Consider the following 57,671-nt stretch of genomic DNA (forward strand, 5'->3'; position numbering starts at 1 on the left):
GGTGCTTTCTTAACGGAAAGCCGCAGTGAATAGGCCCAAGCGACTGTTTAGCAAAAACACAGGTCTCTGCGAAGCCGTAAGGCGAAGTATAGGGGCTGACACCTGCCCGGTGCTGGAAGGTTAAGGAGAGGGGTTAGCGTAAGCGAAGCTCTGAACTGAAGCCCCAGTAAACGGCGGCCGTAACTATAACGGTCCTAAGGTAGCGAAATTCCTTGTCGGGTAAGTTCCGACCCGCACGAAAGGTGTAACGATTTGGGCACTGTCTCAACCAGAGACTCGGTGAAATTATAGTACCTGTGAAGATGCAGGTTACCCGCGACAGGACGGAAAGACCCCGTGGAGCTTTACTGTAGCCTGATATTGAATTTTGGTACATTTTGTACAGGATAGGCGGGAGCCATTGAAACCGGAGCGCTAGCTTCGGTGGAGGCGCTGGTGGGATACCGCCCTGAATGTATTGAAATTCTAACCTACGGGTCTTATCGACCCGGGAGACAGTGTCAGGTGGGCAGTTTGACTGGGGCGGTCGCCTCCTAAAGTGTAACGGAGGCGCCCAAAGGTTCCCTCAGAATGGTTGGAAATCATTCGTAGAGTGCAAAGGCATAAGGGAGCTTGACTGCGAGACCTACAAGTCGAGCAGGGACGAAAGTCGGGCTTAGTGATCCGGTGGTTCCGCATGGAAGGGCCATCGCTCAACGGATAAAAGCTACCCCGGGGATAACAGGCTTATCTCCCCCAAGAGTCCACATCGACGGGGAGGTTTGGCACCTCGATGTCGGCTCATCGCATCCTGGGGCTGTAGTCGGTCCCAAGGGTTGGGCTGTTCGCCCATTAAAGCGGTACGCGAGCTGGGTTCAGAACGTCGTGAGACAGTTCGGTCCCTATCCGTCGTGGGCGTAGGAAATTTGAGAGGAGCTGTCCTTAGTACGAGAGGACCGGGATGGACGCACCGCTGGTGTACCAGTTGTTCTGCCAAGGGCATAGCTGGGTAGCTATGTGCGGAAGGGATAAGTGCTGAAAGCATCTAAGCATGAAGCCCCCCTCAAGATGAGATTTCCCATAGCGTAAGCTAGTAAGATCCCTGAAAGATGATCAGGTTGATAGGTTCGAGGTGGAAGCATGGTGACATGTGGAGCTGACGAATACTAATAGATCGAGGACTTAACCATATAATATGAAGCAATGTTATCTAGTTTTGAGAGAACATAAAAAAACTTGTTGACTTTTAAAGAAAATAAGTTATAATAATGATTGTCTCAAAAGAATAATGTCTGGTAATGATGGCAGAGAGGTCACACCCGTTCCCATACCGAACACGGAAGTTAAGCTCTCTAGCGCCGATGGTAGTTGGGACCTTGTCCCTGTGAGAGTAGGACGTTGCCAGGCAATATTATTCCGCAGTAGCTCAGCGGTAGAGCTATCGGCTGTTAACCGATCGGTCGTAGGTTCGATTCCTACCTGCGGAGCCATTGGAGAGCTGTCCGAGTTGGCCGAAGGAGCACGATTGGAAATCGTGTATACGTCACAAGCGTATCAAGGGTTCGAATCCCTTGCTCTCCGCCATAGGATTTATAATATTTGGCCCGTTGGTCAAGTGGTTAAGACACCGCCCTTTCACGGCGGTAACACGGGTTCGAATCCCGTACGGGTCACCACTTTGGAGGATTAGCTCAGCTGGGAGAGCACCTGCCTTACAAGCAGGGGGTCGGCGGTTCGATCCCGTCATCCTCCACCATATAAATTATATAAATAGTATTGTCGCGGGGTGGAGCAGCACGGTAGCTCGTCGGGCTCATAACCCGAAGGTCGCAGGTTCAAATCCTGTCCCCGCAACCAAATGGTCCCGTGGTGTAGTGGTTAACATGCCTGCCTGTCACGCAGGAGATCGCCGGTTCGACCCCGGTCGGGACCGCCATTTTAATAAGGCTCGGTAGCTCAGTCGGTAGAGCAGAGGACTGAAAATCCTCGTGTCGGCGGTTCGATTCCGTCCCGAGCCACCATTTATCTTAATAATATACGCCGGCTTAGCTCAATTGGTAGAGCAACTGACTTGTAATCAGTAGGTTGGGGGTTCAAGTCCTCTAGCCGGCACCATGTAAGTTTCGGAGGGGTAGCGAAGTGGCTAAACGCGGCGGACTGTAAATCCGCTCCTTCGGGTTCGGCAGTTCGAATCTGCCCCCCTCCACCATTTACATAGGGGCATAGTTTAAAGGTAGAACTGAGGTCTCCAAAACCTCCAGTGTGGGTTCGATTCCTACTGCCCCTGCCAAATATATTTACACAACATGGCGGTTGTGGCGAAGTGGTTAACGCACCGGATTGTGGCTCCGGCATTCGTGGGTTCGATTCCCATCAGTCGCCCCATTTTTATTTTTAAAATTACAAATAATCTAATTGATACTTACATATAATTAAGTAAGAATTCGATGGGCTATAGCCAAGCGGTAAGGCAACGGACTTTGACTCCGTCATGCGCTGGTTCGAATCCAGCTAGCCCAGCCATTTTTGCGGAAGTAGTTCAGTGGTAGAATACAACCTTGCCAAGGTTGGGGTCGCGGGTTCGAATCCCGTCTTCCGCTCCAATAAAATTTAACATGGCGGCATAGCCAAGTGGTAAGGCAGAGGTCTGCAAAACCTTTACCACCGGTTCAAATCCGGTTGCCGCCTTTCTTTTGTGCCGATGTGGCGGAATTGGCAGACGCGCACGACTCAAAATCGTGTTCCTTCGGGAGTGTCGGTTCGACCCCGACCATCGGTATCATGAACAGCGTAAAAAACTCTATACAATTAGTATAGAGTTTTTTTGTGTTTTCTTTTCATTACATGACAAAATAAGCACAAAAAGTGTACAGTGAGTAAACTGCGAAACATTAAAAGGATAAAAACAAACATTCATTTTTATCCTTTTAATTGTGGTATTCTATAAAATTCCAGCAAAATATTGTATATACAATATTCCCTTCGAGCACTCTAGAGAGAATTTTTCCACCTCGGTGACATGAAGTTAAATCCGACAGCACCAATAGATATTAGTACGTTATCAACGGTTAAGTTTGTAATTTCTAAAAATCTCTTTTTAAACTCTTCTTTGTTGTACTTGTAAATAGTTGAGTGGCACGCCCACATGTGCGTTGAAGTACTCAGCCAATCCCCTAATTCCTTTAATTGAGGAAACGACTCAAATTGAATTGGTTCATCTAATTTCATGAATCTCACCTGATAGATAGTTGGGTTTAGCTTTTCTCCAATCCCTTTAAGACCATGTGCTTTTTTCTCATTTGAATGTGTCATAATTACTCTCCCCTATCTTTTTCAAATTTTTTCCTATTTTAATTATACAGCAATAGAAAGTAATTAAGGAAATATTATGGGAATCGGTGATGTAAAAAGACTCTAACAGAAATGTTAGAGTCTTTTTTGTTAAATTATGTTACCTGATTCTAAAATTCGTAATAAACGTAGGAATTCATGTATAATATAACTTGCGGATAGAACAAAATGATAGTAATTTATATTATGTCTGTAATATGAATCGAAAATGAACTTTTTATATTTCTTTTAAAAATGTGTTGAATACACATTATATTTTATATTAATATTTTTATGTAGATTTAAAACGGGAAAGAGAGTGGAAAGTATGGGTCGTAAATGGAATAATATTAAAGAAAAAAAAGCATCAAAAGATGCAAATACAAGCCGTATATACGCGAAATTTGGACGTGAGATTTATGTGGCAGCAAAACAAGGCGAGCCAGATCCAGAATCAAACCAAGCGCTTAGAGTTGTATTAGAACGTGCGAAAACATACAACGTACCAAGAACAATTATTGATCGTGCAGTTGAAAAGGCAAAAGGCGGTTCAGAAGAAAATTATGACGAGCTTCGTTATGAAGGATTCGGACCAAACGGATCTATGGTAATTGTAGATACACTTACAAATAACGTAAACCGTACTGCAGCAGATGTACGAGCTGCATTTAGCAAAAACAGTGGTAACATGGGTGTAAACGGTTCTGTAGCTTACATGTTTGATGCGACAGCTGTTATCGGTCTTGAAGGTAAAACATCAGATGAAGTTCTTGAAATTTTAATGGAAGCAGATGTTGATGCACGTGACATTCTAGAAGAAGAAGATTCTGTTATCGTGTATGCTGAACCTGATCAATTCCATTCCGTACAATCTGCACTTAAAGATGCTGGTGTTGAAGAATTCACAGTTGCAGAATTAACAATGCTTGCACAAAGTGATGTAGAACTTCCTGAAGATGCTCAAGTACAATTTGAAAAAATGGTTGATGCATTAGAAGATCTAGAAGATGTGCAACAAGTTTACCACAACGTAGACTTAGGAGAATAATACGATAGAAGTCCCTGTTCATTTAACGAATAGGGGCTTTTTTTCATGAAGTTAATTAAGAGGATGAATTAGTAAAGGTATTTTGTTTTAGACAGGGAATATGCTTATAGGGATATGTGAAATATTCATTATTGCTAGGAGGCTTAATATGGAACATGAAACACCAAAGCATATCGTTGCTGTAGCAGGTTATTTAACAAATGAAAAAGACGAAGTGTTATTAGCTAAAGTACATTGGCGATCGGATACGTGGGAGTTGCCAGGAGGACAGGTGGAAGAAGGAGAAGCGCTCGATCAAGCTGTTTGTAGGGAAATAAAAGAGGAAACAGGATTAACGGTGAAGCCTATCGGTATTACAGGAGTTTATTATAATGCTTCCATGCACATTCTAGGTGTTGTTTTTAAAGTGGCATACGTGAGCGGTGAAATACAAATTCAGCCTGAAGAAATACAAGAGGCTAAATTTGTTGCTTTAAATGAAGAGAACATAGATGAGTACATAACGCGTCCTCATATGAAATCCAGAACGCTTGATGCGATGAGAGCAACACATTGTATTCCGTACGAAACGTGGGAAGTGCAGCCATATAATTTAATAGGTAGATTGTAAAGAAAAGAGTAGCCGATTTGAGATACAATCAAATCACTACTCTTTTTTGTATACTGTTTAAGAAAAAGGTCAAAATAATAATAGTACTAGTGTTGAATTTTAGAACGTTTGTTCTATATAATGTATGATATATTGTATACATTTAGATTACTAGATACTTACAAATATATATATATTTGTAGATGATATAATGAAAATAGGGTGTTTTAATAGGGAAGTATAGGCTTAAGGTATACTCTGCTATTGGTTTAGCATAATCTATATTCAATATTTCAGATGAATAGTAGATAAAAAAAGACTGTGATACAATACTTTTTTATACCTTACAATGATGTAAGGTACGTGTAAGAGAAATCGATGGGATGTTTTTTTACAACAAGGTATTCTTAAAGTAAGAGTTATACGCTGTGTGGAAAAGAGGTGTTCAAGATGAAAGAACGAGTATTATCTAGGGTGAACTATCATCAAAAAGTTGCATTAAATCCAATGACTAAATTCTTTTATAAAGCCATTATTTTATTATTATTGTTAAGTTGTACGTTATTATTCATTGGAAATGTAATGATCGAGCAAAGTGATATTAGTAAATTACATGTACCGGCTAAGTTAGAGGTGCCAGAATCATTAACACATGCATTTATTGCGACAGAAGATAAAAGGTTTTATCATCATAATGGTTTAGATTATATAGCGATTGTCAGAGCGTCTGTTGAGAATATAAAGGCTGGTGGTGTTGTACAAGGCGGAAGCACAATTACACAGCAGTTATCCAAAAATGCTTTTTTAACGAATGAACGTACATTTTCTCGTAAGTGGAAAGAGATTTTCTATACGAAAAAAATTGAACGTACATTTACGAAGGATGAAATTTTAAAATTGTATGTAAGTAATATTTATTACGGAGAAGGAGCATGGGGAATTGAAAAAGCGGCAAACCTTTACTTCGGTAAAAAGGTGGACCAATTAACGCTGGCTGAAAGTGCAATGATGGCTGCTGTAGTAAAAGCACCTGCTTATTACTCACCTGCACAAAATTATGATAAGGCCGTAGAGAGACGAAATGTCGTTTTGAGATTGATGGAGAAGGAAGGCTACATCAATCATGATGAGTATGTGCAAGCAGTTAGTGAGAAATTAGTAATTCGTCATGATATAAAAACAGAGCAGTCGATGTTAAATAATGCACGTGAAAAAGCAGTAAGCTAAAGGAAGTTCCTACATAGGAGCTTCTTTTTTTGAATAAATTGTGACAAATTGTGACACAATATCGTCACAATTATTGTATTTTTGTAATTTATGTGAGCGTGTTCATTGCGTGACGTATATAAGTGTTGATATTATGTGTATTGTGTACAATGCTGTATACAGAATATGAATTTAAAGAGGAATGTATATGAAATCAAATAAACTCATGGCTCTTGGTATAGTTTTTTCTATCGCAGTATTGATTGTAATCGGAACAATTGCGTATAGCATCATAAATGACAAAAAAGATAAAGGGAATGAGATGTTTGCTTATTCTACACAACAATCTTTAGGGAAAGATGATGCACCAGTTAAGGTAGTAGAATTTGGAGACTTCAAATGTCCTGCTTGTCGTACTTGGGATGTAACAGTATTACCACGATTAAAAGAAGAGTATATTGATAAAGGTAAAGTGCAGTTATATTTTATTAACTTCCCGTTTATCGGAAAAGACTCTGATTTAGGCGCAGCAGCTGGTGAAGCAATTTATAAACAAGATCAAGATTCATTCTGGATTTTCTATGATGAGATTTATCAAAGTCAAAAGAAAGACACGGAAGAGTGGATTACAGAAGAATTACTTCTTAACATTGTGAAAGAGAAGCTTCCGAAAGTTGATGTAGAACAATTTAAGAAAGATTTACACAGTAAAGAAATGAAAGAAAAGGTACGTAAAGATTCAGATCGCGCTCAAAAATTAAAAGTTCAAGGTGCTCCTTCAGTATATGTCAACGGAAATCTTGCAAACCCTGATTTCGATAGTATGAAGAAGGCGATTGATAAAGAATTGAAAAAGTGATGAGCTACTCATCACTTTTTCGACTTTTTTCGATAAAATTCTTGCTTACGTTTTTTTTACATGCTATACTACCTTACATAAGTTATTCTAATATCTTATATTTATTTCATATTTGCGGGTGTAGTTTAGTGGTAAAACAAGAGCCTTCCAAGCTCTGGTCGAGAGTTCGATTCTCTTCACCCGCTCCAAATTTTATTAAATGTTTTTCTATAAATTGTTATCAACGCAGTGTTTCGTTTCTAAGATAAACGAGGCATTGCGTTTTTTAATGTTTGAAAAATATAATTGTATGCGAAAATAGAAGTAAAGAATAGTATTCCAAAAGTGAATTGCTAACCAATATAGTCGTTACATATGGGATAGTTTCATCTGAGGAGGCGATTAGGAATGGATTTTGAACAATTAAAGCAAGATGTCATTGCATATAGTAAAACAATTGGTATAGATAAAATAGGCTTTGCTAGTGCTTCACCATTTGAGGAATTAAAGCAGCGCTTAATCCAGCAACAACAATTAAATTATCAATCGGGATTTGAAGAGTCTGATATAGAAAAGAGAACGAACCCACAGCTTCTACTACCTGGTGCAAAATCAATTATTGCGATTGCATTAGCGTATCCTTCAAAATTAAAAAATGCACCATTAAGTAAGCGCGGAGAACGCCGCGGTATTTTTTGTCGTGCCTCTTGGGGACAAGATTATCATCTTGTTTTACGAGATCGTTTGCAAAAATTAGAAGCATATTTAATCGAAAAACTTCCCGATATAGAAGTTAAGTCAATGGTTGATACGGGTGAATTAAGTGATCGAGCTGTTTCGGAGCGTGCCGGCATTGGATGGAGTGGTAAGAATTGCGCTATTATTACACCTGAATTTGGTTCGTATGTATATTTAGGAGAAATAATTACAAACGTTCCCTTCCCACCAGATCAGCCGATAGAAGATCAATGTGGAAGTTGTACAAAATGTATTGATGTTTGTCCTACAGGCGCTTTAATACAAGGAGGACAGTTAGACTCGAAGAAATGTATTGCATTTTTAACACAGACGAAAGGGTTCCTACCGGAAGAATATCGCGAAAAAATAGGTAATCGTATTTATGGATGTGATACATGTCAGACTGTTTGTCCGAAAAATAAAGGAATGGATTTTCATAACCACCCTGAGATGGAACCAGATCCTGAGTTAGTTAAGCCGTTATTAACACCACTTTTAACAATTAGTAATCGTGATTTTAAAGAGAAATATGGAATTATGTCTGGTTCATGGAGAGGTAAAAAGCCGTTGCAACGAAATGCAATTTTGGCACTCGCGCATTTTAAAGAGGCATCAGCAATTCCAGATTTAATTGGTGTTATGAAAGACGATCCAAGACCAGTACTTCGCGGAACAGCAGCATGGGCACTTGGGAAAATTGGTGGAGATGGCGTGGGCGAAGCTATTGAAAAAGCGATGCAACGTGAGAAAGATGAAGAGGTTCTTCATGAAATGAATCGCGGACTTGAATTATTAGCTCAGAAAAAAGAGTAGATAATATCTCCCTTTTTCATATTGTAATATGGGAGGGAGACGAAATGGTTGTAAAAATAAATATTGAAAAGCAAGTACAACAATTTTTAGCATATGTAACAGAGAAACGAATAAATGTAGATGGTATTGCTGAAGATTTATTACAAATAGCACAGAGAAAGAAACAATTGTTTCAAAAGCGTAATGCAGAGATAGTGAAAGCAACTGCGGACGTTTCTTTCATGAGACAATTAAATAATAGCAATCATCAAGAAATTGATTATCAAATACATTTTAAATATTTAATTAAGCATAAAGAATTATTTTATATTGAAGAGGAACAACTAAAGCGAAGAGTTTGTTTAAATAATAGCCGGGTAATAGGTGATTATGCTATTGAAGTGCCAGAAGCAGTTGGAATGAGTGAGACGTTAGAAAGAGAAGTTATAAAAGAGAAGTATGGTTCTTATCAGTATAACCGTTTAGAGGCAGTTAAATATGCAGAGCGTTGGTGGGATGATCGAAACCCTGTATATCGTAATTTCCCTGATAATTGTACGAATTTTATTTCCCAATGTCTTCATACTGGAGAAGTACCAATGAATGGATACCCTAATATTCGTAAAGGATGGTGGCAAAGGGAGAATCAGTGGAGTTGGAGCTGGGCTGTCGCACACTCTTTTTATTGGTATTTGTCAGGTGCTACAACAGGGCTTCGAGCAGAAGCAGTAGAAAGGCCAGAGGACCTTATTCTTGGTGATGTCATTGCTTATGATTTCGAGGATGATGGTAGGTGGAATCATACGACGATTGTAGTAGCCAAAGACGCAGATGGTATGCCACTTGTAAATGCACATTCAGCGAATAGCCGTCGGCGTTATTGGAACTATGAAGATTCTAGTAAATATACACCACAAATGAAATATAAATTCTTTCACATTATTAATGGGTAGAGATTTTTCGCTCAAGTGGTATAATACGTAGTAGACAAAAAACAGAGGTGAATATCGCGTGGGAGTACATGTTGTTTTATATCAACCAGAAATTCCAGCAAATACAGGGAATATTGCTCGTACTTGTGCAGCAACTGGAACAGAATTACATTTGATTAGACCGCTTGGATTTTCAACGGATGATAAAATGTTAAAGCGTGCAGGATTAGATTATTGGCAGCACGTGAAGGTTACGTACTATGATTCAATTGAAGAATTTTATGAGAAAAATAAAGACGGTGAATTCTTCTATTTAACAAAGTATGGCGAGAAAGCTCATACAGCATTTGATTATAGCAAACGTGAGAAGGATTACTATTTTGTATTTGGAAGAGAAACAAACGGCTTACCAGCTAATGTAATCGAAGAAAATTTCGATCATTGTTTACGTATTCCAATGACTGATAAGGTGCGCTCATTAAATTTATCTAATACAGCAGCTATTTTAATTTATGAAGCATTCCGTCAACAAAATTATCCGGGATTAGATTTAGAAATTGTTTATTAAAAGTCGCCATATGGCGACTTTTTTTCTAAATATAAAAATAATATGTAATCATACATTTAAAAAAGGGTACATATTCATATAGAATGGGATATATGAATAAAAATAGATTAGACGGGTTGAGATAAATATGAAGGAACAATATAATAATCAAAATACCTTTTTAAGTATGATAGATATGGATTTAATAAGAAGAGGACTATTACATGCTATTCAAGATTTAGTATTTATTGTGAAAGTTATTGATGATGAAACCTTTAAATATATTTATGTAAATAAGATAGGTATGGATTATGCGAAGCTAAGCGAAGAATGTTACGGAAAAACGTTTGCTGAAGTATTATCAGAAGATACGGCGGAAATATTGCAAGTGCAATATGCAAAAGTAGCGAGCGAAGCGAAAGCACATACCTTTTGTGATGTAGTTAGTTTACCAAAGGGTGAGTTACATTATGAATCTTCACTTAATCCTGTATTCGACGAAGAAGGAGTATGTCAGTTTATTATTTGTATTACGAGGGATATCACAGCTCAGATTGAAGAAAAGGCAGAGATAGAGGAAAAACAAATGTTGTTTAAGTCGTTATTAGAATATAATAATGACTCCATTATATCTATGGATTCTATAGGTAGAATTACATATGCAAATCCAGCAACGTATGAAATATTTGGATATCGATATGAAGAATTACATAATAAATTTATTTTTGAATTTATTAATAAAGAATATGAAAAAGATGTTCAAATTATATTTAAAGGAGCTCTGCAAGGAAGAGCAAAACAAATTGTTTCAAAGAAATATGTTCATAAAGAAGGGTACGAGCTCTATATTTCTTTGAGAACTATTCCGATTATTGTGAATGGCGAAATTGTTGGGGTATATATTGTCACGAGGGATGTTACAAGGCAAATATTGAATGAAATGCGAACAGAATATTTAGCTTATTATGACCAATTAACAGGATTAATGAATAGAATTTCATGTACAAATAAGTTAAATGTTTTTTTAAATGATAATACAGAGTTTGCGCTTGTTTTTATAGATTTAGATGAATTTCACCTTATTAATGATACTTTTGGTCATAAAGAAGGAGATAAAGTATTACAAAAAGTTACAGAATGTTTAAGCGGTCTTCAAATAGACGGTATGCACTTGTTTAGAGAACACGATGATCAATTTGTTATGTTAATAGAAAATATAACGAGAGAACATGTAGAGATAGTTGCAAAAGGCATACTAAAAAAGATTAGTGAACATTTTGTAATCGAAGAAGAGGACGTTTATTTAAGTGCATCAATCGGAATTGTAATGGCTCCAACAGATGGAGAGGATGAAAAAATATTATTCCAAAGAGTTGATGCTACTTTGGAAAAAGCAAAAGAAAAAGGAAAAGGGCATTATCATTTTTATTGCAGTGGATTAGATTGTGAGCGTGAACAAAGATTTATAATAGAAAACCAATTGCATCGTGCTATAGAAAAAAATGAATTCTGCTTGTATTATCAGCCACAAATGAATATTGAAACGAAAAAAATAGTGAGTATGGAAGCTTTAATAAGGTGGGAGAATAAAGAATTGGGATTTGTCTCTCCCAATCAATTTATTCCGCTAGCAGAAAGAACAGGATTTATTATTAAGCTTGATGAATGGGTAGTAAATGAAGTGTGTCGGCAAATACGTGAATGGTTAAATAAAGGATATGAAGTTGTCCCGATTGCAGTTAATATTTCAGCCAGGCACTTTCGCTCGATTACATTAATAGAGATGATTACACGGGCTTTACATAAGTACAATGTACCAGCTCACCTATTAGCGATAGAGGTTACAGAAGGAGCCCTTATGCATAAAGACATATCGAAAAGGGTATTGCTACAATTAAAAGAACAAAATTTAAAGATTCATTTAGATGATTTTGGGACGGGATATTCATCTTTAAGTTATTTAAAAACGTATCCAATTGATACGTTGAAAATCGATCGTTCTTTTATGGAAGGTATACATGTGGATGAACGTGATACGAATATTACAGCTGCAATTATTCATTTAGCTCATACTTTGGAATTGAATGTAATTGCAGAAGGAGTAGAAAAAGCGGAACAAATACAATTTTTGAAGGAAAAGAATGTGAAGTTTGTGCAAGGTTATTATTATAGCCGACCTTTATCAAAATATGATGTGGAAAATGTGTATTATAAATGATTGATAAAAAAAGTGATGTGCTAAGAAGCACATCACTTTTTATGTGTACCGGGTTTATCATTGTAACCAGATGTAAAAATAGCTGTAAGAAATGTGAGTGATACACCTAAAATTAATAATAATTTCATACTAATATCCTCCTATTTTTTCAGTTTATGAGTCTTAAATATGAATCAAAATGTATGTAAGGTTCTTGGAAGAAAAGAATTTATTTAAAATGAATAGAGGTGTAAAAACTTTAATACCTATATTATACAGAATTTTCTTTGAATTTTGGAGAGAATTTTATAGCACTACTGTATATTTCATTTTGATTTAAAGAATGTTTAAGGACATCCTAGCATACCTTTTATAATAATCCGATTGAACAAGGAGATGGGGGAGGAGCTATAATGGATATTCTAAAAAAGATTGAACAGCATCGAGCAGCAGAAGAACGGTTACAATGGGAAGGTACGTTTGCGGAGTATTTAGAGCTTGTGAAGGAAAGACCATGGGTGGCTCAAACAGCACACTCTCGCATTTACAATATGATAAAAGATGCTGGAATCGAAGAAGTAGATGGTAGAAGAAAGTATAACTTCTTTAGTAATCAGCTATTTGGATTAGAGGATGCTTTAGAACGTCTTGTGGAGGAATATTTTCATCCATCTGCAAAACGATTAGATGTTAGAAAACGTATTTTATTATTAATGGGTCCTGTTAGTGGAGGGAAATCAACATTAGTTACGATGTTGAAAAGAGGATTAGAAACATATTCACGAACAGATCGAGGAGCAATTTTTGCAATTAAAGGTTGCCCAATGCATGAAGATCCACTTCATTTAATTCCGCATCATTTACGGGATGATTTCTTTGGTGAATATGGAGTTAGAATTGAAGGGAATTTATCGCCACTAAACGTAATGCGTCTAGAGCAAGAATATGGTTCAAGAATTGAGGATGTAGTTGTAGAGCGTATTTTCTTCTCGGAAGATCGCCGTACAGGGATTGGTACATTTAGCCCGTCTGATCCTAAATCACAAGATATCGCCGATTTAACAGGTAGTCTGGACTTTTCAACAATCGCAGAATATGGTTCAGAATCAGATCCACGAGCGTATCGCTTCGATGGAGAATTGAATAAGGCAAACCGTGGGATGATGGAATTCCAAGAGATGTTAAAATGCGACGAGAAGTTTTTATGGCATTTATTATCGCTTACGCAAGAAGGGAATTTCAAAGCGGGAAGATTTGCGCTTATTTCAGCAGATGAATTAATTGTAGCGCATACGAATGAAACGGAGTATCGTTCCTTCATAGCAAACAAGAAAAATGAAGCATTGCACTCGAGAATTATTGTAATGCCAGTTCCATACAATTTACGAGTGAGTGAAGAAGAACATATTTATGAAAAAATGATTCGTGAAAGTGATGTATCCAATGTTCATATTGCACCACACACACTTCGCGTTGCAGCAATGTTTACGATTTTAACTCGTTTAAAAGATCCGAAGCGTCCAGATATTGATTTAATTAAAAAGATGCGTTTATATGATGGAGAAACGGTAGAAGGTTATAATGCGATTGATGTAGAGGAGCTGCAACGTGAATATCAAGATGAAGGTATGAGAGGTATTGATCCTCGTTATGTTATTAACCGAATTTCCTCTACAATTATTCGAAAAGAGGTACCATCTATTAACGCATTAGATGTACTTAGATCGCTCAAAGACGGGTTGGATCAGCATCCGTCAATTAGTAATGAAGATCGAGAGCGTTATATGAATTTCATCTCATTAGCGAGAAAAGAATATGATGAAATTGCGAAGAAAGAAGTACAAAAAGCATTCGTGTATTCATATGAAGAATCAGCGAAGACACTTATGGATAATTACTTAGATAACGTTGAAGCATATTGCAATAAATCGAAATTACGTGATCCATTAACAGGTGAAGAAATGAGTCCAGATGAAAAGCTAATGCGCTCAATTGAGGAGCAAATTGGAATTTCAGAAAATGCTAAGAAAGCATTCCGTGAAGAAATTTTAATTCGCATTTCTGCTTATGCGCGTAAAGGAAAACGCTTTGATTATAATTCACATGAGCGTCTTCGCGAAGCGATTCAGAAAAAACTATTTGCTGATTTAAAAGATATAGTGAAAATTACAACATCAACGAAAACGCCAGACGAAAATCAGCTTAAGAAAATCAATGATGTTGTTGCACGCTTAATTGATGAGCACGGCTATAATTCTTCATCTGCGAATGAATTATTACGCTATGTAGGTAGTCTGCTAAACCGATAGTTTGATAACAAAACGCTGTCTCTTGTATTTTGCGGGACAGCGTTTTATTATCCATTTATATGTGTAAAGTGTCATACCTTGTCCAAATGTAATAAATTAAGATGCAATTTCATGAATTTATTGTCAATTATTTTTACAATATGCATATGATAGAGTAACCAACCATTCATACGAAAAAAGCCAACACAATACAATATGTTGCAAAGTGTAAATGTGTGCAACTATGCATTGTGTTTCTTTCTTATCAACGGCTGAATTTTTATTTCTAGTATGTGAGTGGCAAAATTTTGTTTAGGATGCTCGGAGTATTATATGAAAAACGTTATATATGTTTATGGGATGAATTTCGATGGGCAGTTATCTTTCATTCTAGCTTGCACAGTATAAAACAAAATTTCTAGCTTACTGTTCATAGGGGAAGACAATTACAGTAAGGAGGGAAAGAAATGGGTGAAGAAAACCAACCAAATTATACGATTTCACAGGAAAACTGGTCCCTCCATCGCAAAGGATATGACGACCAACAACGCCATCAAGAAAAAGTACAAGAGGCAATTAAGAATAATTTACCCGATCTTGTAACAGAAGAAAGCATAGTTATGTCTAATGGTAAGGATGTTGTAAAAATACCGATTCGTTCTTTAGATGAATATAAGATTAGGTACAATTATGATAAAAACAAACACGTTGGGCAAGGAAATGGTGACAGCAAAGTTGGTGATGTCGTTGCGAGAGATGGATCAGGTGGTCAAAAGCAAAAAGGACCAGGAAAAGGGCAAGGAGCAGGGGACGCGGCTGGAGAAGATTATTATGAAGCTGAAGTCTCTATTTTAGAATTAGAGCAAGCATTTTTCAAAGAGTTAGAGCTGCCTAATTTAAAGAGAAAAGAAATAGATGAAAACCGGATTGAACATGTTGAATTTAATGACATTAGAAAGACTGGATTATGGGGAAATATCGATAAGAAACGAACGATGATATCCGCATATAAACGAAATGCGATGCGTGGTAAAGCATCTTTTCATCCGATTCACCAAGAAGATTTAAAGTTCCGTACTTGGAATGAAGTATTAAAGCCAGATTCAAAAGCTGTTGTATTAGCGATGATGGATACGAGTGGATCGATGGGAATATGGGAGAAATATATGGCACGTAGCTTCTTTTTCTGGATGACGCGATTTCTACGAACGAAGTATGAAACAGTAGATATTGAGTTTATTGCCCATCATACGGAGGCAAAAGTAGTTCCAGAGGAAGAGTTTTTCTCAAAAGGAGAAAGTGGCGGAACGATATGTTCTTCTGTATATAAAAAAGCACTTGAGCTAATTGATAATAAATACTCACCAGATCGCTATAATATTTATCCATTCCATTTTTCAGACGGTGATAATTTAACTTCAGATAATGCTAGATGTGTAAAACTTGTTGAAGAATTAATGAAGAAGTGTAATATGTTTGGGTATGGGGAAGTGAATCAGTACAACCGCCATAGTACCCTCATGTCAGCCTATAAAAATATTAAAGATGAGAATTTTAGATATTATATTTTAAAGCAAAAAGCAGACGTATTCCATGCGATGAAGAGCTTTTTTAAAGAAGAAACCGGAGAAAAAATGGCATAACCCCCTTAAAAAGGGGTTATTTTTTTGTAAACTTTTTATTTTTTTAGTTGACAATGATAATGAAAATCATTATCATTTATTCGAGATATGATTACATTTAGATTTATATATTTTGGAGGAGATGTAAAGTTGAAAAAAAATAAAAGAAAACATATAAATGCGATGATTATCGCTGCGGCGTTATCACTTCCATTTGCCACGTATTCAACGCCTGCTTTAGCGGCAGTAGCAATTGAGGCTAATAAAAAGGGCTATGCTTTAGAAGATGGTACATATGATTCTGTTATGAAAGCATATAAAGATAAAACGAATGAGGAGTCTATGGCAGCTGTTTATATAAAGGATCCTAAGTTAACGATTGAGAATGGAAAGAAAATTGTAACGGCAACGTTAAGTGATAGTGATTTCTTCAAATATTTGAAAACAGAAGATATTCATACTCCTGGTGTGTTTCATGATGTAAAAGTAATATCAGAAGATAAAAAGAAAAATGGAACGAAAGTGATTCAGTTTGAAGTAGGAGAATTAGGAAAAAGATATAATATGCAAATGCATATTTATATTCCGACAATGGGATATAATGAGAAATATCAAGTGCAATTTGAAGTAAATACTACAAACATAGAAAATCATGTTCAGGAAGAACAAAAAGAAAATAAAGAAGAACAAAAAGAAGAGACAAAAAATATAGTAGTGGATAAAAAATTACAACAATACATTAATCAAAATGCTTTAGGTCGAAAAGATATACATGCACCAATAACGAAAGCCGATGCACTACAAATTAAAGAACTAGCGGTATATGCTGGGAAAGGTATTAATAATTTAGCCGGTTTAGAGCATATGATAAATTTGGAAACCTTTAGATTACATGAATCTGAAGTGAGTGATTTATCGCCAATTGCTAATTTGAAGAATTTGAAGTCTTTAGATCTTTTCTCTAATCGAATTGGAAACATAGAGCCAATTGCTGGGCTGAATAAAATTCAATCTCTTTCTTTAAGAGATAATAAAATTATTGATTTAAATCCATTAAGTAACTTGAAAAAGGTGAGGTCATTAGATTTAGTCGGTAATAAGATTGAAGATATTAAACCATTATTTACAATGTCATCTCTAGGTAAGTTGTATGTAGCTAATAATAATATTAGTGATGTAACAGGAATTGAACAGTTAAATAAGGTAAAGGAATTATGGATTGGAAATAATAACATTACTAATCTGGAATCTATTAGTAAAATGGAGAGGCTTACTCAGCTTGCAGTGAGCGATGCAGAAATTAGGGACATTACACCGTTAGCTAAACTGAAAAACTTACAATCACTTGATTTAGAAGAGAATTATATTTCTGATGTATCACCACTTAGTGAACTAACTAATTTATACGAACTTAACTTAAATGCAAATGAAATTTCCGATGTAAGACCTATTCAAGATTTTGGAAATCGTTTTGTAGTTAAAGTTCACAGACAAAAAGTCTTTTTAAGTGAAGGAATAGCAAATGAAGATATCAAGATGCCTATATACGATTTAAATGGTAAACCTCTTCAAAATATTAAATGGGTAAGTGAGGGTGGAACATATAATAATGGTTTCGTAAAATGGGACAGTCCCGGAGAGAAAACATATGAGTTCAATTTAGAAATAGGTTCTTCAGAAAATCAAGTAAGTTTTAATGGAACAGTTATTCAAAAAATAGTTGCGGAGCAAAAAGATTTAAGTGTTATTCCGGATAAAAAGCTGCGAGAGAATATTAATAAACATAGTTTAGGTAGAACAGATTTGAGTACTCCTATCACGAAAGGAGATTTATTAAAGGTTAAAACATTAAAGATTACTGATGGAGAGAAGAGTGGAATAAAAGATTTATCTGGATTAGAGTATATGGAAAATTTAGAGAATCTGAGCTTAGAAAAATTCGGGTTAAAAAACATAGATTTTATCTCGAATTTGAAAAGCTTGAAGTCCGTTAATTTAGCAAATAATAAAATAGAAAATTTAGAATCGTTAGCTAAGTTAGGAAAGATTGAGGCACTAAATATAAGCAACAATAATATCCAAAATATAAAACCATTATTTACATTAAATTCGCTGAAAAAGTTAAATGCTTCAGCTAATAAAATTAATAATGAATCTCTGCAAGGAATTCAGGAATTTAAAAATTTAGGGATACTAATAATAAATAATAATGATATTAGTAGCTTGGAAGCTATTAGTGGGATAGTTAAAATGGATGAATTAGAAATTAAAGGTAATAAAATAGTTGATATAACGCCGTTAACTAAAGCTAAAGAATTAAGGTTGTTAGATTTATCAGATAACCTAATTAAAGATATAACGACTTTGAGTTCCATGACAGAGTTATATAAATTAAAGCTAGCAGGAAATGAAATTCGTGATATAAAACCAATTATTCAATTATCACAGTTTATTACAATTGATATTAGAAGACAAAAAATTGTGCTAGAAGATGCTCAAGTGAATCAAGTAGTGAAAATTCCTGTTCATGATGTGGAAGATAATCCTCTTGAGGATATTACACTGAAAAGTGAAGGCGGAACAATCAATGACGAAGAGGGTACAATTGTGTGGAGTACTCCAGGAGAGAAAAAATATGAGTTTGCTTTCGATGGAACGAGTTATTATGGGCTTGGCATATGGTTCAGCGGTGAAGTAACTCAAAATATTGTAGAAAAAATTGAGTCGTCAGAAAAAGAAGAAGCAAATAAACCAGAGGCAGAAGTAGAGAAGCCGAAGGAAGAAACAAATAAACCAGAGGCAGAAGTAGAGAAGCCAAAAGAAGAAAGTAAACCAGAGGCAGAAGTAGAAAAGCCGAAAGAAGAAGCAAATAAACCAGAGGCAGAAGTAGAAAAGCCGAAAGAAGAAGCAAATAAACCAGAGGCAGAAGTAGAGAAGCCGAAAGAAGAGCCAAGTAAGCCAGAGGCAGAAGTAGAAAAGCCGAAAGAAGAAACAAATAAACCAGAGGCAGAAGTAGAGAAGCCGAAAGAAGAGCCAAGTAAGCCAGGGGCAGAAGTAGAGAAGCCGAAAGAAGAAGCAAATAAACCAGAGGCAGAAGTAGAGAAGCCGAAAGAAGAAGCAAATAAACCAGAGGCAGAAGTAGAGAAGCCGAAGGAAGAACTAAATAAACCAGAGGCAGAAGTAGAAAAGCCGAAAGAAGAGCCAAGTAAGCCAGAGGCAGAAATAGAGAAGCCAAAAGAAGAGGTAAGTGAACTTGTAACAGAGGATGAAAGCATAAACAAACCAGAAGGCTCAAATGAATTAGGAACAGCTACTGTTCAGAAGAATGAAGCGGTGCAAGCACAGGAAATAGTGAAGCAAGCAGCGAAAGAAAATGTGTCAGATAAACAAGGTAGCAAGAAGAAAGAAGAAAGTGAAAAATCTTTAGCAGCAACAGGTGGACAAGAAAATAATGTATCTTTATTTGGTGGCCTGGCATTAGTTTTATCTGCACTTAGTATGTTTGTGTTTAGAAGAAATATATTTAAAAAATAAATAACGTTTTATCTTATTATATGATTTTTATAAAGAAGTTATCATAGCAATTTCATTTTGAAATGTGCTTATGATAACTTCTTTTTATGTGAGAAGGATATGAATGGAAAAAGTGTAAATATACTAGGAAAGGAGGAGAGGTTATGCATGTTAGTTCTATTTTAAAAATTGATGAGATTGCATCATTTATTGCAAGTATGAATAAAGATGCTACTCATCATGTTGGCTATTGTGGAGATGAGAAAGAGGAGTTGTTACAAACAATTATTCATGATTTTTCAGATATAGGCTGGGAACAATCTTTTGTTGCTACTTATGAGAATAATGACTTAATAGGTGTATTAGGATTTGATGTGGATGAAGTAAAGAAATGTGCAGAAATATGGGGACCTTTTATTAAAGCAGAGAATTGGGAAGAAGTTGCTGTACATATGTGGAAGGAACTTATAGAAAAGGTACCTTTTCATATTGAAAAATTTTATGGTTTTTATCATGTGGAAAATAATAATTGTGCTCGTTTAATGAAGGATTTACATGCTAAAGAACAAGATCGACATAGTATTCTCATTTTAAATAATATTGTGGGACAACGTGTTATATGTAATATAGAAGAAATTTCACCACCAGTATTTGAGCAGTTTATCTCTTTACATAATCATGTTTTCCCACATACATATTATGAAGGAAATGAAATCATTGAACGTTTAGGTGATACGAATAAATTATTTGTAAGTATGAAGAATGATAAGTTAGAAGGTTATGTATATGTTGAAGTAAATCCGGATTTTCACGAAGCGCATATTGAATTTATTGCAACCACTGAAAATAGTAGAAGAAAAGGTGTCGGAGAGCGGTTATTACAAGGTGCAATTCAATATATTTTCTCCTTCCAAGGCATGAGAGAGATAGAACTATGTTTGAATACGAATAATGATGGTGCTATGAAGTTGTACAAGAAAGTAGGTTTTGAGGAGAAAGCATGTTTACAACACTATATAATAGAGTAAAAAACCCATTCGTATGAAAAGTATATTTCATACGAATGGGTTTTATTTAGTTTACTTTGCCGCCTTCCTTAATAACGGATTCAGGACTAATTTGAGGACCGAATTCTTCTTTAGGAGAGGTGCTAATCGTTACATAACCTTCTTTATTTTTTGCGGAACTTCTTTTGCTTGTAAATTAACATCTTCTTTTCGAAGCTCCTTAAAGAGCGAAATGACCATAAGAACAACTACGATAGAAAATGGTAGCGCAGCAATTATAGCTGCTATTTGCAGTGCATTTAATCCTCCAGCTTGTAATAAAATAGCTGCAATTATCGCGATTGTTAATCCCCATATAAGTTTTAAACTATTTTTCGGTGATAAGCTTCCGTTACTCGTTTGCATTGAAACAACAAATGTTGCTGAGTCGGCGGAAGTGACGAAAAATGTGGCTACTAAAATTAACCCGATAATTGTTAAAAATGTAGAGAACGGTAGGTGTGAAATAACAGCAAATAATCCAATCTCTGTACCATTTTTTGCGATTTCATCAGCTATCCCAAGCGATTGGAACATTTCCATATGGATAGCGGTACCGCCAAATACTGCAAACCAAAATGTACAGATAAGAGTTGGGACTAATACAACTCCAATAATAAATTCTTTTATTGTGCGCCCTTTAGAAATACGAGCGATGAATGTACCGACGAATGGAGACCAAGAGATCCACCATCCCCAATAGAAAATAGTCCAGTTTTCAATCCAAGAAGAAGATTTTTCATTAAATGCTCCTAAATTTAATCCCATACTAGGTAAAGCTCCGATATAAGAACCGAGTGTAGATGTGAAATATTTCATAATAAATACAGTTGGTCCTAAAAGTAAAAAGGAGACGAGTAATATACCTGCAAGAGAGAAATTTAAGTTACTCAAATATTTAATCCCACGATCTAAGCCAGTTTGTGCACTTGTTAAATATAAAACAGCGAAGATGGCGATAAGTACGAGCTGTGTAAGTACAGTGTTATGAATAGAAGGGAATAAATAGCTTAATCCTCCGGCGATTTGTTGAGCACCAATCCCAACAGATGGCACAATACCGAATACTGTGGCTAAAACAGCCAAAATATCGACTGTTTTTCCGATAGGAGAATTTTTCGATCGATTAAATAATGGAGTAACTGTAGCCCCAATTGTGCTACCTTTTTGTTTGCGGAATGTGAAATATGCAATTGTTAAAGCAACCATCGCGTATAGTGACCACGGAAAGAGTCCCCAGTGGAAAAATGAATATTGCATAGCGAGTTTGGCGCTTTCCTCTGTACCTGCCTTTCCTGTTAATGGATCTGTAAAATGTGAAATCGGTTCAGTGATTCCATAAAAGAGGAGTCCAATTCCCATTCCTGCTCCAAACAACATGGATAGCCAAGATGGATAACTATACTGTGGTTTTTCTCCATCTTTACCAAGACGAATAGAACCGTACTTAGAAAATGCTAAATAAGTGGCTAAAATAATCATTGCGGTCATAAGTAGAGAGTAAAACCATCCAAATTTATTGAGGATAAATGAGTTTAAGGAAGATGTAACACTTTGTAAATCATAGCCTTGTATCCAACTTGCCGGGGTAATTCCCCATATGATGAATAATGTTGTTAGCAAGATGGAGATATAAAATACACTGTTTTCTTTTTTTATCATAGAATCCCACCTTTGTTTAATAAAGTTAACAATTATATTAACCATAACAATTAAAAGGTTAATTGTCAAAAAATTCGATTTTTACCTTGTGTAAAAGGACAGTTTAATCGCTATGGATTCATAATTATTGGAGGTTAGATAAAGGTAAGCCTGTTCACGATATGTACAAAATATAGGAAGAAATAATATGAAATATTGCATTTTATATTGTTGTATCTAGATTTTATGTTAAATTCTTCAAGGGAATATATAAATAGGGGGCAATAATATGAACAAGAAATCAAAGATTAATAAAGTGATGCTTAGTATTAGTACAATGGCGCTATCGTTAGGAGCAATTCAAACGAATGTATCAGCAGAAGAAAAGGTACCATATAATGTATTGCATTCGAAACCAGTTGGAATTGAAAAACCAGTAGATGAGATTGGACATGTTTCTAAAGTAGAGGAAACATTATCGTTTCAAGAACGGTTAAAAGTAGGAGACTTTTCACAGCGACCAGCATCTATTATGAAGAGCTCAGAAGTAAAGCAAATGAAAGAAAGCTATTCAATGGCTGATTTAAACAAAATGAATGATCAAGAATTAGTTGAAACGTTAGGTAGTATAAAGTGGCACCAAATTACAGACTTATTTCAGTTTAATGAAGATGCAAAGGCTTTTTATAAAGATAAAGGAAAAATGCAAGTCATTATAGATGAATTAGCTCATAGAGGTAGTACATTTACGAAAGATGATTCAAAAGGAATTCAAACGTTTACTGAAGTGTTGCGTTCAGCTTTTTATCTTGCATTTTATAATAGTGAATTAAGCGACTTAAATGAAAGAAGCTTCCAGGATAAATGTTTACCTGCTTTAAAAGCAATCGCAAAAAATCCAAACTTTAAGCTTGGTACAGTTGAACAAGATACAGTCGTATCTGCATACGGTAAATTAATTAGTAATGCTTCAAGTGATGTTGAAACAGTTCAATATGCGGCTAATATTTTAAAACAATACAATGATAATTATACTACTTATGTAAATGATCGAATGAAGGGACAAGCAATATACGATATTATGCAGGGTATTGACTATGATATACAGTCGTACTTAACTGAGGCTCGTAAAGAAGCAAAAGATACAATGTGGTACGGGAAAATAGATGGATTTATTAATGAAATAAATCGTATTGCTCTTTTAAATGAAGTAACACCAGAAAATAAGTGGCTCGTTAATAATGGAATTTATTTTGCTAGTCGTTTAGGTAAGTTTCATAGTAATCCAAATAAAGGTTTAGAGGTTGTTACACAAGCAATGCATATGTACCCGCGTTTAAGTGAGCCGTATTTTGTTGCAGTAGAACAAATTACGACAAATTATAACGGAAAAGATTATAGCGGTAATACGGTAAATTTAGAGACGATACGTAAAGAAGGAAAAGAACAGTATTTACCAAAAACGTATACATTCGACGATGGCTCTATCGTATTTAAAACAGGAGATAAAGTATCAGAAGAAAAAATTAAGAGACTATACTGGGCTGCAAAGGAAGTAAAAGCACAGTATCATCGTGTAATTGGGAATGACAAAGCATTAGAGCCAGGTAATGCAGACGACGTATTAACGATAGTAATCTATAATACTCCAGACGAATATCAGTTAAATAGACAATTGTATGGATATGAAACAAACAACGGTGGAATTTATATTGAAGAGACAGGTACATTCTTTACATATGAGCGTACACCAGAGCAAAGTATTTATAGCTTAGAAGAGTTATTCCGTCATGAGTTTACTCATTATCTTCAAGGTAGATTTGAAGTGCCAGGTTTATTTGGAAGAGGGGATATGTATCAAAATGAGAGATTAACTTGGTTCCAAGAAGGAAATGCAGAATTTTTCGCAGGATCTACTCGTACAAATAATGTAGTACCGAGAAAGAGCATCATTAGTGGATTATCATCTGATCCAGCAAGCCGTTATACAGCAGAGCGCACATTATTTGCTAAATATGGTTCTTGGGATTTCTATAATTACTCGTTCGCATTGCAATCTTATTTATATACACATCAATTTGAAACATTTGATAAAATTCAAGATTTAATTCGTGCAAATGACGTGAAAAATTATGATGCCTATCGTGAGAATTTAAGTAAAGATTCTAAACTAAATAAAGAGTATCAAGAGTATATGCAACAGCTAATTGATAATCAAGATAAATATAATGTACCGGAAGTAGCAGATGATTATTTAGCTGAACATGCACCAAAATCGTTAACAGCAGTAGAGAAAGAAATTAGTGGTACGTTGCCAATGAAAGAGGCAAAAATGACAAAGCATAACTCCCAATTCTTTAATACATTTACATTAGAAGGCACATTTACAGGTAGTGTAACAAAAGGTGAATCAGAGGACTGGAACGAAATGAGTAAACGAGTAAATGAAGCACTAGAACAACTGACGCAAAAAGAATGGAGTGGCTACAAAACTGTTACAGCATACTTCGTTAATTATCGTGTGAATAGTTCAAATGAATTTGAATATGATGTAGTCTTCCACGGTATCGCAAAAGATGATGGAGAAAATAAAGCTCCAACGGTTCATATAAATGGACCTTATAATGGGCTTGTAAAAGAAGGAATTCAATTTAAAAGTGATGGCTCAAATGATGAAGATGGAAAAATTGTTTCTTATTTATGGGAATTTGGAGATGGCAGCACAAGTGCAGAAGTTAATCCAATACATGCATATGAAAGAGAAGGAATTTATAAAGTAGCGTTAAGAGTAAAAGATGATAAAGGTAAAGAGAGCAGAAACGAAACCACTGTTACGATTAAAGATGGAAGTTTAACAGAATTAGAACCAAATAATCGTCCAGAGGAAGCAAATCGTATTGGGCTAAACACTACTATAAAAGGTAGTCTTATTGGCGGGGACCACACTGATGTTTATACATTTAATGTAGCATCAACGAAAAATATCGATATTTCTGTTTTAAATGAGTATGGAATCGGGATGACATGGGTACTTCACCATGAATCAGATATGCAAAATTATGCAGCTTACGGTCAAGCTAATGGAAATCATATAGAGGCAAAATTTAATGCAAAACCAGGTAAGTATTATTTGTATGTGTATAAATATGATAATGGCGATGGAACGTACTCATTATCACTAAAATAAACGCTTTTCCAATGTATGTTTAACTTTACTTTTTGTGGAAAATAGTATATTATATAGATATATAATATATCGGTTATTTACTAGGAGGAGCCTGTCACAATAGGTTTCTCCTGTTCTTTTTTAGGGGCCTGTCTTACAGGCTTTTCTTTAAAGGTTAAATAACTGAAAATTAAGAACTATAATCTTTGAAAGAGGTGGGGCATACACATAACAAAAAAGGATTGTTTAAGAGAGGGGGATAAGAAATGGCTTTGTTTGGTTATCCACTTGAAACAATTTATTTATACGGATTTATTATTGCTACTATACTCACTGTGATTTATATCTTTTTTGGAGATATATTTGAATCCATATTTAGTTTTGGAGGCGGATCGGTATCCGTTGTTACTTTATTACTTAGTTTTTTCGCCATGTTATGTGGACTTAGTTATATAGGGGAATATTTATTTTCCTTTAATAGCATTCTTATTTTCGGGGCTGCATTTGCTATATCCTTTATTGGTGTTTTCATAATGAAAATATTAATTTTAAAGCCGATTGCAGAAGCAGAACAAAACACTGTGCAGCGTATGGATGAATTCATTGGTTGTAAGGGAGAGGTCATTACGACTATTCCTACAGAAGGGTTTGGTGAAGTATTAATTTCCTCCCAATTTGGAAACAATGCAATCCTAGCTAAAACAGTTGGAAAGAAAGATATTTCGCAAGGAACTGAAGTTATTATTGAGGGAGTCCAAGATGGTGTTTTACTTGTACAGAACATCGCTTATTCTTTAAAGAAACCAAAATTATAAGGGGGAATTTACATGACGATTCCATTAATTATCGGTGGAGTATTACTCGCAATTTTAATTCTACTTATTTTAGTATTCATTACAAAGTATCGAACAGTTGGACCAGATGAAGCATTAATTGTTACTGGAAACTGGCTTGGTGGCGGGAAAAATGTAGTTACCACTGATGATGGAAAGAAGATTAAGATTATTCGTGGTGGCGGTACTTTCGTAGTTCCGATTATGCAAAGAGCAGAGCCTTTAAGTCTATTAAACTACAAATTAGAAGTGGGAACACGTGATACGTATACGAAACAAGGTGTACCGATTACAGTAAACGGTGTTTCTATTATTAAAGTAGGATCTACCATTGAAGAAGTTTCTACAGCGGCTGAACAATATTTAGGAAAAGAAACAGAAGAGTTGAAAATAGAAGCAAAAGAAGTTTTAGAAGGGCATCTACGTGCTATTTTATCTTCTATGACAGTAGAAGATGCCTATAGTAATAGAGAGCAATTTGCTCAAAAGGTACATGAAGTAGCTTCTACAGATTTAAAGAAGATGGGACTTCGCATCGTTTCCTTTACAATTAAAGAAATCATGGATAAGAACGGTTACTTAGATGCACTTGGTCAGCCACAAATTGCGATGGTTAAGCGTGATGCAACAGTTGCAAATGCAGAGCGTGAAAAAGAGGCGCGAATTGAAAAAGCTCGTGCCGAGAAAGAAGCGAAAGAAGCTGAGTATCAACGTGATGCACAAATCGCTGAAGCTGAAAAACATAAAGAGTTAAAAGTACAATCTTATAAGAGAGACCAAGAACAAGCTCGCGCAGATGCAGATCTTTCCTATGAATTACAACAAGCAAAAGCGCAACAAGGTGTTACAGAAGAGCAAATGCGCGTTAAAATCATTGAGCGTGAGAAACAAATTGAATTAGAAGAAAAAGAGATTGCGCGTCGTGAAAAGCAATATGATGCAGAAGTAAAGAAAAAAGCAGATGCAGATCGCTATGCTGTTGAGCAATCAGCGGAAGCTGAAAAAGTAAAACAAATGAAAAAGGCAGATGCGGATCAATATAAGATTGAAGCTGAAGCGAGAGCTCGTGCGGAAGAAGTACGTGTAGAAGGTTTAGCGAAGGCGGAAATCGAAAAAGCGCAAGGTCAAGCAAAAGCAGAAGTACAAAAAGCACAAGGTACAGCGGAAGCAGATGTTATCAGGTTAAAAGGTTTAGCGGAAGCAGAAGCGAAACAAAAAATTGCAGAGGCATTTGAGTTATATGGCCAAGCGGCAATTATGGATATGGTGCTTAAAATGCTTCCAAGTTATGCGAAAGAAATTGCAAGCCCACTTAGCAACATTGATAAAATTACAGTTGTCGATACAGGTGGCGGTGGTAAAAATAGCGGTGCCGGAAAAGTTGCAGGTTATGCGACTGATTTAATGGCAACGATGCAAGAAACATTAAAAGCTTCTTCTGGCATTGATTTAAAAGAGTTATTAGAAGGATTTGCTGGAAAAGGAGCAGTACAACAATTATCAAACGATAAACCTGTTGTATCTGTAGTAGAAGATACGAAAAAAGAAGTAGAAAAAGATAAAGAGTAGTAAAGCGGGAGGAACCTCTAGTAAGTGAGATACTAGAGGTTCTTCTGTGAATTATAATATTTCGAATAATATACATTTTTATATATTGTTTTAATTATTTAATTTATATAGAATGAAAAAGGTATGTATCAACTCTTCAATAGAGAAAGAGATAGAGAGTCGCATTGATACATTTGAATCGTATGATTTATATAAAGAAATTAAATGTAAAACAATTACATTTAAAACGGTATGGAGGGGTAGAAATATGTTTCAAGGGAAATTAAAGAGTAGTAGTTTAAAAGCAAAGTTACTTGTATCATTTGTTATGATTTTAATTCTTCCAAGTATTGTAATTGGTTGGACGTCTTATCAGCAAGCGAAGACAAACTTTAATGAAACGATTTCACAATCAGCGAAAGATAACGTAAAGATTTTAAACAATGTTATTAACAAAGAGATAGACAGTAAAAAGGTAGACTCAGTATATTTTACCAAGTTATTTAATGGAGTAAGTTATGGAACTGATCAGCTCCAAAATGTGCAAAATAAATTAGAAGAATATAATAAATTACATCCGGAAATAGAAGCGATTTATACTGGCTCTAGTACTGGACAATTTATTCAATCACCATCTATTCAAATGCCAGACGGGTATAATCCTACAGAAAGAGATTGGTATAAAGACGCAACGAAAAAAAGCGGAGAAGTGGTGATCACAGCTCCCTATAAATCAACGACAACAGGGAATATTGTTATTACAATAGCAAAACAAAACGAGGATAAAAGTGGTGTTCTCGGTATTGATTTAATTATTAATGATATTGTAAATACTTCAAAAATGGTCAATATCGGTAAAAAAGGATATGTAGCAATCTTCGACCAATCTAAAAATGTAATAGCGCACCCGACGCTGAAGCCAGGGGATAAGGTAGAAGAGAAGCTCGAAAAAGAGTTGTACAAACAAGAAACAGGTGATTTTAATTTCACATTAGATGGTGAGGATCGCAATATAACTTTTATAACAAATAAGCAAACTGGATGGAAAATAGCAGGAATTATGCCTTCAAAAGAAATTATTGAAGCAGCTGAACCCATTTTCTATAAAACGATAACTGTTATTGGTATTTCATTAATAATTGGCGGGATTTTAATTTACTTCATAATTGCTTCTATTATTAATCCGTTAAAACAACTTGTTATATCATCGAAAAAGATTAGTGAAGGCGATTTAACAGAATCTATTGCAGTTCATTCTAAAGATGAAATTGGACAGCTAGGAGAAAGCTTTAATGAGATGGCAGCATCATTACAGAATGTTATTTCCAATATAAATACTTCAGCAGGTCATGTAGCGGCATCTTCAGAAGAATTAACAGCTAGTATGAAGCAGACGAGTGAAGCAACGGAACAAATTACACAAGCGATAGAGCAAGTGTCGAGTGGAGCGGAAATACAAACGAAAGAAGTCGAAGAAGGCGCAACATTATTAGAAGAAGTTACAGAAGGAATTCAGCGTGTGGCAGACAGTTCTTCATTAGTATCCACAGCATCTATGTATACGAGGAGAAAGGCTGAAGATGGTGGGAAGTTAGTTGAACAAACGGTGAATCAAATGCAATTAATCCATGAGTCTGTTTCACAATCAGATAAAGTTATTGTTTTGCTAGATGATAAGTCGAAACAAATTGGAGCAATCCTTGAGGTAATTCAACATATTGCAGAGCAGACAAATTTATTAGCATTAAATGCTGCAATTGAGGCTGCGAGAGCTGGGGAACAAGGAAGAGGATTTGCAATTGTAGCAGATGAAGTGCGAAAGTTAGCAGAACAATCAGGACAGTCTTCTACGGAAATTGGAAAACTAGTAAAAGAGATACAATTTGACATAAAAGAAACAGTAAGCTCTATGAAGCAAGTTGGGACAGAAGTACAATCAGGACTTGTAGTTGCAAATGAAACGAAGCAAAGCTTTGCTGAAATATTGAAGTCTACAGATGATACAGTTGTACAAATTGATAGTATGGTAGAAGTAGCGGAACAAATGACAGTAGATGCAAAACAAGTTAGTGCATCTATTAATGAAATTGCAGCTACGATTGAAGAAAATGCAGCAAGCGTTCAAAATATTGCTGGTTCTTCAGAAGAACAATTAGCTTCGGTAGATGAAATCAATGCAGCAGCAGTTCATTTATCGCAAATGGCAGAAGAATTACAAGAGATGATTGGGAAATTTAAAGTGTAATAAAAAATGTTAAGAAACGAGGTAGTAATTGTACTTCGTTTCTTTTTTTGTGAAGATAAAAATAAAGAAATATAGAGTAACCGTGTTATGATTAGGTGTAATCACAAAAGACTGTAAATTCATTAAATTCTATCTTTAATTATGTTAGGGGAATGGTTTTGAAATTTAAAAAGTTAAAACTACAACCGAGAATTACAATAACAATTAGTACACTTATTCTAGTCGTACTTCTATTAACAAGTTATTTATTTTATTACATATTGTCTGAAACGGTAGAAGAGCAAATTGGGAAACGGGCTTTGCATGTTGCAAAAACAGTTGCTGCTATACCTGAAATAACGGAAGCTTTTCAAAAAGAAAATCCAGCTTCTATTATTCAGCCAATTGCAGAAAAAATTCGAATTGATACAGATGCTGATTTTATTGTAGTTGGAAACAAAGAGGGGATTCGATATGCACATCCTAAGCGAGATAAAATAGGAGAAGCAATGGTTGGTGGAGATAATAAAGGAGTTCTATTAGAAGGGAAATCTTATATTTCGAAAGCAACTGGATCATTAGGTCCTTCATTACGCGGCAAAGTTCCAATCCGTAATCAGGAAAATGAAATTATAGGCGTGGTGTCTGTTGGATTTTCAATGGATGATATTCATGGAGCGGTAGAAGTATATGGAAAGCGTGTATTTTGGATTACAGTAATAGGTCTTTTAATCGGGATAATTGGTTCTATATATTTAGCCGGAAGTATAAAAAGAATGATGTTTGGGATGGAGCCAGAAGAAATTTCATCTTTATATGAAGAGCATAGTACAGTGATTCAATCTGTACGTGAAGGGATTATTGTTATTGATCGAAATGGCATGATTAGTTTAATCAATCAAGCAGCTTATGATATTCTTTCGCTAGATAAACAGCGTAATATTATTGGAGAATTTATTTTAAATGTAATTCCTAATTCAACGATACTAGATGTACTTCAAACTGGTGAAGAACAGTTTGATCGTCAATTAAATATAAAAGGGCAGGCTGTTATTGCGAACCGTCTACCTATTAAAGTGAAAAATAAAGTAACTGGCGTTGTATCGAGCTTACGTTTGAAATCTGAAATGGATCAGTTAACAGCAGAGTTATCTCAGACGAAGCAATATACAGAGGCATTACGAGCGCAAACGCATGAATATAACAATTTGTTGTATACGCTTTCAGGGCTTATCCAGTTAGAATCATATGAAGATGCTTTAGAGCTTATTCATAAGGAAACAGCGGTATATCAAGATTTTGTTCAATTTATTATGAAGCGAATTCAAAATCCATGGTTAGGTGGAATTTTAATTGGATTCTATAATAGAGCGCGAGAGTTAAAGATTGATTTTATGCTAGATCGAGAAAGTAGCTTAGATAAATTAAGCCCGCATATTGAGAGTAATTACGTCGTTTCTATTTTAGGAAATTTAATTACGAATGCATTTGAAGCAATTGAAAGAAATGAAGAGAATGATAAGAAGGTAAGGATGTTTGTAACTGATATTGGAGAAGAGATAGTAATTGAAGTGGAAGATTCAGGACAAGGGATTCATGATGAAGTCATTACTAGCATATTTTATAAAGGCTTCTCTACGAAAGAAGGCGGGAAACGAGGATATGGATTAGCAAAAGTGAAAGAGTTAGTAGAAGATTTAAATGGAAGTATTGCAATTGAAAAAGGGGATTTAGGTGGTGCATTATTTATTATTGCATTACCAAAAGAGAGAGGCGAATTGTAATGGGTGAGGAGATTGAAGTATTGATTGTAGAAGATGATATTCGAATTGCGGATATTCATCGTCGTTTTACTGAAAAGATTGAGGGATTTAAAGTAATTGGAACAGCAACGACTGGAGAACAAGCGAAAGAATGGCTAGAGTTTGTGAAGCCACAACTCGTTTTATTAGACGTGTACTTACCTGATATGCAAGGAACGGAACTTGTCACATATATTAGGCATAATTTGCATGATACAGATATTATTATGATTACAGCTGCATCGGAAACAGATGTAGTGAGGCACGCTTTACGAGGCGGAGTAACAGATTATATCGTAAAGCCACTTATGTTTGATCGATTTAAGGTAAGTTTGGAAAGTTACCAAAAAAAGATTGTGCAGTTAAAGAAAAATAATCAATTATCTACAGAACAAATAGAACATTTATGGTCTCAAAGAGGCGTAAAGGGGAATGAAATAGAATATGCTCCAAAAGGGATAGACCCCTTAACTTTAGCAAAAATAAAAAAGCATATGTTAACAGTGAATGAAGAAGGAATTACAGCAGAAACGTTAAGTGCAATGGTAGGGGTAAGCCGATCGACAGCGAGGCGCTATTTAGAGTATTTAATATCGGGAAAGAAAGTTCATGCGGAGCTTATATATGGGAGTGTAGGGAGACCAGAAAGAAGGTATTTTCTTGTTTCTTCATAACAAAAAAACAGTAGAGAATTACATTTCTTCTACTGTTTTTTCACGTCTTATATTGGAATGATTCCGATTACAATTCCCGTAATTAACATCACCATTGTCGTTCCAACAGCCCAAAGTAACGTAAAGCGTTGATGTTCACCAAAATCAACTTTGGCCATTCCGACTAATAAATAAGTGGAAGCGACAAGAGGACTTAATAAGTGAACAGGTTGCCCGAGTAATGAAGCGCGTCCCATTTCAGCTGCACTAATTCCGTAAGCAGCTGCAGCTTTCGTTAAAATAGGTAATACTCCGAAGTAAAATGCATCATTGGACATGAAAAATGTGAACGGCATACTAAGAAGAGCTGTAATAATCGGTAGTTGTGGTCCAAGAGCGTCAGGTATAAGAGTAACTACACTTTGAGCCATTGCATCTACCATTTTTGTTCCTGATAAAATACCAGTGAAAATTCCAGCGGCGAATACGAGAGAAACAACCGCTAATACGTTTCCAGCGTGAGAAGCAATACGTTCTTTCTGTTGTTCTAAGTTCGGATAGTTAAGCATAACAGCAATAGCGAAAGCGACTGTAAATAAAACAGGTAACGGCATAACCTCTAGTATGAGACAGACAAGTAAGGTAACAGTTAATAAAAAGTTAATCCATAGAAGCTTAGGGCGTTTATGAACGGCAGCTTCCACTGTTGCAGCTTGCTCATCCATCGTTTGCATTTGTTTTAAATATTGTACATCCATAATTCCTAATCGTTTTCTTTCTTTTGTTCCAAGATAGTAAGCAACGAAAACGACCCAAATTGCACCAGCAATCATTCCTGGTATAAGTGGTGTAAAGAGCTCTGATGCGTCTAGTCCAAGAGCACTCATAACCCGAGCTGTCGGTCCGCCCCACGGTGTAAGATTTGTCACTCCTGCTCCTAACATAACAACCCCAGCTAATATAAGTGGATTCATTCCAAGGCGTTTATATAATGGGTACATTGCGGAAACCGTAATCATATACGTTGTTGTTCCATCCCCATCTAATGAAACGATAATAGTAAGAATCGCTGTACCAACAACAATTTTTAAAGGATCTCCTTTTACAAATTTCAAAATCCTACTAATGACAGGATCGAATAAACCGCTATCAATCATAATTCCAAAATACAAAATAGCAAACATAAGCATAATACCAGTAGGTGCTAGTTTTTGAATTCCTTCTAACATCATAGGTCCCATATTTGCATAAAAACCGCCAATTAATGCGAAAGTAATTGGAATTAATATTAATGCTACTAGTGCTGACATACGTTTCGTCATAATTAAAAACATAAAGACAAATACCATCGCAAATCCAAGTAGTGCTAACATGTAATCTCCCCCTCAAAAATGATTGCGCTTTCAAAATGTAATGAAAATTCAGAAAAAAGTGTTTTTTTATTTATCATAAAAGCATTCATTCAAATGGTAAATAATTTGAAAAATAACATCATTAGAAGCATAATTTTTATTTTGGTCATTTTGTTCACGGTAGTTAATTTGAATTTTTAAAAAGTAAGCTGCTCTTCGTAAGAATGGTAGAATAAGATGAAAATATTGAAGTGTGAAATAGGGAGTAGATTTTATATGAAAACGAGAATTGAAGAGATTTATAGTTCTTATGAAGGAAAAGTAGAAGAGATTTTTGTTAATGAATCTTCTTACGTATATGAGTGGGAAAATTTAATGATGATCCGAAAAAATAACGGTGAGCTTGAAAAAGTTGCGGTCGGTATTAGTGGAAATATAAGATTAGTAAATGTAGTTGTTGGGCAGCAAATTAATACAGATATATTATTAGTTAAGTTAGAAGATGATTTATTAATTACAGGTTGTGAATGATGAGAGATGTGTAGAAATGACTGCACATCTTTTTTGTTCCATATATTACAAAAAGCACATTGTTTTTTCACAAATCTCACACAAGTTTTTGATATTCTCTTTGTGGAAGATGCGGTTAGGGAGGAAATAAAATGAGAACAAAGTATGTGATGTTTGCTATATGCTTATTCTTTGTATTTACAATAGTAGGATGTGGTAAGAAACAAGCAGAGGCTGTAGCAATTGATGAGAAACATGATAAGTGTGATATTTGTGAAATTGGGGTAATGGATAATCAATTTGCAACAGAAGTCATTTTAGAAAATGGAAAAGCGTTAAAGTTTGATGATATCGGTTGTATGTATAAGTGGATGGAGATTAATCCAGGTGAAAAGACGAAAGAAAAATTTGTTCGAGATTATGATTCGAAAGAGTGGATTTCATTAGAAGATGCGACCTACGTATATGATAAAACAATAACGACACCGATGGCTTATAATGTCATTTCATTTGAAAATAAAAAGGATGCAGAAAGCTTTGTGTCTAACTATAAAGGGAAAGTTCTTTCATATAAAGAGCTAGCAGAGCATAAATGGGAAATGAATAAAGAAATGATGGGGAACCCGAAAAAGGGAAATCACGGTGGACATCATTAATAATAGAAAAGGACAACTATGTAGTTGTCTTTTTTTATTATTACTCAGGTGCAAATATAGAAAAGGTGTAAAATTTTTAGAAGAACGGTTACAATGGAATATAGTAACCTAAAGCAATCATTTATGTACTTTTTAGAAATGTATACAAATGCGGTAAAATCGTGCTAAACTAATTGCTTCGCTAATATAGGTTGAGAAACATAGGTATAAGTTTAGATAATCCGATTAAAGAAGGAATATAAAGGGCTTATGGATAAATGTAATCAAGAAGAGTTATTGTATGTGATGGAGGAATGGTTAAGAAAACATTATCTTTCATAGGAGCTGTAGTTGTGAGAAAACAAAAAATTTTATTATGCATGTTATTAGGACTTTTAATGACGGTAGTGGCTTGCGATAAGCAAGAGGAGCCAGAATCGAAACCGGTTCATGTGAAAAACGAAAAGAAAAACGAAAAGCATAAAGAACAGGAAGAATCTAAAGAAGAAAAAAGTATAAATTTAATGGACAAACAGTTGCTACTTTCTGCGACTCTTGGAGACACAGAAACAGCTATGAAGCTGATTCAAGATGGAGCCAATATAAACGTAGAAGGTGACAACGGAGAAACGCCTATCCTTGCAGCAACGTATCAAAATCATGTAGAGACAGTTAAAGCATTAATTGGTGCAGGTGCTAATATTGAAAGGAAAGATGAGAAACAAAGTAATCCATTTCTTTATGCAAGTAGAGAAGGATATACAGACATTGTAAAGCTACTAATTAATGCAGGGGTTAATACGAAAGAAACTACTAAATCAGGTGGAACAGCACTCATTTCTGCATCTGAACGTGGCCATGTAGAGGTCGTAAAAGAGTTATTAGAGCATACAGATATTGATGTGAATTATAGAAATGATCGTGGTGGAACAGCTTTAGTAGAAGCAATCGTATTAGGAAATGGTAGTGAAAATCATAAGAAAGTAATTCAAATGCTTATTGACCACGGGGCAGATGTAAATATGGCCAATAAGGAAAATATTACGCCACTGCAATATGCTGAAAAAAGAGGTTTTAAAGATATTGCAAATATGTTGAGGTTAGCTGGAGCGAATGAAGTCGTACAGCCACAGCCACAACCACAACCGGTGGAATAACAAGACAAAGAAATAAAAAGTACGAAATAATCTCATTTCGATAGACAGAATGAAGAAGTCATTTAGTATGATGGATTCAGTAATGTGTATTTGAATGGGATTTTTGTTTTGGGCATGAAAAATAGATTATGAATGGTATATGGAGGAAATAAGGAGGATATAAATGAGGCTCTCAGAACTTGATTTAATAGCAATTCAGGTAGAGGTTTTATTTGTTCATAATCAAGTAGGAAAAATGAAATATATAAATGAACAAGGAAATCCGAAAGCACCACGCTTTTTTCTTGGCAGAACTTGTGAAGGGAGTATAACGAGATATCATTGTGATCTGGATGATGAAACGGTAAGTAAGGTTGAGAAATTAATTCGAGAACCTTCAAATCATATAGAGATAGCAAAGATCATTGATGTATTAAATGAAGAAAGAACAGTGAAAAATATTTGGATGGGCCCTGCATTCATGTTCTCTAATAACTTACATAAGCCAACTAGAACAATACAGATAACAGAGGAGAATAAAGAGCTTTTGCGAGAAAATTTTCCTAATCTAATAGAACAGATGGAGTGGAGGCAACCTTACTTTGCAATTGTAAAAAATGAAAAGGTAGTTTCTATATGTTGCAGTGCTAGGAGTACGCCTGTAGCTGCTGAGGCGAGTGTGGAAACTTTAGCGGAGTTTCAAGGGAATGGATATGGTACTGATGTTGTTACAGCATGGGCGATATCAATACAAGAAGAAAAACGCATTCCACTTTATAGTACTTCTTGGGATAATTATGCTTCACAAGCAGTTGCGAGAAAACTAAAACTGATTAACTATGGAATGAATTTGCATATCACTTAAATTTTGAAAATAGTTGTTTGCTGTTGGGATTCATTCGTATATTTAGATTATTGTTAAAAAAATATGGTGAATATTAACATTCGATTAACATCTAATTAACAATCTATCAAAACTGACTTAATAAATGCGTAATATAGTAAAGGTAACAGAATAACTAGGGTAGAGAACATTTGAGAACACCCGCTTACATATAACGTGCCACTTTCTTAGGTGTGCTCTATTTCCTAGAGTTCAAATAAGGAGAAAGGTGTTCTATGTAAGTAGGTGTTTTTAGTTTGGATAAAAATAGAAAAGCTAGGTGGAATTAATGTTTAAAGAACCTTATATTGCGATGATAAAAGATTGGAAAGGGTACAAAACATACAAAAAATTACCGAAAACAGTTTTTCTTATGACTGGTTCAATGCTGGAGTTACCAGAGCGTGTATATGAATTACAGAAGCATGGACATGATGTATTTCTTCATTGTGATTTTATACAAGGTTTAAATACAAATACAGAGGAAGCTCTTTTGTATATTCAAGATGTTATCGGGGCGCAGGGTATTATTTCAACAAAAGGTTCGACAATTCGAAATGCTAATAAAATTGGATTAAAAACGATTCAACGCATTTTTATTGTTGATACTTTATCTCTTACAAAATCAATTGAGAATTGTAAAACGACTAAACCGAATGCGGTAGAGATTATGCCTGGTATTATGCCTTCCATTATTAAGCAGTTAGCAGAGGAAATAGAATTTCCTATTATTGCAGGCGGACTGATTCAAACACGAGAAGATGCGGAAATTGCTATTCGTGCAGGAGCAAGTGCAATTTCAACGAGTCATTATGAAGTATGGATACACGAAGAAAAAAGGAGTGCAATCTTGTGATTGAATTGAAAAATGTTTCAAAGGTGTATAAAAATGCGGAAGAGACAGCGGTTAAAGGTGTATCGGTTCACATTAAAAAGGGCGAGTTTTTTGTTTTAGTTGGACCTTCAGGATGTGGGAAAAGTACACTATTACGAATGATTGCTGGCTTAGAAGAGATTTCTTCGGGGGATTTAATTATTAATGAACATGTTGCAAATGATTTAGAGCCGAAAGACCGTAATCTATCAATGGTATTTCAAAATTATGCGCTATATCCACACTTATCTGTAGAAGAAAACATTTTATTCGGACTTAAGGTAAGAAAAGTACAAAAAGAAGAGCGACAAAAGCGATTAATGGAAGCAATTGAAATGGTAGGACTGAAAGAGTATGTAAAAATGAAGCCAGGACAATTATCAGGGGGACAAAGACAGCGTGTTGCGCTTGCTAGGGCGATCGTGAGTCAAGCACCAATTTGTTTAATGGATGAACCACTTTCGAATTTAGATGCGAAATTACGTGCGCAAATGAGGATTGAAATTAGAGAAATTCAGCAACGGTTAGGAATTACAATGATTTACGTTACTCACGATCAAATAGAAGCGATGACTATGGGAGATCGTATCATGGTCTTAAATAAAGGAAGCATACAGCAAGTTGGAACACCGCTTGATATATATAACGAACCAGCGAATGAATTTGTTGCAAGCTTTATAGGGTCTCCTTCGATGAATATAAATGATGGAGAAATGGACAAAGAAAAAGGCGTATTACATATAGGGCAATTGCAAATTCCATTATCTAATGGACTGTTAAAGCAATTACCAGAAGGAACAATTCGAATAGGCATGCGTCCTGAACATATTGAACTGTCTGAGGAAGGGCAAGAAGTCACGTTACAATCTGTAGAAGTATTAGGGAACGAATCTATATTAAATTTCGCGGTAAGTGGAATAACTTGGAGTGCAAAAGTCATTGGACAGCTACTCCTGAAAAAAGGTGACAAAGTAAAATTATTATTCTCGCAAGATAAGTTATGCTTCTTTCACCAAAATACGAATGAACGATTAAAAGTGGTAGCTGAAGAAGAGTTGAAAGTGGTGGCGAAATAATGATTGAGGTAGGCAAGTTACCAGCACAAACAAAAGTGTCAAAAAAGAAGAATTTATGGAGTAAAACGAAAGATTTAAGAATAGGATTATTATTTTTGGCGCCAGCTATTTTGCTATTTTCGATTTTTCTTTTTTATCCATTATTTAGGACGATTTACTATAGCTTTTATTTAACAGATATACACGGAGAAGCTAATCTTTTTGTTGGCTTAGAAAATTATCAATACTTATTTTCTGATCCTGCTTTCTACAAAAGCATAAAGTCAACTTTATTATTTGTTGTATATACAGTGCCTACGAGTATTATATTCGCTTTATTTCTTGCATTGATTGCAAATGGAAAAGTAAGAGGTATTGGGTTATTCCGTGTGTTATTTTCTTCCACTATGGGAATATCAGTAGCTGCTAGTGCGGTGATTTGGCTATTTTTATTTCATCCAAGTGTCGGGTTATTTAATAATATATTAGCCTCTATGAATCTACCTGCAATCGCATGGTTAACGAGTCCAGATTGGGCATTGTTCTCTGTATCGGTTACAACGGTTTGGGTGAATACAGGATTTGCATTTTTAGTTATATTAGGTGGTTTACAAAATATTGATACGTCTTTATATGAGAGTGCATCTATAGATGGCGCTAGCTATTTATATAAGCTTCGCCGTGTTACATTACCGATGCTATCACCAACTTTATTCTTTATCGTGACAGTAACGTTAATTAGTGCGTTCCAAAGCTTTGGACAAATTGACATTTTAACGCACGGTGGACCAAATGATGCAACGAATTTAATTGTATATTCGATTTATAAAGAGGCGTTTGTGAATCATCAATTTGGAACAGCAAGTGCACAAGCGATGATATTATTTGTTTTCATTTTCATTGCTACATTACTTCAATTCAAGTTTGCTGAGAGAAAGGTGCATTATAAATGATCGTTAAACAGTGGAAACAAAATTTCCTATTATACATGCTGCTCATTATTAGTGCAGTAATGGTGTTTTTTCCTGTACTCTATGCATTTTTAATAAGCTTTATGACACCAGATGATATTCAAATGAGAAGGCTATTTCCGACCCAATTTACTTTCGATAATTTTATTAATATTTTTCAAAAAGTACCGCTTTTGACATACTTGTACAACAGTTTAGTTGTATCGACAGTCGTTATGATTGGACAACTTATCGTATCAAGCTTAGCGGCTTATGCTTTTGTCTTTCTACAGTTTAAAGGAAGAAACCTTATTTTCTTCCTGTTTATTTCAACGATGCTTATTCCGTGGGAAGCAACGATGGTACCGAACTTTTTAACGATTCAAAACTTCGGTTGGATCAATAGCTTTGCTGGGATGACAGTGCCGTTTTTTGCAACAGCTTTCGGTATTTTCTTGTTACGTCAACATTTTATGACGCTTCCGAATGAACTGAAAGAAGCAGCCTTTATTGAAGGGATTGGAAATGTAAGGTTTTTATTTAGCGTCGTAATTCCGTATTGTAAAACGAGTTTTATTACGCTTGGAGTATATAGTTTTTTAACAACATGGAATATGTACTTATGGCCACTCTTAGTGACCACTGATGAAAAAGTAAGAACAGTTCAAATTGGTGTAAAGCAGCTTCAGTCTCAAGAAGTTGCAACTGATTGGGGAAGCGTAATGGCCGGTGTTACGGTTATTGTCATTCCAACACTGATTTTACTATTTGTAGGGCAAAAGCAATTACAACAAGGATTAACAAAAGGTGCAATTAAATAACTAAGAGAAGGTGAGATTAAAATGAGTTTAGTTAAAAAAGGTGCTGCTCTATTAATGGCAGCAACAATGGCATTATCTAGTGCCGCTTGTTCAAGTAGTAAAACGGAGGGGAAATCTGAAGCGCAGGCAAAAGTAGCACCAGTTGAAAAAAATGGTGATAAGACTGTAATTCGTTTTTGGCATGCGATGGGTGGAAAAACACAAGGCGTACTAGATGGGCTTGTTGCAGACTATAATAAATCACAGAATAAATACGAGATAAAGGCAGAGTTCCAAGGGACATATGAAGAGTCTTTAACGAAATTTAGAACGATGTCTGCTACGAAAGAAGCGCCAGCTCTTGTTCAGTCGAGTGAAATTACAACAAAATATATGATTGATAGCAAAAAGATTACGCCAATTGATAGTTGGATAAAAAAAGATAAGTACGATACCTCAAAATTGGAAAAAGCAATTACAAATTATTATTCAGTTGATGGAAAAATGTATTCTATGCCATTTAATTCATCTACACCAGTATTAATTTATAATAAAGATGCTTTTGCAAAGGCGGGCTTAGATCCAGAGAAAGCCCCACAAACATATGCGGAATTACAAGAAGCAGCGAAAAAGTTAACGATCAAAGAAGGCGGAAATGTAAAACAATATGGATTCTCCATGCTGAATTATGGTTGGTTCTTTGAAGAATTGTTAGCGACACAAGGTGCTTTATATGTAGATAACGAAAACGGCCGCAAAGATGCTGCAAAGAAGGCGGTATTTAACGGTAAAGAAGGACAAAAAGTATTTGGAATGTTAGATGATTTAAATAAAGCTGGCGCACTTGGAAAGTATGGAGCAAGTTGGGATGATATTCGTGCCGCGTTCCAATCTGGACAAGTTGCTATGTATTTAGATTCTTCAGCTGGTGTTCGCGACTTAATTGATGCATCTAAGTTTAATGTAGGCGTGTCATATATTCCATATCCAGAGGATTCGAAACAAAATGGTGTTGTTATTGGCGGAGCATCATTATGGATGACGAATATGGTTTCAGAAGATACGCAACAAGGTGCTTGGGACTTTATGAAATATTTAACGAAGCCAGACGTACAAGCAAAATGGCATACTGCAACAGGCTATTTCTCTATTAATCCAGATGCATACAATGAACCATTAGTAAAAGAGCAATATGAAAAATATCCACAGCTAAAAGTAACAGTGGAACAATTACAAGCGACGAAGCAATCTCCAGCAACTCAAGGAGCATTAATTAGTGTATTCCCAGAATCACGAGATGCAGTGGTAAAAGCATTAGAAGCAATGTATGACGGAAAGAATAGTAAAGAAGCGTTAGATGAAGCTGCAAAAGCAACTGATAGAGCAATTAGTATTTCAGCTCGTACGAGTCAAAAATAAAAGAAAACCGCATCCTTTTTCAGGATGCGGTTTTCTTTACAAGGAGATAAGGGATCAAAAAAATGAAGAAGTCTTATCCCTTTTATATGAGTAAAGGGTCTAGAATGAATCTTGTCCTTTTCATTATTTGTTTAACTCCATTGCAACTTGTTTGCCATTTACGAAAACCTCTGCCACCGCTACTACAACTTCCATCACTTTTTTCATGTCTCATCTCTCCTTGTTTTTTGTTTCATTTCTTACTTTTAGTATAAGGAAATATAGCACTTGCAACTATCGAATTGGATGACAAGAGACTTACATTGTTGTAAGGACAATCGTTTTATTTGTAATAAATGTGATTTCGAATGTGGATTCAGAAATTTCTGTTGTTTTGAACTATAATTAGAAAGAGAGTGGTTTAGAAAGAAGGGGATAATATGAAAAGAATTCTTGTTATTAGTGATATTCATGGAGAGATAGAAAAGTTCGAACGGTTATTGGAAGAAGCTCAATATGATGTAAGACAGGATCAATTAATTTTACTGGGAGATTATGTAGATCGTGGTCCAAATGCGCGTGCTGTAATTGAAAAGGTAAAAGAGTTAAAAGAAGAGGGGGCCTTCGTTCTAAAGGGCAATCATGAAGATATGATGATTAAAGCGTTAACGACAGATGAGGAACGTTCATGGAATCATTGGGTAAAAAGGAATGGTGGAGATAAGACTTTATACAGCTATGGCTTTGTAGAAGAAGATATTGTAGTTAATGAAGAAGCCTTCCAAAAACCCATTTTACAATCGCATGTTTTAGAGGAACATGTAAAGTTTATTCAAAAATTAGCTCATTATGTTGAAACAGAAGAGTATATATTTGTACATGCCGGTATTGAGCCATTGAAGCGAGTTTCGGAATGTGAACCATATACGTTAATATGGATACGTAATGAGTTTCATAGTGGGTATAGTGGTGAAAAGGTTGTTGTATTTGGTCATACGGAAACAAAAACGCTTCATGGTAGTGAGAATTGCAGCGTGTATTTTGGGAGTAATCGTATTATAGGGATTGATGGCGGTGCTGTATATGGTGGCCAGTTAAATTGTTTAGAATTGCCGAGTAAAAAGGTATACGTAGTAAAAAGTTGAAAGAGATAAGGGGAATCTTATTTCTTTCAATTTTTTATTAAGAAAAATTTAAGAAAGAATTTTTATAATAAATCTTTCAAATTTTATATTGAGAAAAACGTTAAAATGTAATTATAAATAGGATTGAACAATATGGTGGAAGGTGAGAATATGCGCTTACTCGTAGTAGAAGATAATGCTTCTTTATTAGAGTCTATTGTCCAAATATTACGCGATGAATTTGAAGTAGATACAGCATTGAATGGGGAAGATGGATTATTTCTAGCGTTACAAAATATATATGATGCCATTTTGCTTGATGTGATGATGCCAGAAATGGACGGTTTTGAAGTAATTCAAAAAATACGTGATGAAAAAATTGAAACACCAGTCCTATTTTTGACAGCGAGAGACTCTCTAGAAGATCGAGTGAAAGGCTTAGATTTTGGTGGAGATGACTATATCGTTAAGCCGTTTCAGGCTCCAGAATTAAAAGCAAGAATTCGTGCGTTGTTACGAAGAAGTGGTAGTCTAACAACAAAGCAGACCATTCGCTATAAAGGGATTGAACTGTTCGGAAAAGATAAAGATGTTCAAGTAGATGGACAAAGTATGAAGCTAACATTAAAACAATATGAGCTTTTAGAGTACCTTGTTCAAAATAGCGGAAAGATTTTAATGCGTGAACAAATTTTTGATCGTGTTTGGGGATTTGATTCAGATACGACAGTAGCAATTGTAGAAGTATATGTACATCATTTACGTAAAAAATTAGAGCCATTCGGTTATCAGAAAGATATTCAAACTGTTCGAGGTATTGGATATATATTAAAAGAACAATGAAAAAGGGAAGCATGTTTCAGAAAACACGCATTCGATTGACTATATTGAATTCATTAGTATTTATTATCTTGATAGGTGTATTAGGCAGTATCATTTATTCATACACATATAATCGTATTTATAATGAAGTAGATAAATCGATAGGAAAATCCGTTCAGCATAGAAAGAATTTAGATGATAAAAAACTACCTAAAAAAATTAGGGGATATCCTCCGATTGGGGATCCAAGGATAACGGAGTTAACTTGGCTTGGAAACACAGTGGAGATAGGTATTGAAAACGGCAAACGCCGTTTTATCTTTGAAGATAATTTGGAAAAGTTTTCTCCAAAGAAATTAGGAACTTTGCAAGATATAGAAGTGCCAGGGCAATATTTTAGAACGTTTGCATTTCAACAAGATACAAAAATAGTTCAAATCGTACGCGATATAACAGCTGAAAAAGAAATGTTAAATACTTTATTTTTAATTCTTGTGATAGGTTGTAGTGTAGGAAGTTTATGTGCAATAGGCATCGGCTTTTTCTTAGCCGGCAAGGCACTCGTACCCATTCAAAATTCGTGGGAAAAACAGCAGCAATTCGTTTCGGATGCATCGCATGAATTAAGGACACCACTTGCGGTTATTCAATCAAAAACGGATGTGTTATTCCAGTCACCATCTGCGACAATAGAAGAAAAAGCGATGGATATTTCTACGATTTCAAAGGAGTGTAGACGGTTATCTAAGCTTGTAACTAATTTATTATTGTTAGCACGTTCGGATTCTAATCAAATTGAGATGGATAAGAAAACATTTGAAATGGATAAATTGTTAGAAGAAATAGTAGATCCATATAAGGAAATTGCTTCCTATCAAGAAAAAGAGATGATATTGAAAGTAGAACATGACATATCATTTATAGGTGATAGAGAGAGAATTCATCAAATGATGGTCATATTGTTAGATAATGCGATGAAGTATACAAATGGGGGCGGACATATTCAAATCGATTGTATGCAAACGAGCAGCTCAATTCGTATAAGGGTGAAAGATGACGGGATAGGGGTTAAAGATGAGGACATCCCAAAATTATTTGATCGTTTTTATCAAGGGGATAAAGCGAGAAGTGCGTCAGAAGGAGCGGGATTAGGCCTTTCAATCGCAAATTGGATTGTAGAAAAGCATTATGGGAAAATATTAGTAGAGAGCAAATGGGGAGAGGGTACTTGTTTTGAAGTGAATTTCCCTAAAAACCAAAGAATATAAGTGAGAAGACGATCTTGTTTTTACAAGGTCGTCTTTTTTTAAGGGAAAGTTAAGAAACTATTTATAACATGTATGATATACAGAAAGTTCGCCCTATGAAGAAGCGATTATAAAAAGGTATTTGAGCAGATTATATCGATCATAATGTTATTTCGATTATGTATAGGGAATGATGGAAAAGAAAGTGTAAGAGGGAGGAATTAATTTTGAAAAAGAAAATGATGACGGTATTCACTATTGGAGTAATGAGCTTAAGCATATTAGGGGGTGCCTCTCCTTCTGAAACATCACAAGGAAAGACAAATTACACGCAGCGCAGTAAAGAACAATTAAATAATGGGAAGATACATGCGGTGCATACAGAAGAAAAGGCGGAGAATCTAGGTATTGAAACGGAAGGGAAAGAACAAATTACGCTAGAAAAAGAAATTCATGAGACGGAAATAGGAAGAGAAGCTGAACAGTTAGGAATTTCGATTGAAGGAAAAGACGTTGGAACTCTTTCAGAAGAAATCTATGAAACAAAAGTGAAGCAAGAAGCGTTAAAGCTAGGCATATCTATAGAGAATACAACGATTGTAAATTTAATTGATCAAATTAATACGATTAAAATTAATGATGAAGCGGATAAATTAGGCATTTCGACAAATGGAAAAGAAATAGAAGACATTGCGGAAGAAATCTATGGAACGAAAGTAAGAGAGGAAGCAGGGAAGTTAGGTATTTCACAAAAAGGAAAAGAGATAGAAACGTTAGCGCAAGAAGTGTACGAACAAAAAGTGCAGGAAGAAGCAAAAAAATATCATATTGATTTGTATGGTAAAGATATATATCAAGTATTAAGCGAAATTAATGAACAAAAAGTGTTACAAATGGCAAATGAGCTTAATATGGATAAAACGAATATGAACGTTCAAGAATTAGCAGAAAAAATAAAAAAAGATCAGCCTGAAAAAGGAAAAGAACTAAATTTTGTACCGGTGATTCGCACGGATGCTGACGCGTTTTATTCTTATTTAACGAACTAAAAAGGGCGTGAGAGTGATACGGAGATGGAAGTGGTATATATGTATGGCTTTACTAGCTATAGCAGTATGGAATGTATATACAAATGGAATTACAAAGTATGTGGAGAAGTTAACATTCTTCAATATACAAAGCGGAAAAGAAGCAGATTTTAATAATAATGATGAAAAGGTCATCTTATCGAATGTACCTTTAATTCAGCAATTACCAGAACTAGATAGAGGCTGTGAAGTGACTAGCTTAGCGATGATGTTACAATATGCAGGCATTACAGTGGATAAGATGAAATTAGCAAATGAAATAAAGAAAGTTGATTTTATGAACGATGGTGTACGTGGGAATCCGAATGAAGGATTTGTTGGGAACATTTATACCTTTTCTGAATCTGGATATGGTGTATATCATGGGCCACTTTTTCAATTAGCGAAAAAGTATTTACCTAATAAAGCTGTGGATTTAACAGGGAAGAGTATAGAGGAAATATATAAGAGTGTAAAAGCAGGAAAACCGGTAGTTATGATTACAAATGCAACATTTGCGCCACTAGATGAAGATGAATTTATTACATGGGAAACAAATAGCGGAGATGTCTCTATTACGTATAATGAACATTGTGTTGTACTGATTGGATACGATAAGGAATTTGTGTATATTCGAGATCCTCTCGATGATAGCTTAGATGTAAAAGTATCGAGAGAGAGCTTTGAAAAGGCATGGATACAAATGGGTAGTCAGGCGATTAGTTATGTGAAAAGCAATTAGTAAGGAAAGAGATGTAAGGAATTGTAAGAGGTTTTTTTGTGGGTGTTTTTTGTTAAGAAATAAGAGAACTTCAGCTTATTATATAAGCTGAAGTTCTCTTATTTTTTATGATTAAATCTTTAGAAGTAGTGAATATGTAAAAATGCATAATTGACAAAAAAATTACATGTTATCATTATATATTGTTTTATATATGTTAATTGTATAAAATTACACAAGTATTCACATTACATAAAGGAGGCTTATTATGCAAAAAATATTTAACTGGGTTAAATGTATGAGTATCAAGAAAAAATTAATCATTTCATTTTTTCTTATTTTAACTATACCAGGACTTATTATCGGTGGTGTTTCATATCAAACTGCCAAAACAAATTTTGAACAACAAATTACAGGTAAAGCAAAGGAAAATATTTCTGTTTTAAATACTGTTATTTCTCAAAATATAGAAGAGAAATTTGTTGATGCGGCGTACTTTGCAGACGTCTTAACAGAGGATACATATCCAAACGGACAAGAAGAAATAGTAAGAACGAAGTTAGCGCAATATATAAAACTCCATCCAGAAGTAGAAGGTATTTATATTGGAACACAGACGGGAAAGTTTATAAGAGAACCATTTATCCAAATGGCTGATGGATATAATCCAACAGATAGATCTTGGTATAAAGAAGCACATGAAAATAAAGGGAAAGTAATTGTTACTGCACCATATCAATCAGCATCTACTAAAAATATGGTAGTGACAATTGCTAAAGAAGTAAAAGATGGTAAAGGTGTTATAGGAATTAACTTAAATTTAGATAACATCTTAAAAATTTCTAAAATGATTAACATTGGTGAAAAAGGTTATGCAGTTATTCTAGATCAAAATAAGCAAATTGTTAGTCATCCATCTAGAAAACCAGGTGCAAAAGTTACTGATCCGTGGATTAAACCAATTTATGAAGAAAAACAAGGAAATGTGTCTTATACAGAACAAGGTGATAAAAAGAATTTAATCTTTGCAACAAATGAAAAAACAGGATGGAAAGTAGTTGGAGTTATGTTCGACGAAGAAATTACCCAAGCTGCGAATCCAGTGTTTTATAAGACTTTGATTGTCATTGCTATCGCTATTGTATTTGGTAGTGTATTAATTTATTTCATTACAAAGTCTATTACAAGACCATTAAGAAAAATAGCTGACTCGGCACATAAAATTAGTAAGGGAGATTTGACAGAGAAAATTATAATCCATTCCAAGGATGATATAGGAAAATTAGGGAATTCATTTAATGAAATGTCTGCCTCTTTACAAGATGTGATTACTCAAATTAGTTTTTCAGCAGAACATGTCGCTGCATCGGCTGAAGAGTTAACAGCGAGCGTACAGCAAGCAAATGATGCGACAGATCAAATTACAATTGCAATGGAACAAGTATCAGGTGGGGCTGAATCACAAAGTCAAGGTGTTGAAGAAGGTGCGGCTACATTACAACAAGTAAATACAGCAATTCAAGATGTAACTGGAAGCGCGGAATCAATTTCTATCTCCTCATTACATGCGAGAGAAAGAGCTGAAGAAGGAGAAGAATTGGTTGAACAAACAGCAAAACAAATGCAATCTATTTCTAGATCGGTATCCGAATCAGATGCTATTATTAAACTTCTTGATGAGAAATCAAAGCAGGTAGGAGCTATTTCTGAAGCGATTCAAAACATCGCTACTCAAACGAACTTATTAGCTTTAAATGCGGCTATTGAAGCGGCAAGAGCAGGTGAACAGGGCCGAGGGTTTGCTATTGTAGCTGATGAGGTTAGAAAATTAGCGGAGCAATCAGGAGAATCATCTGGAGAGATTGCAAATTTAATTGCAGAAATTAAGGCGGATATTGAACATACTGTTAAGGCGATGGATAATGTGAATGGAGAAGTTCAACAAGGCCTTGATGTTGTAACAAAAACGAAAGCAAGTTTTACGGAAATTTTAAGTTCTACTACACATATTGTTTCTCAAGTGAATCAAATGGTAGAAACAACGAAGAGAATTGCTGGAGATGCAAATGAAGTGACAAATGCTATTGATGAAATTGCAGCGGCTGCAGAAGAAAATACAGCTAGTATGCAAAGTGTTGCTGCTTCAACAGAAGAACAAGTGAATTCAATGGAAGAAATTAGTTCAGCTTCGCAAAACTTAGCTGGGATGGCCGAAGAACTACAAGCGATGACTAGTAAATTTAAAGTATAATAACAGCAGATAAGTAAGGTGATATTATTTTCACCTTACTTATTTTTCTATTCAGCAATTAGGGGAGTCATTAACGGGATGAAAAAAAGAAAAAGTCTATGGAATTTATGGAAAACGATTACATTGTTAGTTTGTACAGTTGTAATTTTTTCTTTACTTGTGACAGACATATTAATTGGTCATAATGTAGAACGGACGACGGAGGATAGCCAAGCAGAGAAAGCAAAAACAATTGCACACATTGTGGCGAATGATTCAATTGTAATCGATGGTTTGATTGGGAAGGCAGATACTTCTGCAATCCAAACGTATACAAATAGAATATTAAAAAACACAGGTGTTCAATTTATTGTAGTTATGGACATGAATGGAATAAGAAAATCACATCCAAATCCTCAAAAAATAGGCCATCATTTTATTGGGGGAGATGAAGGGCCTGCATTGAAAGGAAAGGAACATGTATCGCTGGCAGAAGGAACTTTAGGTATTTCAATGCGAGTGTTTGTACCTGTATTTTCTGAAACAGGTGAACAACTTGGAGCGGTGGCCGTTGGTATTTCAGCAGATAATGTAAAAGAGAGAGTTAAGGAAAGTAGACATATCATTTACATTGGTGTCGGAGTTGGAGTACTAGTCGGAATTATAGGAGCAATATTGCTAGCTAGACATATAAAGAAAAGTTTATTCGGTCTTGAACCTCACAGGATAGCGAAAATTCTTGAAGAAAGAAATACGATGCTACAATCTGTAAAGGAAGGTATTATTGCTGTAGATAAAGAAGCAAATGTAACTTTAATAAATAATGAGGCAAAACGATTGTTTAAGAAAAGTGGTCTTGAAGAAGATTTTATCGGTAAAGATGTTGAGTTGTATATGCCTAATTCACGTATAAAAGAAGTATTACAAACGGGAGAGGTACAATTAAACGAAGAACAAAATATTTATGGAATTACGATTGTGACGAATCGTGTTCCTTTATATGTAAAAGGAGAAATAGTTGGTGCAATTGCAACATTTCGTGATAAAACAGAGATTAGAAAATTAGCAGAAGAATTAACTGGTATTAGGCTATATGCGGAAGCATTACGGGCACAATCGCATGAATTTATGAATAAAATGCATGTCGTATTAGGGCTTACACATATGAAGCAGTATGAAGAATTACAGAAGTATATAAGCGGTATGGTATCAGAGCATCAATATGAAATTGGTGGGGTTATGAAAAGAATAAAAAGTCCAGTATTTGCTGGCTTTTTACTTGGAAAGCTTAGCTATGCTAGAGAAAAAAATATAAAATTAATCATAAGTGAAGACTCTTACATGCCGGAAATGGATGATGAAAGTATTACTCATGAACTGATTACGATTGTCGGAAATTTAATTGATAATGCATTTGAGGCAGTGACGAATTGTGAAAAGAAGCAAGTTGAAGTTGAGATACAATATGGGGATACATTAACCATTACAGTACAAGATACGGGAAAAGGTATACAAGAAGAAATAGGGGTATTATTTACGAAAGGTTATTCCACAAAGGGAGATAACCGCGGTTATGGTTTGTATCTTGTAAAAGAAAGTATACAGCGAATAAATGGGGAAATTCATATGCATTCATTAGTAGGAAAGGGAACAACGATAACAATTGAAATACCTAAAGGTAGGGATGAGAGGCAAATATGATTAAAGTTTTAATTGTAGAAGATGACCCGATGGTAGCAATGTTAAATACGCATTATTTAGAGCAAGTAGGAGGATTTGAACTTGTTCAAGCAGTTAACTCCGTTAAAGAAGCTATAGAAGTATTAGAGGAATCACGAGTAGATTTAGTATTACTTGATATTTTTATGCCTGAAGAGACTGGGTTTGAGCTTTTAATGTATATTCGGAATCAAGAAAAAGAAATCGATATTATGATGATTTCAGCTGTACATGATATGGGGAGTATTAAAAAAGCATTACAATATGGCGTAGTAGATTATTTAATTAAACCATTTACATTTGAACGATTTAAAGATGCATTAACTATATATCGAGAAAAACTTACTTTCATGAAAGAACAACAAAAAATTAGTCAATCGGAATTAGATTCGTTAATTTTACAAAAAGAAAAAAGAGAGCCTACTGTCACTAAAGAGCTCCCGAAAGGATTAACGAAGCAAACGTTGCAATTAATTTGGCAGAAGATCGAGTCGCTGAATGGACGAGCGTTTACAACAGATGAAATGGCACAATTAGTAGGAATTTCAAGAGTTTCTATTCGAAAGTATGTAATGTTTTTGACTGAAATTGGAGTGTTAGAAAACGAAATGGTGTATCAGCATGTGGGAAGACCTGTAAGTAAATTAAGATGTGTTGATCAAAATAAAATAGGTTTTTACGTATAAGCGACTTATTATAAGTCGCTTATACTTTTTTTAATTACAAAACCAATTACAAAACTTACAAAAACTATTTTTACTATTGAAAGCGTTTTAATATTGTTATTAAGAAAACAAGGGGGTGCCATATGGGAATTCAAAAGAATGTGGAAGCGGTATCATTCGCTGAAGGAAATGAATTGAAAAGTGAATCTTTCGCTTCTAAAATTATGAACGTTAAAATCGGTGTTATACCTTTACCGTTATATGTAGTATTGGCTGCTATTATTTATGGGGCATCTGTATATAATAAATTACCAGCAGATATGATTGGTGGTTTTGCAGTTATTATGATTATGGGTATTTTCTTAGGTGACATTGGAATGAGAATTCCAATTTTAAAAAATATCGGTGGTCCAGCAATTCTCTCATTATTTATTCCATCATTACTTGTATTTTTTAACTGGATGAATCCAGCTTCAATGGAAGCTGCGACTATGTTAATGAAAAAATCGAACTTTTTATATTTATATATTTCTTGTTTAGTAGTCGGAAGTATTTTAGGAATGAACCGTAAAGTGTTAGTACAAGGTTTCGTTCGTATGTTTATTCCTTTAGTAGTAGGGACGTTAGCTTCTGTAGCAGTAGGATTATTGGTCGGTTCACTATTCGGGTTTGAAATGAAGCATACATTCTTCTTTATTATCGTACCAATTGTAAGTGGTGGTATTGGAGAAGGGATTTTACCATTGTCACTAGCGTACAGTGACATTTTAAATGAATCATCAGCAACATTCGTATCACAGCTTATTCCAGCAGCTATTATTGGGAATATGTTTGCAATCGTGAGTGCAGGGTATATGAAGCGTTTAGGTGAGAAGAGACCTGAGCTTAGTGGTAATGGTGTATTAGTGAAAACAGACAATCAAGCAGAATTATTAAAAGAACAAAATACAGAGAAGCCAATTGATTTCTCATTAATGGGAGCAGGTTTATTAATCGCATGTACGTTCTTCATCTTCGGAGGATTTGCTTCTAAGTTCATCGGTATTCCTGGGGCAATCATTATGATTTTCTCAGCAGCACTTGTGAAATACTTTAAACTAATGCCAGCAAAAATGGAGCAAGGAGCATTCCATTTATATAAATTTATTTCAAAGAACTTAACTTGGCCGTTAATGGTCGGATTAGGATTGCTATATATTCCGTTAAAAGACGTAGCAGCAGTTCTTTCTGTAGGATATGTTGTTGTTTGTGCATCGGTTGTTCTTACAATGGTAGCATCAGGTTTTCTTATAGGAAAAGTGATGAAAATGTATCCAGTTGAATCAGCGATTGTAACTGGATGTCATAGTGGTTTAGGTGGTACTGGAGATGTTGCTATTTTATCAGCTTCAAATCGTATGGAATTAATGCCTTTCGCACAAATTTCGACGCGTTTAGGCGGGGCAGCAATGGTTGTAACAGCGACAATCTTATTAACAATGTTTTCATGATCAAACAAGCTAGCTATATTCATATAGCTAGCTTGTCAAATTAAGGGGAGATTATAAGTATGTTAGAAAATCAAATTAATGAAAGATCATTGTTATTGCATAAAGAGTTGGTAGGGAAAATTGAGATTACAAGTAAAGTAGAAGTTAATACAGCGGATGATTTAAGCCTGACTTATACACCAGGTGTAGCGGAGTCTTGCAAAGCAATTGCAGCAGATGAAGAAACAGCGTATGACTATACAGCGAGAGGGAATATGGTTGCAGTTGTTTCAGATGGAACAGCAGTACTTGGTTTAGGGAATATTGGACCGAAAGCGGCTATGCCTGTTATGGAAGGGAAAAGTATTTTATTTAAAAAGTTTGCGAATGTAGATGCTTTCCCGTTATGTTTAGGGACGACGAATGTGGATGAAATCGTTACCCTTGTGAAAAATTTAGAACCTACATTTGCAGGTATTAATTTAGAAGATATTGCAGCACCACGTTGCTTTGAAATTGAAAAACGATTAAATGAAGAAACGAATATCCCTGTATTCCATGATGATCAACATGGAACAGCTATTGTCGTCTTAGCAGCTGTTATTAATGCATTAAAAGTTGTAAGTAAACAAATGGATAATGTGAAAATTGTTATTAACGGTGCGGGTTCGGCAGGAATTGCAATTGGAAAATTATTATTAAAAGCTGGTGCAAAACACATTACGTTAGTTAGCTTAGAAGGTATTGTTTGTGAAGGTGAAACATGGATGAACGAAGCGCAAATTGAAGTTTCAAAGAAGACAAATCGAGAATATGTGCGTGGAACGTTAAAAGAAGCGATTCATCAGGCTGATATCTTTATTGGCGTATCTGCGCCTAACGTATTAACGAAAGAACTTGTAAAGACGATGAATGAGAAAGCGATTGTGTTTGCAATGGCGAATCCAATTCCAGAAATCTTCCCAGAGGATGCATTAGAGGCTGGGGCAGCTGTAGTAGGAACCGGGCGCTCGGATTATGCGAATCAAGTAAATAATGTATTGGCGTTCCCAGGGATATTCCGTGGTGCGTTAGATGTGCGTGCGACTGATATTACAGAAGAGATGAAATTAGCGGCAGCATATGGAATCGCTAACATCATTACGGACGAAGAACGTAATGCGAATTATGTAATCCCGAATCCGTTAGATAAAAGAGTTGTTCCAAGTGTTGCGGAAGCTGTAGCGAAAGCAGCCATTGATTCAGGTGTGGCGCAAATTATGAAAATACCAAGTTATTAATAGCTAAAAGCAGTGCCTAAAAAGGCACTGCTTTTTTGAGATAAGAAATCAAAATAATGAAGAAGTGTAAAATTATTTATTTGTGTGTCTTCACTATTTATTTAATTCCATTGCAACTTGTTTACCATTTACTAAAACCTCAGTTACTGCTACGATCACTTCTATCATTTTTTTCATCTCTCATCTCTCATCTCTCCTTGTGTCATTTCTTACTTTAAGTATAAGAGAAGAGAGATACTTACACTATCGAAGTATACGACTTAGAATTTACATTGTTGTAAGAAAGTGTTTTAGTTTTGTCACTTTACTCAGCAGTAATTACAAACTGATCATAATATTTTTCATTCACATATATATTTAATACCCATAATCCAGATGAAGGTAGTGACATAGTGAGAGGGAGTTCGTTTGTAGTAGAATCAATTGTATTTGAAGTAGTCCAAGTTGGTTTGGAAGTTTCTTGTTGAAAGAGTATGGGTGTTGGAGTTATTGATCCTTGTTTTAGTGCAATAATAGATAGTTTTCCAGTTGGCATTTCAGGATCTAAAAAGTACCACATCATTTCATTTTTTTCATTTGCGATAATAGGACTATCAGCCATTGCGATTTTTTCTTCGATGCCTTTTAAAGGTATTTTTTCTTGTATGAAGGAGGGTGTTTCTTCCCAATTTACATCTTTTAAAACGCTAAGATGAAAGAAGGAAGGTGCATTAACTTGAGTGGATGACGTTGCGATGGCTTCTTTTTTAGGTGCTTCTGAATCAGGTTGCGCTTGTGTGCATCCAGCGATGAGAAAAGAGAAAAGTAGCATAGTTCCAATTTTTTTCATGGTGTCACACTCCTAATTTTTATTGTTAGTGTAATTGTATTTGCTAGAAAGCGGGACAATTCCTTTAAAGTATAAAAAGAGGTCGTAAGTTTTGTACGACCTCTTTTGACATTTTTTATATTTGTTCAGTTGAAAAGGTAGGTTCATTCTCCTTTTGCGGCATCGTTAAGAAAATAACAGAAAGAACGATACATACGCCGCCTAATAATTGATATGCTCCAAAGGATTCATTTAGCCAAGCGATTGAAACGATGGCAGCTACAAGTGGTTCAATGCTAGATAAAATGCTCGTTTCTGTTGCTGCTAAATATTTCAGACTACCGATATAAAGGAGGAAAGAAAGAGTGCCACTTATGATGATAAGAATAAGCATAGAAAAAGTTTTTGGTGTAAAAGTTTGTGAAAGCTGATTCCATTCAAATGAGCGATTACAAATAAGCAGGGCAATGCCACCGATTAACATCCCCCAGCCAATTACTACAGTTGTTCCGCATTCTTTAATAAGAGAAGCTGGATGAAGGGTATAAAATGCAAAGCCAATTGCTGTTAATAGGCCGAAAATAATGGCTTCTTTCGATAAAACAATATTTTCAATTGAACCGTTTGTAATAATAAAGTACGTTCCCGTTAGGGCAGTTATAATTGCGAGTAGTTGCATAGAAGCAGGGAATTTTCTTTGTCCAAATGCGACATAAATGGTAATAAGAACAGGACCTAGAAATTGAAATAATGTCGCTGTGACCGCATTACTAATATGAACTGTTTCGATAAAGGCATATTGCGCACCGAGCATGCCGAGAATAGAGAAAATAATAAGTTGTATAGAATGTCTAGGATGTTTCCAAATTTGAAATATGTTTTGTTTCTTTATAAGCAAGAAAGATAAAATAAATATTCCCGCAAGCAACAAGCGAATTGTTAAAAAATCAATTGATGATACGTTAGTATGTTGAAATAGCCACTGAATCATCGGGCCAGATAATCCCCATAAGGTAGCTCCTGAAATAATCATAATGAGTCCAATCCGTCTATTGTTGTTCATAATCATGCATCCCCTCTCGAGTATTTGATTTTTTATGTGTGACATGATACAAGGAATTATATATAACTTCTGGTACTGTAAAAAGTATCAGATTTTAGTTTTTTTAAGGGGTCAGATATTATGTTAGAATTAACGCCTAATTTAAATACGAAAAGTAAAATAGCATTGTATGTGCAATTGTATGAGTATATAAAAAAAGAGATTAAAGATGGAACGATTCCGGCTTTTACAAAATTACCTGCTAAAAGAAAGCTGGCGAGCTATTTACAAGTGAGTAAGAACACAGTAGAAGCGGCTTACGAGCAATTACTTGCAGAAGGTTATATTGAATCGGCATCGAGAAAAGGTTATTTTGTATGTAAAATTGAACAAATGATTTATGTAGAAGGGAGCGAAGCGAAAGTAGAAGAAGTATCGTTTCGGGAGGAGAACTATAAATTTGATTTCACCCAAACAGGGGTTGATACGGATACTTTTCCGTTCACTATGTACCGCAAGCTTATAAATGATGTATGGCAGCCACATAATAATGAGTTGCTTTTTCTTGGACACCCTCAAGGAGAATTGAGCTTAAGGGAGGAAATTACGAGCTATTTGTATGAATCTAGAGGTGTGCGTTGTTCAGCTAGTCAAATTGTATTAGGGGCGGGAACACAAATATTAGTGAAGTTACTTTTTCAGTTGTTGAAGGGAAGTAATTATGCAGTTGAAAACCCAGGTTATCATAGGAAAATGGTCGTTTTTGAGCAGGGAGAAAAGAAGGTTCAAATGTTGTCTTTAGATAGGGACGGAATTTGTATGGCAGATTTAGAAAATAGCGATGCAAATGTTGTATTTGTAACTCCTTCTCATCAGTTCCCATATGGAATGATTATGCCTATTACGAGAAGGATGCAGCTTTTACAATGGGCAAAGAAAGAAGAAGACAGGTATATTATTGAAGATGATTACGATAGTGAATTTCGTTATTCAGGAAAGCCAATTCCGGCACTGCAAGGGTTGGATACAGATGGGAAAGTTATTTATATGGGGACGCTATCAAAAGCTTTGTTACCCTCATTACGGATGAGTTATATAGTATTACCGAAGAATGTAATTGAAAAGTATCAAAAGGAATATTTATTTTATACGCAAAGTGTTTCAAGAATGGACCAAGAAGTGATAAGAAGGTTTTTAAATGAAGGCTATTGGGAAAAACATATTCATAAAATGCGTGTCGTTTACCGAAAAAAGAGGGATCGACTTGTTTTTGAAATAGAGAAGTATTTCTCTAATCGTGTTGAAGTGATAGGAGAAGATTCTGGATTACACATTTTATTACAAGTGCATAA

Annotated in this window: 43 protein-coding genes, 16 tRNA genes, 2 rRNA genes and 2 pseudogenes (2 of these 63 only partly in view); 58 read left to right on the forward strand and 5 right to left on the reverse strand. The window is 35.1% G+C overall.

Annotated elements, in window-relative coordinates:
- The 17 genes from J0835_RS02730 to J0835_RS02810 form a co-directional block, all read left to right on the forward strand.
- Positions 1 to 1,169 (forward strand): 23S ribosomal RNA (locus J0835_RS02730) (it extends 1,753 nt beyond the left edge of the window).
- A gap of 101 nt (positions 1,170 to 1,270) precedes the next feature.
- Positions 1,271 to 1,386 (forward strand): 5S ribosomal RNA (gene rrf, locus J0835_RS02735).
- Positions 1,387 to 1,394: 8 nt separating this feature from the next.
- Positions 1,395 to 1,469 (forward strand) — tRNA-Asn (locus tag J0835_RS02740).
- Positions 1,470 to 1,471: 2 nt separating this feature from the next.
- Positions 1,472 to 1,563, forward strand: a tRNA-Ser gene (locus J0835_RS02745).
- Positions 1,564 to 1,580: 17 nt separating this feature from the next.
- Positions 1,581 to 1,655, forward strand: a tRNA-Glu gene (locus J0835_RS02750).
- Positions 1,656 to 1,659: 4 nt separating this feature from the next.
- Positions 1,660 to 1,735 (forward strand) — tRNA-Val (locus tag J0835_RS02755).
- A gap of 24 nt (positions 1,736 to 1,759) precedes the next feature.
- Positions 1,760 to 1,836: transfer RNA gene (locus tag J0835_RS02760), tRNA-Met, on the forward strand.
- 3 nt (positions 1,837 to 1,839) lie between these two features.
- Positions 1,840 to 1,915, forward strand: a tRNA-Asp gene (locus tag J0835_RS02765).
- A 9-nt stretch (positions 1,916 to 1,924) separates the two neighbouring features.
- Positions 1,925 to 2,000 (forward strand) — tRNA-Phe (locus tag J0835_RS02770).
- A gap of 18 nt (positions 2,001 to 2,018) precedes the next feature.
- A tRNA-Thr gene (locus tag J0835_RS02775) sits at positions 2,019 to 2,094 on the forward strand.
- Between the two features lie 10 nt (positions 2,095 to 2,104).
- Positions 2,105 to 2,188: transfer RNA gene (locus tag J0835_RS02780), tRNA-Tyr, on the forward strand.
- A gap of 7 nt (positions 2,189 to 2,195) precedes the next feature.
- A tRNA-Trp gene (locus tag J0835_RS02785) sits at positions 2,196 to 2,269 on the forward strand.
- Between the two features lie 19 nt (positions 2,270 to 2,288).
- Positions 2,289 to 2,364: transfer RNA gene (locus J0835_RS02790), tRNA-His, on the forward strand.
- 63 nt (positions 2,365 to 2,427) lie between these two features.
- Positions 2,428 to 2,502 (forward strand) — tRNA-Gln (locus J0835_RS02795).
- Between the two features lie 5 nt (positions 2,503 to 2,507).
- Positions 2,508 to 2,582: transfer RNA gene (locus J0835_RS02800), tRNA-Gly, on the forward strand.
- A gap of 14 nt (positions 2,583 to 2,596) precedes the next feature.
- Positions 2,597 to 2,667, forward strand: a tRNA-Cys gene (locus J0835_RS02805).
- A 9-nt stretch (positions 2,668 to 2,676) separates the two neighbouring features.
- A tRNA-Leu gene (locus tag J0835_RS02810) sits at positions 2,677 to 2,758 on the forward strand.
- A 212-nt stretch (positions 2,759 to 2,970) separates the two neighbouring features.
- Here the strand turns inward: J0835_RS02810 and J0835_RS02815 are convergent.
- The gene (locus J0835_RS02815) at positions 2,971 to 3,291 is read right to left on the reverse strand and encodes a DUF3884 family protein (protein ID WP_087979353.1); all 321 of its coding nucleotides are present in this window, start codon (positions 3,289 to 3,291) and stop codon (positions 2,971 to 2,973) included.
- A 346-nt stretch (positions 3,292 to 3,637) separates the two neighbouring features.
- On the opposite strand from J0835_RS02815, the gene J0835_RS02820 reads away from it, so the two are divergent.
- The 13 genes from J0835_RS02820 (at position 3,638) to J0835_RS02880 (ending at position 20,647) form a co-directional block, all read left to right on the forward strand.
- Positions 3,638 to 4,357: a YebC/PmpR family DNA-binding transcriptional regulator gene (locus J0835_RS02820; protein ID WP_000532975.1), complete on the forward strand. Its 720-nt coding sequence runs from the start codon at positions 3,638 to 3,640 to the stop codon at positions 4,355 to 4,357.
- A gap of 148 nt (positions 4,358 to 4,505) precedes the next feature.
- Positions 4,506 to 4,967 (forward strand): NUDIX hydrolase, encoded by a 462-nt coding sequence (locus J0835_RS02825; RefSeq protein WP_048541851.1) that lies wholly within the window; start codon positions 4,506 to 4,508, stop codon positions 4,965 to 4,967.
- Between the two features lie 429 nt (positions 4,968 to 5,396).
- Entirely contained in the window at positions 5,397 to 6,173 is a 777-nt protein-coding gene (locus tag J0835_RS02830; RefSeq protein ID WP_087979354.1) for a transglycosylase domain-containing protein, read from the forward strand.
- 187 nt (positions 6,174 to 6,360) lie between these two features.
- Positions 6,361 to 7,011, forward strand: a complete 651-nt coding sequence (locus tag J0835_RS02835; protein WP_087979355.1) for a DsbA family protein — start codon at positions 6,361 to 6,363, stop codon at positions 7,009 to 7,011.
- Positions 7,012 to 7,125: 114 nt separating this feature from the next.
- A tRNA-Gly gene (locus tag J0835_RS02840) sits at positions 7,126 to 7,199 on the forward strand.
- A gap of 199 nt (positions 7,200 to 7,398) precedes the next feature.
- Positions 7,399 to 8,541: a tRNA epoxyqueuosine(34) reductase QueG gene (gene queG / locus J0835_RS02845; RefSeq protein ID WP_087979356.1), complete on the forward strand. Its 1,143-nt coding sequence runs from the start codon at positions 7,399 to 7,401 to the stop codon at positions 8,539 to 8,541.
- 44 nt (positions 8,542 to 8,585) lie between these two features.
- Positions 8,586 to 9,473, forward strand: a complete 888-nt coding sequence (locus J0835_RS02850; protein ID WP_087979357.1) for an amidase domain-containing protein — start codon at positions 8,586 to 8,588, stop codon at positions 9,471 to 9,473.
- Between the two features lie 58 nt (positions 9,474 to 9,531).
- Positions 9,532 to 10,020 carry a tRNA (uridine(34)/cytosine(34)/5-carboxymethylaminomethyluridine(34)-2'-O)-methyltransferase TrmL gene (gene trmL / locus J0835_RS02855; RefSeq protein WP_000538149.1) on the forward strand — a complete coding sequence of 163 codons (489 nt, stop codon included), beginning with the start codon at positions 9,532 to 9,534 and terminating at the stop codon, positions 10,018 to 10,020.
- Positions 10,021 to 10,147: 127 nt separating this feature from the next.
- Positions 10,148 to 12,217 carry a sensor domain-containing protein gene (locus J0835_RS02860; RefSeq protein ID WP_087979358.1) on the forward strand — a complete coding sequence of 690 codons (2,070 nt, stop codon included), beginning with the start codon at positions 10,148 to 10,150 and terminating at the stop codon, positions 12,215 to 12,217.
- Positions 12,218 to 12,609: 392 nt separating this feature from the next.
- A complete protein-coding gene (locus J0835_RS02865) occupies positions 12,610 to 14,505 on the forward strand; it encodes a PrkA family serine protein kinase (protein WP_000353275.1) in 1,896 nt (631 codons plus the stop codon).
- A 446-nt stretch (positions 14,506 to 14,951) separates the two neighbouring features.
- Positions 14,952 to 16,127: a sporulation protein YhbH gene (yhbH, locus tag J0835_RS02870; protein ID WP_046957378.1), complete on the forward strand. Its 1,176-nt coding sequence runs from the start codon at positions 14,952 to 14,954 to the stop codon at positions 16,125 to 16,127.
- 129 nt (positions 16,128 to 16,256) lie between these two features.
- Complete coding sequence (locus tag J0835_RS02875) at positions 16,257 to 19,640, forward strand: leucine-rich repeat domain-containing protein (RefSeq protein ID WP_087979359.1); 3,384 nt, start codon at positions 16,257 to 16,259, stop codon at positions 19,638 to 19,640.
- Positions 19,641 to 19,783: 143 nt separating this feature from the next.
- Positions 19,784 to 20,647: a GNAT family N-acetyltransferase gene (locus J0835_RS02880; protein WP_087979360.1), complete on the forward strand. Its 864-nt coding sequence runs from the start codon at positions 19,784 to 19,786 to the stop codon at positions 20,645 to 20,647.
- A gap of 129 nt (positions 20,648 to 20,776) precedes the next feature.
- On the opposite strand, the gene opuD is transcribed toward J0835_RS02880, so the two are convergent.
- On the reverse strand, positions 20,777 to 22,327 hold the full coding sequence (opuD, locus tag J0835_RS02885) for a glycine betaine transporter OpuD (RefSeq protein ID WP_046956767.1): 1,551 nt from the start codon (positions 22,325 to 22,327) through the stop codon (positions 20,777 to 20,779).
- Positions 22,328 to 22,595: 268 nt separating this feature from the next.
- Here opuD and colA point away from each other — a divergent pair, with 268 nt between their 5' ends.
- The 7 genes and pseudogenes from colA (at position 22,596) to J0835_RS02915 (ending at position 32,553) form a co-directional block, all read left to right on the forward strand.
- A complete protein-coding gene (gene colA, locus J0835_RS02890) occupies positions 22,596 to 25,493 on the forward strand; it encodes a collagenase ColA (RefSeq protein WP_087979361.1) in 2,898 nt (965 codons plus the stop codon).
- 245 nt (positions 25,494 to 25,738) lie between these two features.
- Positions 25,739 to 26,287 (forward strand): NfeD family protein, encoded by a 549-nt coding sequence (locus J0835_RS02895; protein ID WP_001173143.1) that lies wholly within the window; start codon positions 25,739 to 25,741, stop codon positions 26,285 to 26,287.
- A 12-nt stretch (positions 26,288 to 26,299) separates the two neighbouring features.
- Entirely contained in the window at positions 26,300 to 27,874 is a 1,575-nt protein-coding gene (locus J0835_RS02900) for a flotillin family protein (protein WP_087979362.1), read from the forward strand.
- Between the two features lie 307 nt (positions 27,875 to 28,181).
- Positions 28,182 to 29,156, forward strand: a pseudogene (locus J0835_RS29135) (HAMP domain-containing protein); the annotation flags it as partial.
- An 81-nt stretch (positions 29,157 to 29,237) separates the two neighbouring features.
- Positions 29,238 to 30,098, forward strand: coding sequence for a methyl-accepting chemotaxis protein (locus tag J0835_RS29140; protein ID WP_395940795.1), 861 nt, complete (start codon positions 29,238 to 29,240; stop codon positions 30,096 to 30,098).
- Between the two features lie 152 nt (positions 30,099 to 30,250).
- Complete coding sequence (locus J0835_RS02910) at positions 30,251 to 31,861, forward strand: sensor histidine kinase (RefSeq protein WP_087979364.1); 1,611 nt, start codon at positions 30,251 to 30,253, stop codon at positions 31,859 to 31,861.
- Positions 31,861 to 32,553, forward strand: a complete 693-nt coding sequence (locus J0835_RS02915) for a response regulator (protein ID WP_087979365.1) — start codon at positions 31,861 to 31,863, stop codon at positions 32,551 to 32,553. Before J0835_RS02910 ends, J0835_RS02915 begins: the two co-directional genes overlap by 1 nt.
- A gap of 47 nt (positions 32,554 to 32,600) precedes the next feature.
- Here the strand turns inward: J0835_RS02915 and J0835_RS02920 are convergent, their stop codons facing one another.
- Entirely contained in the window at positions 32,601 to 33,905 is a 1,305-nt protein-coding gene (locus J0835_RS02920; RefSeq protein ID WP_087979366.1) for a CitMHS family transporter, read from the reverse strand.
- Positions 33,906 to 34,160: 255 nt separating this feature from the next.
- Here J0835_RS02920 and J0835_RS02925 point away from each other — a divergent pair, with 255 nt between their 5' ends.
- From J0835_RS02925 to J0835_RS03015, 20 genes and pseudogenes are all read left to right on the forward strand, one after another.
- Positions 34,161 to 34,415 carry a hypothetical protein gene (locus J0835_RS02925; RefSeq protein ID WP_000857382.1) on the forward strand — a complete coding sequence of 85 codons (255 nt, stop codon included), beginning with the start codon at positions 34,161 to 34,163 and terminating at the stop codon, positions 34,413 to 34,415.
- A 131-nt stretch (positions 34,416 to 34,546) separates the two neighbouring features.
- Complete coding sequence (locus J0835_RS02930; protein WP_087979367.1) at positions 34,547 to 35,050, forward strand: nitrous oxide reductase accessory protein NosL; 504 nt, start codon at positions 34,547 to 34,549, stop codon at positions 35,048 to 35,050.
- A 293-nt stretch (positions 35,051 to 35,343) separates the two neighbouring features.
- Positions 35,344 to 36,186 (forward strand): ankyrin repeat domain-containing protein, encoded by an 843-nt coding sequence (locus J0835_RS02935; protein ID WP_242250133.1) that lies wholly within the window; start codon positions 35,344 to 35,346, stop codon positions 36,184 to 36,186.
- 163 nt (positions 36,187 to 36,349) lie between these two features.
- Positions 36,350 to 37,030, forward strand: coding sequence for a GNAT family N-acetyltransferase (locus J0835_RS02940; RefSeq protein WP_087979368.1), 681 nt, complete (start codon positions 36,350 to 36,352; stop codon positions 37,028 to 37,030).
- A 307-nt stretch (positions 37,031 to 37,337) separates the two neighbouring features.
- Complete coding sequence (locus J0835_RS02945; RefSeq protein ID WP_000472007.1) at positions 37,338 to 37,904, forward strand: glycerol-3-phosphate responsive antiterminator; 567 nt, start codon at positions 37,338 to 37,340, stop codon at positions 37,902 to 37,904.
- On the forward strand, positions 37,901 to 38,998 hold the full coding sequence (locus J0835_RS02950; protein ID WP_140386661.1) for an ABC transporter ATP-binding protein: 1,098 nt from the start codon (positions 37,901 to 37,903) through the stop codon (positions 38,996 to 38,998). The genes J0835_RS02945 and J0835_RS02950 overlap by 4 nt, the downstream gene beginning before the upstream one ends.
- Positions 38,998 to 39,930, forward strand: a complete 933-nt coding sequence (locus J0835_RS02955; RefSeq protein WP_087979370.1) for a carbohydrate ABC transporter permease — start codon at positions 38,998 to 39,000, stop codon at positions 39,928 to 39,930. The genes J0835_RS02950 and J0835_RS02955 overlap by 1 nt, the downstream gene beginning before the upstream one ends.
- On the forward strand, positions 39,927 to 40,748 hold the full coding sequence (locus J0835_RS02960) for a carbohydrate ABC transporter permease (RefSeq protein ID WP_064477144.1): 822 nt from the start codon (positions 39,927 to 39,929) through the stop codon (positions 40,746 to 40,748). Before J0835_RS02955 ends, J0835_RS02960 begins: the two co-directional genes overlap by 4 nt.
- A 21-nt stretch (positions 40,749 to 40,769) precedes the next feature.
- Positions 40,770 to 42,146, forward strand: a complete 1,377-nt coding sequence (locus J0835_RS02965) for an ABC transporter substrate-binding protein (protein WP_087979371.1) — start codon at positions 40,770 to 40,772, stop codon at positions 42,144 to 42,146.
- A 419-nt stretch (positions 42,147 to 42,565) separates the two neighbouring features.
- The gene (locus J0835_RS02970; RefSeq protein WP_087979372.1) at positions 42,566 to 43,270 is read left to right on the forward strand and encodes a metallophosphoesterase family protein; all 705 of its coding nucleotides are present in this window, start codon (positions 42,566 to 42,568) and stop codon (positions 43,268 to 43,270) included.
- A gap of 150 nt (positions 43,271 to 43,420) precedes the next feature.
- Entirely contained in the window at positions 43,421 to 44,092 is a 672-nt protein-coding gene (locus J0835_RS02975) for a response regulator transcription factor (protein WP_001238626.1), read from the forward strand.
- Between the two features lie 11 nt (positions 44,093 to 44,103).
- Positions 44,104 to 45,339 (forward strand): sensor histidine kinase, encoded by a 1,236-nt coding sequence (locus J0835_RS02980; protein WP_140386662.1) that lies wholly within the window; start codon positions 44,104 to 44,106, stop codon positions 45,337 to 45,339.
- Positions 45,340 to 45,545: 206 nt separating this feature from the next.
- A complete protein-coding gene (locus tag J0835_RS02985; protein ID WP_087979374.1) occupies positions 45,546 to 46,367 on the forward strand; it encodes a transporter in 822 nt (273 codons plus the stop codon).
- Positions 46,368 to 46,380: 13 nt separating this feature from the next.
- Entirely contained in the window at positions 46,381 to 47,127 is a 747-nt protein-coding gene (locus J0835_RS02990; protein WP_140386663.1) for a C39 family peptidase, read from the forward strand.
- Between the two features lie 277 nt (positions 47,128 to 47,404).
- Positions 47,405 to 48,418 (forward strand): annotated as a pseudogene (locus tag J0835_RS29145) (HAMP domain-containing protein); the annotation flags it as partial.
- Positions 48,419 to 48,538: 120 nt separating this feature from the next.
- Positions 48,539 to 49,357, forward strand: a complete 819-nt coding sequence (locus tag J0835_RS29150) for a methyl-accepting chemotaxis protein (protein ID WP_422495032.1) — start codon at positions 48,539 to 48,541, stop codon at positions 49,355 to 49,357.
- A 78-nt stretch (positions 49,358 to 49,435) separates the two neighbouring features.
- The gene (locus J0835_RS03000; RefSeq protein WP_087979377.1) at positions 49,436 to 51,037 is read left to right on the forward strand and encodes a sensor histidine kinase; all 1,602 of its coding nucleotides are present in this window, start codon (positions 49,436 to 49,438) and stop codon (positions 51,035 to 51,037) included.
- Positions 51,034 to 51,741 (forward strand): response regulator, encoded by a 708-nt coding sequence (locus J0835_RS03005; protein WP_087979378.1) that lies wholly within the window; start codon positions 51,034 to 51,036, stop codon positions 51,739 to 51,741. Before J0835_RS03000 ends, J0835_RS03005 begins: the two co-directional genes overlap by 4 nt.
- A 122-nt stretch (positions 51,742 to 51,863) precedes the next feature.
- Positions 51,864 to 53,210, forward strand: a complete 1,347-nt coding sequence (locus J0835_RS03010) for a 2-hydroxycarboxylate transporter family protein (RefSeq protein ID WP_000512714.1) — start codon at positions 51,864 to 51,866, stop codon at positions 53,208 to 53,210.
- Positions 53,211 to 53,269: 59 nt separating this feature from the next.
- Positions 53,270 to 54,469 carry an NAD(P)-dependent malic enzyme gene (locus tag J0835_RS03015; protein WP_087979379.1) on the forward strand — a complete coding sequence of 400 codons (1,200 nt, stop codon included), beginning with the start codon at positions 53,270 to 53,272 and terminating at the stop codon, positions 54,467 to 54,469.
- A 304-nt stretch (positions 54,470 to 54,773) separates the two neighbouring features.
- Here J0835_RS03015 and J0835_RS03020 read toward each other — a convergent pair whose 3' ends face one another.
- Both J0835_RS03020 and J0835_RS03025 read right to left on the reverse strand, forming a co-directional pair.
- The gene (locus J0835_RS03020) at positions 54,774 to 55,298 is read right to left on the reverse strand and encodes a DUF4871 domain-containing protein (protein WP_087979380.1); all 525 of its coding nucleotides are present in this window, start codon (positions 55,296 to 55,298) and stop codon (positions 54,774 to 54,776) included.
- 115 nt (positions 55,299 to 55,413) lie between these two features.
- Positions 55,414 to 56,340, reverse strand: a complete 927-nt coding sequence (locus J0835_RS03025; protein WP_087979381.1) for a DMT family transporter — start codon at positions 56,338 to 56,340, stop codon at positions 55,414 to 55,416.
- Between the two features lie 120 nt (positions 56,341 to 56,460).
- Between J0835_RS03025 and pdxR the strand changes: the two genes are divergently transcribed.
- Positions 56,461 to 57,671: the 5' portion of a MocR-like pyridoxine biosynthesis transcription factor PdxR gene (gene pdxR, locus J0835_RS03030; RefSeq protein ID WP_087979382.1), read on the forward strand. 190 nt of this gene lie beyond the right edge of the window; 1,211 of the gene's 1,401 nt are visible here — the first part of the coding sequence; it begins with the start codon at positions 56,461 to 56,463; the stop codon falls past the right edge of the window.

The sequence above is a fragment of the Bacillus cereus group sp. Sample62 genome, from assembly GCF_036851315.1.
Lineage (GTDB): Bacteria > Bacillota > Bacilli > Bacillales > Bacillaceae_G > Bacillus_A > Bacillus_A wiedmannii.

What these genes read in the sequence shown, in the direction of transcription:
- opuD (WP_046956767.1), bottom strand. Translation starts at nt 22,327, where the DNA reads ATGATAAAAAAAGAAAACAGTGTATTTTATATCTCCATCTTGCTAACA.
- J0835_RS29150 (WP_422495032.1), top strand. Translation starts at nt 48,539, where the DNA reads ATGGAACAAGTATCAGGTGGGGCTGAATCACAAAGTCAAGGTGTTGAA.
- J0835_RS02970 (WP_087979372.1), top strand. Translation starts at nt 42,566, where the DNA reads ATGAAAAGAATTCTTGTTATTAGTGATATTCATGGAGAGATAGAAAAG.
- J0835_RS02815 (WP_087979353.1), bottom strand. Translation starts at nt 3,291, where the DNA reads ATGACACATTCAAATGAGAAAAAAGCACATGGTCTTAAAGGGATTGGA.
- J0835_RS03005 (WP_087979378.1), top strand. Translation starts at nt 51,034, where the DNA reads ATGATTAAAGTTTTAATTGTAGAAGATGACCCGATGGTAGCAATGTTA.
- J0835_RS29140 (WP_395940795.1), top strand. Translation starts at nt 29,238, where the DNA reads ATGAAGCAGACGAGTGAAGCAACGGAACAAATTACACAAGCGATAGAG.
- queG (WP_087979356.1), top strand. Translation starts at nt 7,399, where the DNA reads ATGGATTTTGAACAATTAAAGCAAGATGTCATTGCATATAGTAAAACA.
- J0835_RS02820 (WP_000532975.1), top strand. Translation starts at nt 3,638, where the DNA reads ATGGGTCGTAAATGGAATAATATTAAAGAAAAAAAAGCATCAAAAGAT.
- J0835_RS02835 (WP_087979355.1), top strand. Translation starts at nt 6,361, where the DNA reads ATGAAATCAAATAAACTCATGGCTCTTGGTATAGTTTTTTCTATCGCA.
- J0835_RS02830 (WP_087979354.1), top strand. Translation starts at nt 5,397, where the DNA reads ATGAAAGAACGAGTATTATCTAGGGTGAACTATCATCAAAAAGTTGCA.
- J0835_RS03015 (WP_087979379.1), top strand. Translation starts at nt 53,270, where the DNA reads ATGTTAGAAAATCAAATTAATGAAAGATCATTGTTATTGCATAAAGAG.
- J0835_RS02910 (WP_087979364.1), top strand. Translation starts at nt 30,251, where the DNA reads ATGGTTTTGAAATTTAAAAAGTTAAAACTACAACCGAGAATTACAATA.
- J0835_RS03010 (WP_000512714.1), top strand. Translation starts at nt 51,864, where the DNA reads ATGGGAATTCAAAAGAATGTGGAAGCGGTATCATTCGCTGAAGGAAAT.
- J0835_RS03025 (WP_087979381.1), bottom strand. Translation starts at nt 56,340, where the DNA reads ATGAACAACAATAGACGGATTGGACTCATTATGATTATTTCAGGAGCT.
- J0835_RS02850 (WP_087979357.1), top strand. Translation starts at nt 8,586, where the DNA reads ATGGTTGTAAAAATAAATATTGAAAAGCAAGTACAACAATTTTTAGCA.
- J0835_RS02920 (WP_087979366.1), bottom strand. Translation starts at nt 33,905, where the DNA reads ATGTTAGCACTACTTGGATTTGCGATGGTATTTGTCTTTATGTTTTTA.
- J0835_RS02975 (WP_001238626.1), top strand. Translation starts at nt 43,421, where the DNA reads ATGCGCTTACTCGTAGTAGAAGATAATGCTTCTTTATTAGAGTCTATT.
- J0835_RS02865 (WP_000353275.1), top strand. Translation starts at nt 12,610, where the DNA reads ATGGATATTCTAAAAAAGATTGAACAGCATCGAGCAGCAGAAGAACGG.
- J0835_RS02955 (WP_087979370.1), top strand. Translation starts at nt 38,998, where the DNA reads ATGATTGAGGTAGGCAAGTTACCAGCACAAACAAAAGTGTCAAAAAAG.
- J0835_RS02945 (WP_000472007.1), top strand. Translation starts at nt 37,338, where the DNA reads ATGTTTAAAGAACCTTATATTGCGATGATAAAAGATTGGAAAGGGTAC.
- J0835_RS02925 (WP_000857382.1), top strand. Translation starts at nt 34,161, where the DNA reads ATGAAAACGAGAATTGAAGAGATTTATAGTTCTTATGAAGGAAAAGTA.
- J0835_RS02915 (WP_087979365.1), top strand. Translation starts at nt 31,861, where the DNA reads ATGGGTGAGGAGATTGAAGTATTGATTGTAGAAGATGATATTCGAATT.
- J0835_RS02930 (WP_087979367.1), top strand. Translation starts at nt 34,547, where the DNA reads ATGAGAACAAAGTATGTGATGTTTGCTATATGCTTATTCTTTGTATTT.
- J0835_RS03000 (WP_087979377.1), top strand. Translation starts at nt 49,436, where the DNA reads ATGAAAAAAAGAAAAAGTCTATGGAATTTATGGAAAACGATTACATTG.
- J0835_RS02825 (WP_048541851.1), top strand. Translation starts at nt 4,506, where the DNA reads ATGGAACATGAAACACCAAAGCATATCGTTGCTGTAGCAGGTTATTTA.
- yhbH (WP_046957378.1), top strand. Translation starts at nt 14,952, where the DNA reads ATGGGTGAAGAAAACCAACCAAATTATACGATTTCACAGGAAAACTGG.
- J0835_RS02895 (WP_001173143.1), top strand. Translation starts at nt 25,739, where the DNA reads ATGGCTTTGTTTGGTTATCCACTTGAAACAATTTATTTATACGGATTT.
- J0835_RS02980 (WP_140386662.1), top strand. Translation starts at nt 44,104, where the DNA reads ATGTTTCAGAAAACACGCATTCGATTGACTATATTGAATTCATTAGTA.
- J0835_RS02880 (WP_087979360.1), top strand. Translation starts at nt 19,784, where the DNA reads ATGCATGTTAGTTCTATTTTAAAAATTGATGAGATTGCATCATTTATT.
- J0835_RS02965 (WP_087979371.1), top strand. Translation starts at nt 40,770, where the DNA reads ATGAGTTTAGTTAAAAAAGGTGCTGCTCTATTAATGGCAGCAACAATG.
- J0835_RS02940 (WP_087979368.1), top strand. Translation starts at nt 36,350, where the DNA reads ATGAGGCTCTCAGAACTTGATTTAATAGCAATTCAGGTAGAGGTTTTA.
- colA (WP_087979361.1), top strand. Translation starts at nt 22,596, where the DNA reads ATGAACAAGAAATCAAAGATTAATAAAGTGATGCTTAGTATTAGTACA.
- J0835_RS02935 (WP_242250133.1), top strand. Translation starts at nt 35,344, where the DNA reads ATGGTTAAGAAAACATTATCTTTCATAGGAGCTGTAGTTGTGAGAAAA.
- J0835_RS02900 (WP_087979362.1), top strand. Translation starts at nt 26,300, where the DNA reads ATGACGATTCCATTAATTATCGGTGGAGTATTACTCGCAATTTTAATT.
- J0835_RS03020 (WP_087979380.1), bottom strand. Translation starts at nt 55,298, where the DNA reads ATGAAAAAAATTGGAACTATGCTACTTTTCTCTTTTCTCATCGCTGGA.
- J0835_RS02960 (WP_064477144.1), top strand. Translation starts at nt 39,927, where the DNA reads ATGATCGTTAAACAGTGGAAACAAAATTTCCTATTATACATGCTGCTC.
- J0835_RS02860 (WP_087979358.1), top strand. Translation starts at nt 10,148, where the DNA reads ATGAAGGAACAATATAATAATCAAAATACCTTTTTAAGTATGATAGAT.